At 58.9% G+C, this 44,463-nt stretch carries 42 protein-coding genes; 17 read left to right on the top strand and 25 right to left on the bottom strand.

Going from position 1 to position 44,463, the window contains the following annotated elements:
* Positions 1–80 precede the first annotated feature (80 nt).
* The 3 genes from nhaB to AC0ZWN_RS26810 form a co-directional block, all read right to left on the bottom strand.
* Complete coding sequence (gene nhaB / locus AC0ZWN_RS26820) at positions 81–1,583, bottom strand: sodium/proton antiporter NhaB (RefSeq protein WP_093432826.1); 1,503 nt, start codon at positions 1,581–1,583, stop codon at positions 81–83.
* 73 nt (positions 1,584–1,656) lie between these two features.
* Positions 1,657–2,958 (bottom strand): NHL repeat-containing protein, encoded by a 1,302-nt coding sequence (locus AC0ZWN_RS26815; protein ID WP_476337380.1) that lies wholly within the window; start codon positions 2,956–2,958, stop codon positions 1,657–1,659.
* Between the two features lie 280 nt (positions 2,959–3,238).
* On the bottom strand, positions 3,239–3,505 hold the full coding sequence (locus AC0ZWN_RS26810; protein WP_095048857.1) for a hypothetical protein: 267 nt from the start codon (positions 3,503–3,505) through the stop codon (positions 3,239–3,241).
* Between the two features lie 355 nt (positions 3,506–3,860).
* On the opposite strand from AC0ZWN_RS26810, the gene AC0ZWN_RS26805 reads away from it, so the two are divergent.
* Positions 3,861–5,186: a sigma-54 dependent transcriptional regulator gene (locus AC0ZWN_RS26805; RefSeq protein WP_016983762.1), complete on the top strand. Its 1,326-nt coding sequence runs from the start codon at positions 3,861–3,863 to the stop codon at positions 5,184–5,186.
* Positions 5,187–5,285: 99 nt separating this feature from the next.
* On the opposite strand, the gene AC0ZWN_RS26800 is transcribed toward AC0ZWN_RS26805, so the two are convergent.
* The 9 genes from AC0ZWN_RS26800 to AC0ZWN_RS26760 form a co-directional block, all read right to left on the bottom strand.
* The gene (locus AC0ZWN_RS26800; protein ID WP_095048858.1) at positions 5,286–6,590 is read right to left on the bottom strand and encodes a hypothetical protein; all 1,305 of its coding nucleotides are present in this window, start codon (positions 6,588–6,590) and stop codon (positions 5,286–5,288) included.
* A gap of 45 nt (positions 6,591–6,635) precedes the next feature.
* The gene (locus tag AC0ZWN_RS26795) at positions 6,636–7,382 is read right to left on the bottom strand and encodes a hypothetical protein (RefSeq protein WP_095048859.1); all 747 of its coding nucleotides are present in this window, start codon (positions 7,380–7,382) and stop codon (positions 6,636–6,638) included.
* Between the two features lie 44 nt (positions 7,383–7,426).
* Positions 7,427–8,107: a C39 family peptidase gene (locus AC0ZWN_RS26790; RefSeq protein WP_095048860.1), complete on the bottom strand. Its 681-nt coding sequence runs from the start codon at positions 8,105–8,107 to the stop codon at positions 7,427–7,429.
* Positions 8,108–8,170: 63 nt separating this feature from the next.
* On the bottom strand, positions 8,171–9,175 hold the full coding sequence (locus AC0ZWN_RS26785) for a heme utilization protein (RefSeq protein ID WP_476337376.1): 1,005 nt from the start codon (positions 9,173–9,175) through the stop codon (positions 8,171–8,173).
* 73 nt (positions 9,176–9,248) lie between these two features.
* On the bottom strand, positions 9,249–9,824 hold the full coding sequence (locus tag AC0ZWN_RS26780) for an adhesin (RefSeq protein WP_095048862.1): 576 nt from the start codon (positions 9,822–9,824) through the stop codon (positions 9,249–9,251).
* Between the two features lies 1 nt (position 9,825).
* Positions 9,826–10,278, bottom strand: a complete 453-nt coding sequence (locus AC0ZWN_RS26775) for a hypothetical protein (protein ID WP_038361181.1) — start codon at positions 10,276–10,278, stop codon at positions 9,826–9,828.
* Positions 10,279–10,635: 357 nt separating this feature from the next.
* Positions 10,636–11,160, bottom strand: coding sequence for an AAA family ATPase (locus AC0ZWN_RS26770; protein ID WP_476337374.1), 525 nt, complete (start codon positions 11,158–11,160; stop codon positions 10,636–10,638).
* Positions 11,157–11,720, bottom strand: a complete 564-nt coding sequence (pnuC, locus tag AC0ZWN_RS26765; RefSeq protein ID WP_095048865.1) for a nicotinamide riboside transporter PnuC — start codon at positions 11,718–11,720, stop codon at positions 11,157–11,159. The genes AC0ZWN_RS26770 and pnuC overlap by 4 nt, the downstream gene beginning before the upstream one ends.
* Before the next feature lie 296 nt (positions 11,721–12,016).
* Positions 12,017–13,651: a methyl-accepting chemotaxis protein gene (locus AC0ZWN_RS26760; protein ID WP_476337371.1), complete on the bottom strand. Its 1,635-nt coding sequence runs from the start codon at positions 13,649–13,651 to the stop codon at positions 12,017–12,019.
* Between the two features lie 306 nt (positions 13,652–13,957).
* On the opposite strand from AC0ZWN_RS26760, the gene AC0ZWN_RS26755 reads away from it, so the two are divergent.
* Together AC0ZWN_RS26755 and AC0ZWN_RS26750 are read left to right on the top strand one after the other, a co-directional pair.
* Positions 13,958–14,788, top strand: coding sequence for an undecaprenyl-diphosphate phosphatase (locus AC0ZWN_RS26755; protein WP_186623302.1), 831 nt, complete (start codon positions 13,958–13,960; stop codon positions 14,786–14,788).
* Positions 14,785–15,216: a DUF1294 domain-containing protein gene (locus tag AC0ZWN_RS26750; protein WP_476337369.1), complete on the top strand. Its 432-nt coding sequence runs from the start codon at positions 14,785–14,787 to the stop codon at positions 15,214–15,216. Before AC0ZWN_RS26755 ends, AC0ZWN_RS26750 begins: the two co-directional genes overlap by 4 nt.
* A gap of 119 nt (positions 15,217–15,335) precedes the next feature.
* On the opposite strand, the gene AC0ZWN_RS26745 is transcribed toward AC0ZWN_RS26750, so the two are convergent.
* Both AC0ZWN_RS26745 and AC0ZWN_RS26740 read right to left on the bottom strand, forming a co-directional pair.
* Entirely contained in the window at positions 15,336–15,695 is a 360-nt protein-coding gene (locus AC0ZWN_RS26745) for an MmcQ/YjbR family DNA-binding protein (RefSeq protein WP_099759087.1), read from the bottom strand.
* On the bottom strand, positions 15,692–16,600 hold the full coding sequence (locus tag AC0ZWN_RS26740; protein WP_093432790.1) for a LysR substrate-binding domain-containing protein: 909 nt from the start codon (positions 16,598–16,600) through the stop codon (positions 15,692–15,694). The genes AC0ZWN_RS26745 and AC0ZWN_RS26740 overlap by 4 nt, the downstream gene beginning before the upstream one ends.
* Positions 16,601–16,728: 128 nt before the next feature.
* On the opposite strand from AC0ZWN_RS26740, the gene AC0ZWN_RS26735 reads away from it, so the two are divergent.
* Together AC0ZWN_RS26735 and AC0ZWN_RS26730 are read left to right on the top strand one after the other, a co-directional pair.
* Positions 16,729–17,340 (top strand): FMN-dependent NADH-azoreductase, encoded by a 612-nt coding sequence (locus tag AC0ZWN_RS26735; RefSeq protein WP_116030393.1) that lies wholly within the window; start codon positions 16,729–16,731, stop codon positions 17,338–17,340.
* Positions 17,341–17,576: 236 nt separating this feature from the next.
* The gene (locus AC0ZWN_RS26730) at positions 17,577–18,614 is read left to right on the top strand and encodes an alpha/beta hydrolase family protein (protein WP_095048871.1); all 1,038 of its coding nucleotides are present in this window, start codon (positions 17,577–17,579) and stop codon (positions 18,612–18,614) included.
* Positions 18,615–18,658: 44 nt separating this feature from the next.
* Here the strand turns inward: AC0ZWN_RS26730 and AC0ZWN_RS26725 are convergent, their stop codons facing one another.
* Both AC0ZWN_RS26725 and AC0ZWN_RS26720 read right to left on the bottom strand, forming a co-directional pair.
* The gene (locus tag AC0ZWN_RS26725; protein WP_476337365.1) at positions 18,659–19,846 is read right to left on the bottom strand and encodes an MFS transporter; all 1,188 of its coding nucleotides are present in this window, start codon (positions 19,844–19,846) and stop codon (positions 18,659–18,661) included.
* Positions 19,847–20,113: 267 nt separating this feature from the next.
* Positions 20,114–21,700: an ABC-F family ATPase gene (locus AC0ZWN_RS26720; RefSeq protein ID WP_007914779.1), complete on the bottom strand. Its 1,587-nt coding sequence runs from the start codon at positions 21,698–21,700 to the stop codon at positions 20,114–20,116.
* Between the two features lie 378 nt (positions 21,701–22,078).
* Here AC0ZWN_RS26720 and lpxO point away from each other — a divergent pair, with 378 nt between their 5' ends.
* On the top strand, positions 22,079–22,978 hold the full coding sequence (gene lpxO / locus AC0ZWN_RS26715) for a lipid A hydroxylase LpxO (protein ID WP_099759425.1): 900 nt from the start codon (positions 22,079–22,081) through the stop codon (positions 22,976–22,978).
* Between the two features lie 117 nt (positions 22,979–23,095).
* On the opposite strand, the gene ku is transcribed toward lpxO, so the two are convergent.
* A complete protein-coding gene (gene ku / locus AC0ZWN_RS26710) occupies positions 23,096–23,962 on the bottom strand; it encodes a non-homologous end joining protein Ku (protein ID WP_476337362.1) in 867 nt (288 codons plus the stop codon).
* 189 nt (positions 23,963–24,151) lie between these two features.
* Here ku and AC0ZWN_RS26705 point away from each other — a divergent pair, with 189 nt between their 5' ends.
* Both AC0ZWN_RS26705 and AC0ZWN_RS26700 read left to right on the top strand, forming a co-directional pair.
* Positions 24,152–24,472, top strand: coding sequence for a hypothetical protein (locus AC0ZWN_RS26705; protein WP_220556139.1), 321 nt, complete (start codon positions 24,152–24,154; stop codon positions 24,470–24,472).
* A gap of 51 nt (positions 24,473–24,523) precedes the next feature.
* Positions 24,524–25,678 carry a PQQ-dependent sugar dehydrogenase gene (locus AC0ZWN_RS26700; protein WP_476337359.1) on the top strand — a complete coding sequence of 385 codons (1,155 nt, stop codon included), beginning with the start codon at positions 24,524–24,526 and terminating at the stop codon, positions 25,676–25,678.
* A gap of 99 nt (positions 25,679–25,777) precedes the next feature.
* Here the strand turns inward: AC0ZWN_RS26700 and AC0ZWN_RS26695 are convergent, their stop codons facing one another.
* Positions 25,778–26,878 carry a peptidase C39 family protein gene (locus tag AC0ZWN_RS26695; protein ID WP_476337357.1) on the bottom strand — a complete coding sequence of 367 codons (1,101 nt, stop codon included), beginning with the start codon at positions 26,876–26,878 and terminating at the stop codon, positions 25,778–25,780.
* A 92-nt stretch (positions 26,879–26,970) separates the two neighbouring features.
* Here AC0ZWN_RS26695 and AC0ZWN_RS26690 point away from each other — a divergent pair, with 92 nt between their 5' ends.
* The 4 genes from AC0ZWN_RS26690 (at position 26,971) to nudC (ending at position 31,331) form a co-directional block, all read left to right on the top strand.
* Positions 26,971–28,545, top strand: coding sequence for a RimK family protein (locus AC0ZWN_RS26690; RefSeq protein WP_095048880.1), 1,575 nt, complete (start codon positions 26,971–26,973; stop codon positions 28,543–28,545).
* Positions 28,546–28,552: 7 nt separating this feature from the next.
* Positions 28,553–29,476, top strand: a complete 924-nt coding sequence (locus AC0ZWN_RS26685; RefSeq protein WP_116256207.1) for a magnesium transporter CorA family protein — start codon at positions 28,553–28,555, stop codon at positions 29,474–29,476.
* A gap of 205 nt (positions 29,477–29,681) precedes the next feature.
* A complete protein-coding gene (locus tag AC0ZWN_RS26680; RefSeq protein WP_095048882.1) occupies positions 29,682–30,494 on the top strand; it encodes a crotonase/enoyl-CoA hydratase family protein in 813 nt (270 codons plus the stop codon).
* A gap of 6 nt (positions 30,495–30,500) precedes the next feature.
* Positions 30,501–31,331 (top strand): NAD(+) diphosphatase, encoded by an 831-nt coding sequence (gene nudC / locus AC0ZWN_RS26675; RefSeq protein ID WP_476337354.1) that lies wholly within the window; start codon positions 30,501–30,503, stop codon positions 31,329–31,331.
* Here nudC and AC0ZWN_RS26670 read toward each other — a convergent pair.
* Positions 31,299–32,078 (bottom strand): TSUP family transporter, encoded by a 780-nt coding sequence (locus AC0ZWN_RS26670; RefSeq protein ID WP_093432755.1) that lies wholly within the window; start codon positions 32,076–32,078, stop codon positions 31,299–31,301. The two genes, nudC and AC0ZWN_RS26670, sit on opposite strands and share 33 nt — an antisense overlap.
* A 356-nt stretch (positions 32,079–32,434) precedes the next feature.
* Here AC0ZWN_RS26670 and sfnG point away from each other — a divergent pair, with 356 nt between their 5' ends.
* On the top strand, positions 32,435–33,517 hold the full coding sequence (gene sfnG / locus AC0ZWN_RS26665; protein WP_476337351.1) for a dimethylsulfone monooxygenase SfnG: 1,083 nt from the start codon (positions 32,435–32,437) through the stop codon (positions 33,515–33,517).
* A gap of 120 nt (positions 33,518–33,637) precedes the next feature.
* Here sfnG and AC0ZWN_RS26660 read toward each other — a convergent pair whose 3' ends face one another.
* Together AC0ZWN_RS26660 and AC0ZWN_RS26655 are read right to left on the bottom strand one after the other, a co-directional pair.
* Entirely contained in the window at positions 33,638–34,117 is a 480-nt protein-coding gene (locus tag AC0ZWN_RS26660; RefSeq protein WP_038361256.1) for a nuclear transport factor 2 family protein, read from the bottom strand.
* A 54-nt stretch (positions 34,118–34,171) separates the two neighbouring features.
* The gene (locus tag AC0ZWN_RS26655) at positions 34,172–34,735 is read right to left on the bottom strand and encodes a TetR/AcrR family transcriptional regulator (RefSeq protein ID WP_007914737.1); all 564 of its coding nucleotides are present in this window, start codon (positions 34,733–34,735) and stop codon (positions 34,172–34,174) included.
* A 216-nt stretch (positions 34,736–34,951) separates the two neighbouring features.
* Here AC0ZWN_RS26655 and pssA point away from each other — a divergent pair, with 216 nt between their 5' ends.
* Complete coding sequence (gene pssA, locus AC0ZWN_RS26650; RefSeq protein ID WP_476337348.1) at positions 34,952–36,295, top strand: CDP-diacylglycerol--serine O-phosphatidyltransferase; 1,344 nt, start codon at positions 34,952–34,954, stop codon at positions 36,293–36,295.
* A gap of 123 nt (positions 36,296–36,418) precedes the next feature.
* Here the strand turns inward: pssA and efeO (AC0ZWN_RS26645) are convergent, their stop codons facing one another.
* Genes efeO (AC0ZWN_RS26645) through efeU form a run of 4 tightly spaced genes read right to left on the bottom strand, consistent with a single transcriptional unit; the run spans position 36,419 to position 40,642 of the window.
* Positions 36,419–37,243, bottom strand: coding sequence for an iron uptake system protein EfeO (gene efeO / locus AC0ZWN_RS26645; protein WP_476337346.1), 825 nt, complete (start codon positions 37,241–37,243; stop codon positions 36,419–36,421).
* A gap of 28 nt (positions 37,244–37,271) precedes the next feature.
* On the bottom strand, positions 37,272–38,570 hold the full coding sequence (gene efeB, locus AC0ZWN_RS26640) for an iron uptake transporter deferrochelatase/peroxidase subunit (RefSeq protein ID WP_476337344.1): 1,299 nt from the start codon (positions 38,568–38,570) through the stop codon (positions 37,272–37,274).
* 18 nt (positions 38,571–38,588) lie between these two features.
* Positions 38,589–39,788: an iron uptake system protein EfeO gene (gene efeO, locus AC0ZWN_RS26635; protein ID WP_476337342.1), complete on the bottom strand. Its 1,200-nt coding sequence runs from the start codon at positions 39,786–39,788 to the stop codon at positions 38,589–38,591.
* Positions 39,789–39,796: 8 nt separating this feature from the next.
* The gene (efeU, locus tag AC0ZWN_RS26630) at positions 39,797–40,642 is read right to left on the bottom strand and encodes an iron uptake transporter permease EfeU (RefSeq protein ID WP_116256202.1); all 846 of its coding nucleotides are present in this window, start codon (positions 40,640–40,642) and stop codon (positions 39,797–39,799) included.
* Between the two features lie 287 nt (positions 40,643–40,929).
* On the opposite strand from efeU, the gene AC0ZWN_RS26625 reads away from it, so the two are divergent.
* The 3 genes from AC0ZWN_RS26625 to AC0ZWN_RS26615 all read left to right on the top strand — a co-directional run.
* Positions 40,930–41,946 carry an AraC family transcriptional regulator gene (locus AC0ZWN_RS26625; RefSeq protein ID WP_476337339.1) on the top strand — a complete coding sequence of 339 codons (1,017 nt, stop codon included), beginning with the start codon at positions 40,930–40,932 and terminating at the stop codon, positions 41,944–41,946.
* Between the two features lie 266 nt (positions 41,947–42,212).
* Positions 42,213–43,877 (top strand): AMP-binding protein, encoded by a 1,665-nt coding sequence (locus AC0ZWN_RS26620; protein WP_476337337.1) that lies wholly within the window; start codon positions 42,213–42,215, stop codon positions 43,875–43,877.
* Positions 43,878–43,893: 16 nt separating this feature from the next.
* On the top strand, positions 43,894–44,463 hold a 570-nt coding region (locus AC0ZWN_RS26615), incomplete at its 3' end, for an SDR family NAD(P)-dependent oxidoreductase (protein ID WP_476337335.1).

The following is a 44,463-nucleotide window of genomic DNA, read 5'->3' as shown; positions in this document are numbered from 1 at the left end:
ACGAGATGCCGCTAGGTATCGTGGGCTGACACACCGCTATCGCGAGCAGGCTCACTCCTACAGTTTTTACGCGGTGTTGATCAGAGCCAATAGCTCACCGCGTACCAACCCAGCAATCCCATCACAAAGGTGTACGGCAACGCCATCCACACCATCCGCCCGTACGACAGGCGTACCAGCGGTGCAATCGCCGAGGTCAGGAGGAACAGGAATGCGGCTTGGCCATTCGGCGTCGCCACGCTTGGCAGGTTGGTGCCGGTGTTGATCGCGATCGCCAGCGTCTCGAAATGTTCGCGGCTCATGTGGCCGGCGAGGAACGCCTGTTTCACTTCGGTGATGTAGATCGTGGCGACAAACACGTTGTCACTGATCGCCGACAGCAGGCCGTTGGCAATGAACAGCATGCCCGGTTGTTGCTCGACCGGCAGGGCCAGTACCCACTCGATCAACGGCGCAAACAGCTGTTGATCGTGAATCACCGCAACCACCGCAAAAAACACCACCAGCAACGCCGTGAACGGCATGGCGTCCTTGAATGCGCTGCCCAGACGATGTTCGTCGGTGATGCCGGTAAACGCGGTGATCAACACAATCACCATCAAGCCGATCAGGCCGACTTCAGCGATATGAAAGGCCAGGCAGCCGATCAGGATCAGTGCCGCCGCGCCTTGCACCAGCAGGGCTGCGCGTTGGCGCGCTGTGCGCTCAGCATTGTCTTCGGCGGCGTAGTTGGCCAGCACGGCGCGAACATTGTCCGGCAGCAGTGTGCCGTAGCCGAACCAGCGCAGCTTCTCCAGCAACACGCAGGTGACCAGACCCGCTGCCAGCACCGGTATCGACACCGGCGCGACTTTCAGGAAGAACTCGGCGAAGTGCCAACCCATTTCGTGGCCGATCAACAGGTTCTGCGGTTCGCCCACCAATGTGCAGACACCGCCCAGCGCCGTACCGACCGCGCCGTGCATCAGCAAGCTGCGCAGGAACGCGCGGAATTGTTCCAGATCGTCATGGTGAAGTTTTGGCAGGTTCCGGTCGTCAGCAAACTCACTGTCCTGGCGCGGGTCGTTGCCCGACGCGACACGGTGATAAACGGAATAGAACCCGACCGCCGCACTGATGATTACCGCGGTCACCGTCAAGGCATCGAGAAACGCCGACAGGAACGCGGAAAGAAAGCAGAACAGCAAAGCCAGTATCGCTTTTGAACGCACGCCCAATAGCAGGCGCGAGAACAGAAACAGCAACAGATCTTTCATGAAGTAGATACCGGCCACCATGAACATCAGCAGCAGGATCACCGGGAAGTTGTGCACCAGCTCATCGTAAAGCGCTTGGGGGGTGGTCATCTTCAGCAGCAGCGCTTCGATCAACAACAATCCGCCGGGCATCAGCGGATAGCACTTGAGCGCCATCGCCAGGGTGAAGATGAATTCGATCACCAGCAACCAGCCGGCCGCGACCGGGCCGACGCTGAACAGCACGACGGCGTTGAGGATGAGGAAACCGACGATGGTCGCCTTGTACCAGCGTGGCGAGTGCCCGAGAAAATTTTGCGCGAACGCCTGGGCCATTGAACCGGACATCGGCTGCTCCTTGTCTTTAGAAGCGCGCAAGTTGCCGGATGCGTTGCGGAAGATCAAGTACAGTGCGTGTTTTTCAATGGTTCAGGTAACGCGCCACCATGGCTCGGTAGTTGCCATCCAATGAATAACCGCCGACGAGGATGGCATTGTCCGCTTGCACGGCCAGCGAGTTGGCGGTGTCGAGACTGCGCCCCAGACGCGTGCGCAGCCAGCCTTTGCCGTCACCGAAGCTGTGATCCAGGCCGCCGTCCCTCTGGTAACGGGCAACAATAAAATCCGCTTCGAATCCGCCAATGGTTGCACCGACCGCGATGATGCGGCCGTCCGCCATGCGCTGGGCGGCGCTCCATTGGCAGCCGCTCGGGCCGATTTCCAGCAGTTGTGGCTGGCCACCATGGTTGTGCAGGTTCGGTCGGCCATTGGTGTGCAGGCTGTACGCCATGCACCGAATCGGATCGCGACTGCTGCCGAAACAATGCAGTGCATCGGCCGATTCCAGGACCTGACTGACCTGGGCGCTTTGCCCGTGAGCCTTGAACGCCATGAAGCCGTCCACGGCAAAACGTTCGTCGAGGCGACCGTCGGGCAGGTAGCGCGCCAACAAACCTTCCTGCGGAAAGTCGATGGAGCCGGCCACTACGATTCGCCCATCCTTTTGCAACAGCAGGCTGCTGAGCCAGGTGTTGAGCAGTAAGTGGCGAATCATCACGAAGCCGCGGCCGTTGAAGGTTTCATCGAGGCTGCCGTCGGGCTTGAGGCGAATCAGCATGCCGGCATGGTCGGCGAGTTCGAAATGGTGATTGGCGATCAGCAGAATATGGCCGTCGTCCTGGACTACAAAGTCGCAGGCTTCAGCACCCGGGACGCCCGGCGGTAGCCAGGCATCACGGCTGCCCATGGACAAGTCGCCGGGCAGGCGCACCACCTGACGACCGTTGTCACCGAAGCGCAGATCCGGCTTGCCCTGTGCGTCAAACATGGCCAGAGCCGGCAAGGTGCGATGAGCGTTTTCATAATGCAGGCCGGCGAGCAGGATGCGTCCGTCGGGGAGTACCCGGACTTTGCCGGCCGTGGCTTCAAAGCCCGGGGCAAAGGTTTCGATCACGCTGCCTTGATCGCCAAAGGTCAGATCGGCCGAGCCATCGGCAAGCATCCGCGCCAGGCCGAATCGGCTACCGGTGGCGAGGCCGACCTTTGCTGCGACCAGCACCCGTCCCTGCGCATCGAGGGCGATGTCCTCGGTCAGGCTGGACACACTGCCAGCGAAATACACTTGAGCAACGCCGTTAGCGGCAAATGTTCTGTCGAGTTGACCGGCTCGGCTCAATAAAGAAGTCGATACCACCGGCAGCGCGAAAGTGTTCAGAGTGGACATGCACGCATCTCCTTGCGAGTTGACCTGGTACCGGGAACCGGGCGGGTAACTGCATGAGCGAAACATTCAATCCCTGAACCGGGAGAAGTACAACTGTAAGAACTAACAGGTGGAGGGTCGCACTGTGCCAGAACAGTGTCTTTTTGAACCAATAGCAAGCCGGCCAAGCAGTTACGCCTGAATAAGTTGCAAATAGTTGTGCAAAAGTACGGAGCGTTAAAAAGATCAGAACTAACAGAGTAGGGCGGATGACCTGAGCGTCATCCGCATCGCCCGGCAGTTAGTGTGGCATCGACCAGGATTGCAGGCTGTAACCTTCTTCGCTGAGTTCAGCGCGAGCCTGCTCCAACAGTTGCTCGAGTTGCGCCGGATCAGAGTAGGCGCTGCTCGGGATCTGTTTGCGACCGATGTGCGAGTTGGTCCGGTCGATCACGGTCAGGCTGAGCTCGCCATTCCCGTCTTGTGGCGCCCAGGCCACGCACTGGAACGGTTTGAACGCGTGGTTGGCAATCAAAAGAGCTTCGTTGATACGGAGCGGGGCGGTCATGGGGTTTTCTCTCTGTCGTGCCCAATCAAATGATGTGCCGTCGGTTGGGCTTACCGTTCGGCTGGTACTTGTACTGATGCACCGAACCGGTAGGCAGGTCACACATGAAACAAAGAAATTTCAACTTTCTTTCAGGGTGTTGCTTTGGTCGGCAGGTTTTGAAAGCTCACTGAAAGGTTGAAACAGCAATTTAGTCGATAGCTAACTAACAACCTGGTTTCTTATAACGCGTTTGCTTGTACACCTATAAGCAATCGATACAAGGCGCTGTCAAAATCTTGCTAATGTTACAGTCGGGTCTGCCAAATGACTGTTTTTACAATCATTTCTAATAATTTGGCGCCAAGGAACAGTCATGAGCGAAGCGCCAGCGTTACGACGTTTATTGGTAGTCGATCCGTGCGACGACTGCCACCGCTTATTGCCCGGATTACGCGCCGTAGGTTGGGATGTTGACAGTTGCACCCTGGAAAATGCCGCCGACCGCAGTTGTGATGTCGGCTTGTTGCGATTACAGCCGTTTCATCTTGAACGCCCCGAGGCGGTCAAGGAGCTGATCAGTCGCAGCGGCACTGAATGGATCGCCGTGCTCAATCAGGAAGTCCTGCGTTTACAGAACGTCGGTGACTTCGTCTGTGAATGGTTTTTCGATTTCCACACCTTGCCGTTCGACGTGTCGCGGGTGCAGGTCACCCTTGGCCGGGCATTCGGCATGGCGCGCTTGCGCGGGCAGGGCACGATTCACGTCGATCAGCCCGAACATGAACTGCTCGGTGACAGCAAGCCGATCCGCGAATTGCGCAAGTTACTCAGCAAACTGGCACCGACTGAATCGCCGGTGCTGATCCGCGGTGAAAGCGGTACCGGCAAAGAACTGGTCGCGCGCACGCTGCATCGGCAATCCCAACGTCACAGCAAACCATTTGTGGCGATCAATTGCGGGGCGATTCCCGAACATTTGATTCAGTCCGAGTTGTTCGGCCACGAGAAAGGCGCGTTTACCGGCGCGCATCAGCGCAAGGTCGGGCGTATTGAGGCGGCCAATGGCGGTACGCTGTTTCTCGATGAGATCGGTGATTTGCCCCTTGAACTGCAGGCCAATCTGCTGCGCTTCTTGCAGGAAAAACACATCGAACGCGTCGGCGGCAGCCAGCCGATCCCGGTGGATGTGCGTGTGCTGGCGGCGACTCACGTCGACCTTGAGGCGGCCATCGAGAAGAAACGTTTTCGCGAAGACCTGTATTACCGGCTCAACGTGCTGCAGGTGGTCACCGCGCCGTTGCGTGAACGCCATGGTGATCTCTCGATGCTGGCCAACCACTTTTCCCACTTCTACAGCCATGAAACCGGTCGCCGCCCGCGCAGTTTCAGCGAAGACGCGCTGATTGCCATGGGCAAACATGACTGGCCGGGTAACGTCCGTGAACTGGCCAACCGTGTGCGACGAGGTTTGGTGTTGGCTGAAGGGCGGCAGATCGAGGCACGGGATCTGGGCTTGATCAGTCAGCACTCGATCGCCACACCGATGGGCACGCTGGAAGATTACAAGACCCGCGCCGAACGCCAGGCGTTGTGTGACGTGTTGAACCGGCACAGCGATAATCTCAGTGTGGCGGCCAAAGTGCTCGGCGTGTCACGGCCGACGTTCTACCGTTTGCTGCACAAACATCAGATTCGTTAGATCACTGAAGATCAAAAGATCGCAGCCTGCGGCAGCTCCTACATTGGGTTTGTGTAATCCCTGTAGGAGCTGCCGCAGGCTGCGATCTTTTGCGTTTGCTTAAAAGTAGTACGGGAATTTCAGGCTGAAGGAAAAGTCCGGGGCATCATCCGTCATGCCGATGGACAGGTTGGGTACGATGGTCAGGTTGTCAGTGGCAGCAATGGTCATGCCGACGTTGAAGTAACCGGCGTTGGCGTCGCTGGACACCACCGATTCCCAATCTCCGCCATCCTGTTTCAGCTTGCTCTTGCGTTGCACCAGATCAGACACCGAGAACGACATACTCATCTTTTCGTTCAGCGCAAAGGCAATACCGGCGCCGATCTGGAAGCTGTCGCCGATTTTTACCTTGCCCGGGTTTTTCTGGTTGACCGTCGAGCTGATGTCGTCAAACGACTCCTCCAGGTTGTGGGTGTAGGACAAGCTGCCGAACAGCACCGCCGGGTCGAACGTCTTGACCAGCGAGATGCCCGGCGTGATCGACCAGACGCCGTTGCCGGTGGGCAGGGTGTCAGGTACAAACAGATTGGAGTTGGCATCGGTCTGGCGAAGTTTGATGCCGAACGGATCCTTGCCCGTTGGCGCCTTGACCCGCAGGGTGACCACCGCGTCCGGTGTATTGACCGACTCGTCGAGGAACTTGTAAGCAATGCCGAAGTTGACGTCGCCAATGGTTGGATCCTTGGTGACGGTTTCTTCTGTGGTGACTCCCGCCGCGCCCTCATTGCCGCCGCCCGACTGATAAGTCGATTCGCGATACACCACGGGCACGTTCAGGTCGAACTGCCAGCGATTATCGAAGTTGTAGCGGCCCGTCAGGTCGAGAGTCCAGGTGTCGGCCTTGATCCGGTCGAGGTTGATGTTGCCGAGAAAAATCGAATCCAGCGCGAGGAAGCCGTTGAGAATCAACTGGCGCGTGTCATAGCGCGAATAGGTGATGCCGGTTTCGACGCTGAACTTGCCGCCGCCGAAGAAGCCACTGGCCTCGTCGTACAGGTTGGAAACGCTCTGCGCCGGTTGCGAATCGTCCGCCAGCGATTGCCCGTAAGAAGCGCCACTGCCCCCGGCGGCGCCTCCTGATGCGGCTGCCGCACCGGTACCGGTGGCGACGCGGTTGCCTTTCATGTCCGATGGTGATTTGGCCAAACGTTTTGGCGGTGGGGCGGCGGGTTGCTCTTCAACCTGGCGGACTCGTTGTTCGAGGACCGCCAGGGCCTTTTGTTGTACTTCGTATCTTTGCTTCAGCTCCAGAAGCTCTTGTTTCAGGGTTTCTACATCGGCGTCCGGTGCCGCTTGCAGCATCGCGGCCGGGAGAAGAGTGCTCAAACACACTGCGGCACGCAGTGATACTGATCGATACATGAATAAGCCGTCCCTTTAAGCCCAATGATCGAGACTCAGCGTAGTTCAATATCCAATGGTGCGTAGTGCCCTGAGTTGACTCAGGTTGCAATCCAGTGCGCCGGCACTCATGCCGTTATTGTTCAATACGACGTTGAGTTGAGTCATGTTATTGACCACGTTGGCACTGCCCAGCAGACGGGTATTCTGCAGCAAGCCACCTTGGGCGACTTGTTGCAGGGCTGTGCCCTGATTGCCGGCGGCTTGAATGGCCATCTGTACGCCGCCACCGTTGGCCGAAACGGCCACGCTGCCCGCGGCATTGCTGCCGCCAATGGTTTGTCCGGCCATCAGTGCCTGCCCTTGAGTGGGCACCAGCGCGGGGGCCTGATTGGCTTCCGAAACGTTGATGGCTACATTGTTGTAGGCGGTATTGCTGTCGCCAGCGGCACGCACGCTCTGCGTCACGCCCTGGCTGCTGTTGAGGCCGGCGCCACCAGTGATCGTGCCGGTACCCGCAGGAAGGGGGCTGCCGTTGCCGTGCTCCTTGATCGTTTGCACATAAAATTCGGGTCTAACCGTTGCTGCCTGAAGTTGCATCGAGGTGGCTGCCCCGATCAAATCTCCGCTGGCATTGCGCCAGGTACTGCTCATGACAATGCCGAAGCTGATAATCCGCCCCGGCATGACATAACGACCACGCAGCTCGGCGAGCTCCTGGTCCTTGATCTCTATGGGTTTGAATCCTGCATTGGCGTAGCCCGATGCGCTCGCTGCCAGGCAGGCGGCGGCCAGCCAGTATGAGGTTTTCATCTGCTGCTCCCGGGACATCCAGTCCCATTTTCTATAATCGGCGATTAAAAGAAGTCGCTCTGAATGAACCCAAAATCCATCAATTCAGCATCTTTGACCGGGTTGAAACCGTCGAGCTTGTTCTTGGCCGTCAATGGCACCGGAGGGCTGCGCAAGGCGTTGGCCTTGTCATATCCGGGACCGACGATGGCGAAGACAATGCCGTTCCAGCCTTTGACAAAGTCATCATGTTTGTAGCGTTTATGGCCGAGAACCGGGTCTCCGATGTAAACCCAATCCTTGTCCGAACGCTGCAACACGACGAAATGCTTGTAGCCGCGAATTTCCATCAGTACCACCACCGGGATCGTTACCGCTTCGAGCTTTTCCGGTGGAATCTTGTAACCCCTGGCGCGCATGCCGATGCTTTCTATGTAGCGCTTCATGTCGAGCATGGAAAACCCTTGAGTACGAACAAGGTCCTGGTCAGCGTTGACCAGCATGCCTTTGATGATGTGCTCCTCATCGACGTCGAGCCAATAGGCCTGGCGTAATACCGTGGCGAGTGCAGCAGCGCCGCAGCTGAAATCGGTTTTCTGTTCGACGATGTCGGCAAACTTGCGCTCACGGATGCTCTGCACGTTTTTGTAGACGAGCGTGCCACCCGGCAGGGCAGCGACGGGCATCTGACCGGCCTGAGTCAGGCCACAGACGAAAAGCAGAGCGAGGAGAGCAGGCTTACGCATGATCGATACGCCTTTGCGGACTGAGGAAAAGCCCCGTTTCCGGGGCTTTCGTTTCGATCGCAGTTACAGGCAGGCTCTGCAGCCAGCAGCGATGGACAGCGAGTTGCTTTGTTGGTTGCCCACACCCGCCGAGACGTTGGCTCCGCCGTTGCCGGAGAAGTTGTTCATCGAGTTGGTCATGTTGGCGTTGTTGACCACTGGCGCTTTCCAGCCGTCTTTGGTCATGACTTGCTGAGTGGTTACGCCAGCGAGGCCAAAGGTACCCACGGCTTCGAACTTGGCTTTCTGGTCATCGTTGCCACCGTGACCGCCGCCACGATTGCCCCAACCGCCGTGATCATTATCGTCTTCGATGGTTGCAGTGCCTTTTGCCTTGAACACGCCGGCAGCGGCATAAGTGCCGGTGAGGGTGTCGGTTTTGTAGGTCTGCACGCCTTTGTTTTCTACAACCAGGCCAGTGGAAGACTGGTTGGCAGAAGCAGCAGCCTGAGCTACGCGGCCACCGGATACGGCGATCGCCAGGTTGTTTTTCTGCTGGTTGAAGTTGCCGGCAGTGACGTTGATGCCGATGTTGCCGGAACCATTGTTGCCTGCGTTGTTGAGCGTAGCGTTATTGAAGGTGGACGAGTTTTTCACATAGTTGTTGTTGTTGACTTGAGTGGCACTCGAAGCAGCAACAGCGTTACCGAAGATGAAGCTTTCGTCAGCGGTGGCCAGCGCAGCAGCGTTGTCCTGCTGGTTGCCGTCGCCGGCTGCAACGTTGGCGCCCATGTTGCCGTTGGAACCGTTGAGCGAATCACTGGCATTAGCGTTGTTCAGAGTGCCCTGGTTTTTCACCACGTTGCCGTCGCTGTCTTGCACGTCAAGCACAGCGGCACCGGCGCCTGCGGTGATTTGCAGCAGTTGTTCCAGGGTTGGGCCTTTAGGCTGGTTATTACCATGCCCGTTGCCGTGTCCGTTGCCGTGCCCATTACCATGATCGTCATCACGACCGCCTGCCTGTGCTGCGATTGCCATCACTGCTGCAAGTGCGAAAACCAGTGGTTTGAGAGCCATTGTAGGTTTCATGGTGTTTCTCCATCGTGCTTATTAGTTGGTTAAGTGTTGGTACTTTCTAATTGCACTGCTTTTGTTGTTTGGGTCAGTCAGCGACCCGGATGCTCAGGGTGTTAGCCATTCGGTTCCCCACCCCGGCACTCTGGTTCACCTGGATGACCCCTCGGCTGCCGGTGAAGGCCTGATCACTTGTCGTGACCTGGCGACTGCCGGGTGAGGTCCCAGTTGCTCCTGAGCTTGGTAAAAGCGCCACGTTCTGTTGTGAAAGGGCACTGTCGTCAACGCTCTGCGGGGCAGCACTGATGCTGACGCGCGTGACGTTGGCCATCTGGTTGTTGGCACCGGCGCCCTGGTTCACACCGAGGATCCCGTTGCCATTACTGAAAGAGGTGCCGCCAATGGATGCGCTGGCGTCGATGGAGCGCGAGGCCGGTGTGTCGATTTTCTGCATGACGCTGGTACTGGCGTGGGATTCGGTGCCGATTGCCACTGCCTTGACGTTGGTCTGCTGCATTTGATCGCCAGCCGCCTGGTTGACGTTGAAGTTGCCGCGATAATGGACGCCGGAGTCTTGAATATTGGCGTTGTTCACTGAAACGGGATCAGCAGCCATAACTGTGGTGCAACCGAGCAGGGCGAGCAGAAGGAGTGAGCGATTCATCTCATTGGCCTCCGGCCATGCGGGTCAGGGGGGCAAGGCCGGAACTCATGGCGCGGTTGATCGTGCCGGAAATCGCACCACCGGAACCGCCGCCGTGTCCTGCGCTCATGCCGGGCATGCCGTTGGGATTGGTGACGGTATTGAGGCCTGGCAGGTTGCTGCCGGCCTGGACATTGTTGACGGTGCGGAACGCGCTGCCGCTGGCGACACCGGCGAAGTCGCCATCGCTCAATTCGGTGCTGTTCATGGTGGAGTTGATGCGTGCGGACGGGTTGGCATTGACGGTGGTCGGGTAGGGGTCTTTGCCACCATTGCGACCGATAGGAATAGGCTGAACATCGCGGTTGAGGACGATGACGCCGTTGCCTTCCGCCTGCACGTTGAAGCTGATCAGCGTACTGGCTGCTGATCCGATCAGCAGAAGGCAGGTCAAACCTTTTTGGATATTCCCCACGGCTGCAATTCCTTCTTCAGTGGGCTGGCCCGAGTCAGCGTTGTGAAGGAGAGAGCGAAAGCTGTGCCGCTTTTTAAAAGTTTTTGAATTTCAATGAGTTGGCAAATAAACGCGCGCAGCTGAAACACAAGCTGTTTCAGCGTTGAAACACCCACGGCCGCGCCGAGCTGTCTATTGGCTGAGCAAAGCTCTGGAACAAGGGTTTGCGACGATGTGTTTCAACCACGTAACAACTCGGATGACAAAGCCATGAACAGCGCTGAAACGGGCACTCTGCACGTCAACGAGTGTTTCAGAATCGGACACTTTGTCCCCAAGACAGGGGAAAGTGCCGGGGAAGGTGACCCGTCGACCGGGTCATTCGACCAGTAATTGCTCGACGGCGGCAAAGGCCTGCACTTGGCGCTCGGCCCAATTGCCCTGGATGACCTGAAAGTGCTGGTGGTGGTTATCCAGCCAGTTCTGCGTGGCCTGGTAAAACACCAGACGCTCGTCCAGATCCGGTTGGCAGCGCTGACCGTCATCGGTCCAGTCGATCTGTTCCGGGGACAAAAGAAGGTGCAGGTCGTAATGCCGTGCCAACAGCTCGGTTTCCAGCCAGTCCGGACAGTCAGCAAACAGCGTCTGGCTCCACAGCATGTTGCTCAGCAGATGGGTGTCGAGAATCAGCAGTGACGGCTGTTGCGCCCGAGCCTCATCCTCCCATTGCAACTGGCCCCGAGCGATATCAGGGATGTCGGCCAGGCATGTATCGCGGGGATTGAGTTCGATAAACCGACGCACGTATTCATCCACCCGCAAGCCGCCAAAGCGTTGTTGCAGGCCCGCCGCCAGCCAGCTCTTGCCAGTGGATTCGGGGCCGGTCAGGACCACGACCTTCATGGGCGCAACGCCGGGTCGGCGCGCCATTCGCGATAGCCTTGCACCGCCAGCAGGGTGAATAGCCCGTACAGCGCAGCGGTCAGGTACAGCCCCTTATAGATGAACAAGCCGACAAAGATCACATCCAGCACAAACCACAGTGCCCAGCATTGCAGGCGTTTCTGTGCCATCCACAGTTGCGCCACCAGGCTGAAACCGGTCAGCGCGGCATCGAGCCACGGTTGCGCGGCGTCGGTCCAATGCGCCATGGCCGCGCCGAGCAAGACACTGCCGACCGCGCCAACGCTGAGGCCGAGCAACAGAGTGCGGCGATCGAGGCGAGTGACCTCGCGGCCGTCATGCATCGTCCCGGCGCGGGTCCATTGCCACCAGCCATAGACTTGCAGCGCGGCGTAGATCACTTGCAGCAACATGTCCGAATACAGCTTCACTTCAAAGAAGATCCAGCTATAGAGCAGCACCATGACCAGACCGATCGGCCAGCACCACGGATTCTGTTTGACCGTCAGCCACACGGCGATCACCCCGAGGGCGGCGGCAAACAGTTCAAGCCCGGACATGGGGGTTCCTTGGGGGAGTGAAAGAAGGGGGCGGATTGTACTGCATTGGGCTAGGTACTGATGATCGCTGTAGATCAAAAGCCCCTCACCCTAACCCTCCCGAAACGTCGGACCGCCCGTAGGGAGAGGGGACTGACCGAATTGGATGTTCGAGATACGCCGACCTGATCTTTCTGCGTTGAATCCATAATCGACTCGATTTTTCAGGTCGACGTATAGCTTGAGACACCTCGGTCGACCCCCTCTCCTCGGGGAGAGGGCCGGGGTGAGGGGGGGGCTCACTACAGTTACACGGGTCAGACGCGGAACTGGCGCAGGAGGGCGTTGAGTTGTTCGCTCAACTGGCCAAGCTTCAGGCTGGCCGCACTCGACTGTTCGGCAGCGATCGCCGTGCTATGCGAGAGGCCGGCCGCCTGAGTGACGTTCTGATTAATGTCCTCGACCACATGCGCCTGCTGCAACGTGGCACTGGCAATCGACGCGTTCAGGCCATTGAGATTACGCAGTGCCTGGCCAATCGCATTCAGACTCGCACCGGCCAACCCGGCTTGTTCGATGGTCAGTTGCGACGCCTTGCTGCTGTCGCCGATCACTTTCACAGCGGCTTCGGAATGGTTCTGCAGACGCTCGATCATCGACTGGATTTCCGCCGTCGACTTCTGCGTACGTTGCGCCAACAAGCGTACTTCATCCGCCACCACGGCAAACCCGCGACCTTGCTCACCGGCCCGCGCCGCTTCAATCGCGGCATTAAGCGCGAGCAGGTTGGTCTGTTCGGCAATCGAGCGAATCACTTCCAGCACGCTGCCGATCTGCGTACTTTCGGCGGCGAGGGTGCGGATCACCTCCACCGCTTGATCGATAGTGCCGGACAGTTTGTCGATCTGCTGCAAGCTGCCATCGATGTTGATCTGGCCCTGTTGCGCCTGCGCTTCGGCATCGCGCATTTCGGCGGCGGCGTGCTCGGCGTTCTTCGCCACGTCCTGCACGCCATAGGTCACCTCGTTGATCGCGGTGGCCACCAGTTCCATCTGCTGCGATTGCTGCTGGCTGCGTTGCTGCGCTTGCGAGGCGTCGTTGCCCAGTTCGCTGGACGACTGGCCCAGTGCACTGGCCGACACCTGCAGATCACCGATGACCCGGCGCAGCTTGGCGGTGAAGGCGTTGAAGTGATGCGCCAGCTCAGTGACTTCATCTTTACCGTGAGTATCGAGGCTGCGGGTCAGGTCGCTTTCACCGCTGGCGATGTTGGCCATGGCATTCACGGTTTCCTGCAGCGGGCGGACGATGCTGCGCGCGATGAGGATCACCAGCAGCGCCATGATCACGGCAATCGCCAGGCCGATGACCGTAGCCTTGATCACTTGGCCCTGGAATTCCGCCTGAACGTCGTCGACGTAAACCCCGGAGCCGAGCACCCAGCCCCACGGTTCGAACAGTTTGACGTAGGAGGTCTTGGCCACCGGCTCACTGGCGCCGGGTTTCGGCCAACGGTAGTCGACCATGCCGGCGCCTTTGGACCTGGCGATGGCGACCATTTCGTTGAACACCGCAAAACCGTCCGGATCGCGGATCGCCGAGAGGTTCTGGCCTTCGAGTTTCGGGTTGGTCGGGTGCATGACCATCACGGGCGTGAGGTCGTTGATCCAGAAGTAATCGCTCTGGTCGTAACGCAGGCCGCGAATTGCCGTCAGCGCCTGTTTCTGTGCAGCCTCTTTGCTCAGGGTGCCGGCGGTTTCGAGGTCGTGGTAATAGGTCAGCAGGCCGCTGGCGGTCTGCACGACGTGCTGGGTTTTCTGGGCTTTGGCATCGTAGAGATCGTCGTGGATCTGCTTGAGCATCAACACGCCCAAGGTCAGCAACATGACCACCGCCACAATCAAGATGAGCCACAAGCGTCGGCTGATCGACACACTGCGCAAGCTGTTCATAACGCTGTCACTCCGGATTCTTTTTCTTGTAATAAACGACCGCCAGCATCCAACCACGATTTCGTGAGCGGGCATACGCGACCCAAGTCGTATAACGCGGCAGCGCTAATAAGGCTTGTCTGTTAGGATTTCGGCCCCGCGCGTGAAAACCTGAATCCAAATTGATATTTCACGGAATTTTGACCGTTTCGTGTGGATCCTGTGCGTGCGGAATCGGTACAGCCATAAACAGCTACGCTGATCGCAGTGAACGCTAGAAAAATACTATCGGAGCATGCCGGCGCGCATCGCTCTTTGGGGGGATTGATGGATCTTTGGACGGCCTTGCAGGCACTGATACTAGGAGTTGTAGAAGGGCTGACGGAGTTTTTGCCCATTTCCAGTACCGGACACCAGATCATTGTTGCCGACTTGCTCGATTTCGGCGGCGAACGGGCCATGGCGTTCAATATCATCATCCAGCTCGGCGCGATCCTCGCGGTGGTCTGGGAGTTTCGCCGCAAGATTTTCGATGTGGTCATCGGTTTGCCGACGCAGCCCAGTGCCCGTCGTTTCACCGCTAACCTGCTGATCGCGTTTCTGCCCGCCGTGGTGCTGGGCGTAATCTTTGCCGACCTGATCCACGAATACCTGTTCAATCCGATTACCGTTGCGACCGCGTTGGTGGTGGGCGGCATCATCATGTTGTGGGCGGAAAAGCGTCAGCATGCAGTGCACGCCGAAACAGTCGACGAGATCACCTGGAAAGATGCCTTGAAGGTTGGTTTCGCTCAGTGTCTGGCGATGATTCCCGGCACTTCGCGTTCCGGCTCGACGATCATTGGCGGGTTGTTGTTCGGCCTGTCGCGCAAGACTGCCACCGAGTTTTCCTTCTTCCTCGCGATGCCGACCATGGTCGGTGCGGCGGTCTACTCAGGCTATAAGTATCGCCATCTGTTTGTGCCGGCGGACTTCCCGGTGTTTGCCATCGGCTTTGTCACCGCGTTCATCTTCGCCATGATCGCCGTGCGCGGTTTGCTCAAGTTTATTGCCAGCCACAGCTATGCGGCATTTGCCTGGTATCGGATCGTATTTGGTCTGGTCATTCTGGCGACGTGGCAGTTTGGCTGGATTGATTGGGCGGCGGCCAAGCCATGAGTGATTCCCGCGCACGCCGGCCCGAAGGGCGACCTTCGGGCGGCAACAACATCCAGCATATGAAGCTGAAACTGCTGGTTCTGCTGATCGTCTGCGCGTTGCCGCTGTTCGGCTCGGTGTCGATGTGGTTGCGTGGGATTTCGTTAGTGCCGCTGACGGCTTACGGTGTTGTGAGCGTGTTGGCGTTCTTCATGTACTGGGCAGACAAGCGCAAGGCGCGCGCCGATGCCTGGCGCACACCGGAGAACATCCTTCATGCCGTGGAACTGGCGGGCGGTTGGCCGGGTGCATTGATCGCCCAGCAGGTGTTCCGGCACAAGACGCGCAAGGTGTCGTTTCAGATTCTATTCTGGGTGATTGTCGTGTTGCACCAAGTGTTCTGGATCGACCAGCTGTTTCTCGGCTCGAACTTGCTGACGCTGTTCTGAATACACCGCAATTCCCTATGTAGGAGCTGCCGAAGGCTGCGATCTTTTTGATCTTGCTTTTAAAAGATCAAAGTCAAAAGATCGCAGCCTTCGGCAGCTCCTACACAGGGGGATCGGGTTTACAGCAATAATCCGATTTGGGTCTTTTTCGGCAACTTGCCCACCACCAGTTGATGCGAGCGCTGCAACAACCCGCGCAATTCCTCGGCGCCCAACGGGTAGGGCGGGTGCATGATGATCCACTGCGCCCGGGCCAGATAGGGCGCCGGATGAATGCCGGGACGGTCGCAATGGCCAAGAAACAAATCCTTGTCGACCTTGAACGCCAGCGAATCCCCACGCAGCCCCTGCAAGGCAAACATCTTGTTGCCGGCAATCGAAAACACTCGCACGCCGCCCCATTTGTAATCTTCCCGAGCGCCCGGCAATGCCAGGCAGAACGCCGCAACGTCGGCTTCGTTCATCTTTCCCTTGCTCATAACAACCGCTCCCCACAGGCATTGAACGACTCGACCAGATGATCGATCCATGCGCGCACCGCCGGCATCACCCCGCGTCGATGCGGATACACTGCTTGCAGCCAGCCGCCGGGTAGTGACCACTCCGGCAGCATCTGCACCAGCGTGCCGTTTTCCAGCTCCGCCTCGCAATACATCATCGGCAACAGGGTAAACCCCTGACCGGCGAGGACGCAGGCCTTGCGTACGACAAAATCATCGATGCCCAGGCGAGCCTCCATGTTCAGTTCGAAACTGTGGCCCTGCTGATCGAGCAGGCGCACATGCACCATACGATCGGCCTCCAGCGCACCCAGTACGGGCAGATGCTTCAGGTCTTGCGGATGGTTGATCGTCTTGCCCTGTAAAAACGCCGGGCTGGCCACCACGACCATCTGCGCCTGACGCAGGCGTCGGGTCACCAGCAGCGGATCTTCGTCACCGTGCTCACGCACGCGCAACGCGACATCAAAGCCTTCACCGACCAGATCGACCCGGCGATTGAGCAGTACGACTTCCAGTTGCACCTGGGGGAATTTGCCAAGGAAATCGCTGATCACCCACGGCAGCATTTCCCGGGCCAGACCTGTAGGGCAGGACACGCGCAGTCGCCCGCGCGGCTCGCTGGACATGCTCGCCACCGCCTCATCGGCCATTTCTGCTTCGAGAAGCATCGCCTGACAGTGGCGCAAGTAACGTTCGCCAACTGCAGTGAGATTGAGTTGCCGGGTGGTGCGTTGCAGCAGGCGCGCGCCGAGGCGTTCTTCCAGTTCGGCAATGCGCCGCGACAAGCGTGATTTGGGAATCCCGAGCAATCGCCCGGCCGCAGCAAAACCGCCGGCTTCGACGACTTTGGCGAAATAGTAGAGATCATTGAGGTCTTGCATCAGGGATATCCGACTGTTCTATCAGTGGGACAAACTATCGCATTTCAGGCGGCTAATCATCCATTGGTTTCTTGCGTAGGATTGTCTCCATTCCGTCGCCACCGGCGATTCCTTCCAGGAGATTCCACATGAAACTGCTGCATATCGATTCGAGCATTCTGGGCGACAACTCGGCTTCCCGTCAGTTGAGCAGCGAAGTCGTCAAAGCCTGGCAAGCCGCCGAGCCAAGCGCCGTGGTGACCTACCGCGACCTGGCCGCCGATGCCATCAGCCACTTCTCGTCGACTACCCTGGTGGCTGCCGGCACCACCGCTGAACTGCGTAACGCCGCACAACAGCACGAAGCCGAACTGAGTGCTTCGACCCTGGCCGAGTTCATCGCTGCGGACGCCGTTGTGATCGCGGCTCCGATGTACAACTTCACCGTACCGACCCAACTCAAGGCGTGGATCGACCGCGTTGCGGTCGCCGGTCAAACCTTCCGTTACACCGAAGCCGGCCCTGAAGGCCTGTGCGGCGGCAAGAAAGTGGTGATCGTTTCCACTTCCGGCGGCATTCATGCCGGTCAGGCCAGCGGCATCGCTCACGAAGAATATCTGAAGCTGGTGCTGGGCTTCCTTGGCATCACCGACATCGAAATCGTCCGTGCCGAAGGCCTGGCGTATGGCGACGAAGTGCGTAACAACGCCATGACCGCTGCACAAGCGAAGATCAGCGAGCAACTGTTCGCCGCCGCGTAAGGCTTGCGTAAAGAACAGCTGATGTTCAGGTAACACCCAAAAAACTCTGTATTCTGGTTCCGCAAGGGGCGAATACGGAGTTTTTTGTTTCTGACTGTTACATAATCTGGCCCGGGTTATGCAGTCACACAATCAGCGTCTGAGTGCATTGTCGTACCGGAACACTGAATCCCCGGGGTTTCAGGCCCGCAACGCAACGGAACTTTCGATTGAGTAACAACAGGGTGGGGCATCCCATGATGCGTCTTTGTGCAACGTTACTGATTTGCCTGCTCGGCAGCCTTAACACAGTGCATGCCGCGCCTGGGCGACACCCGGTCTGGAGCGTCGGTTATCACGAGATGACCTTCCTCGATCCGCTGGACCTGCAACCGATGCGCGCCATCGCCTTTTATCCTTCCAGCGATCGCGAACACCTGAGCCTGCTCGAGGGCTATTCGGTCGAAGCCGGCGAAGACACCAAAGTCGCCATCGGCCGTTTCCCGATGCTGATGCTCTCCCATGGCAACACCGGCACGCCGCTCGCACTGCACGACCTGGCGACCTCGCTGGCGCGCAAAGGCTTTGTCGTGGTGGCGGTGATTCACCCCGGCGACAACTCCAAAGACCACAGCCGACTCGGCACTCTGAGCAATCTCTACGGGCGACCGATCCAGATTTCCGAAGCCATCACCGCAACCTTGGGCGATCGCATGCTTGCGCCGTACGTCAATGCGGATCAAGTCGGGGTGATTGGTTATTCGGCGGGCGGCGAGACGGCATTGATCCTGTCCGGGGCGCAACCGGATCTCGATCGCCTGCGTCGGTATTGCCAAGAGCGCCCGGACGATCGTGATGCCTGTAACACCCAAGGTGAGTTGATCGTTGATCGGGATGATCTGCAACCGGTGGCCGATCCGCGCGTTCATGCGCTGTTGCTGATGGCGCCGCTGAGCCTCAAGTTCGGTCGTCACACCTTGGCTGACGTGCATGTGCCGGTGCTGCTCTACAGCGGTGATGGTGACAAGCTGGTGGCTTTCGACAAGAACGCCGCCGCTCTGGCGCGCAAACTGCCGACAGCGCCGGACTTCAAATTACTCGCCGGGGCAGGGCACTTCGTGTTTATGGCGCCGTGCAACGAAGAACAGATTCGCGCGATGCCGGCGTTGTGCACCGATGCTGATGGTGTTGATCGCGAAGACATTCACCGCAACCTGATCTCTGAGGCGGGACGGTTCTTCTCGCACACCTTGGGTAAACCGACCCGGGCCGGCATGCAGACCGCGGATCAATAATCCGATCCCCGCAGCACCGTAGCAACTGTGGGAGCGTCGATGATTCAGGAAATCGCCCGGCGCTGCAGCAGCAAGGTCAGCCCCAGCCCGATCACCGACAACAGCGCCGCACTGAAGAAAATCCACGAATACCCCAGATTCAACGCCACCGCACCCATCAACGGCCCGGCAATCGCCAGCGCCAGATCGAAGAACACTGCATAAGCGCCCAACCCGGATCCTCGGCTGGAACTGGGCACCTGCTTGATCGCCTCGACACCCAGCGCCGGGTACACCAGCGACAAACCAAACCCTGCCAGTCCGGCACCGATCAAGGCGAATGCGGTCGACGGCGCCAGCCACAACATCACCAAGCCCAAGGTTTCGATGGTCATGCAGGCGATAGCGGACCTGAACCCGCCAAACCGACTGATCGCCGAGATAAACATCAGCCGCGACAGGATGAAGCACACGCCAAACACCGTCAGGCAGTACGCCGCGCCGGTCCAGCCACGGTTGAGGTAATAGAGGGTGATGAAAGTGGTCAGGGTGCCGTAACCGATCGAGGCCAGGGTCAGACTGGCACCATACGGGGCGATCCTCCCGAACACCGCCCAAAACGGCAGGCGTTCGCCACGGATCACCGGCACCGAAGGCTTATTGCGAATCAGCACCAGCGCACCGGCCGCCAGCACGGCCAGCGCGATGCCGAGGCTGGTGAAGCCGTAATCGGCGACCATCACCACGCCCAGCGGCGCACCAATCGCAATCGCGCCATAGGAAGCGATGCCGTTCCAGCCGATGGATTTTGCCGTGTGTTCGACGCCGACCTGGCCCATGCACCAACTGATCGTACCGACACCGATCAAGCCCTGTGCGATGCCAAGCAGCAAGCGGCCGATGATCAGAATGATCAGGCTTGTCAGCGGCCAAGTCTGCAACAGGGTGGAGAGCAGCGTCAGCAAGCCACTGAGGAAAATTCCCCACAAGCCATAAATGATCGCCCGTTTCGTGCCGACCGTGTCCGACATGCGCCCGGCCATTGGCCGGCTGAGCAGGGTGGCCAGGTATTGCGAGCCAATCACCAGCCCGGCGATGACCGCGCTGAAACCCAGTTGCTCATGCACATAACCAGGCAACACCGCGATCGGCAGGCCGATGCAGAGGAACGCAATAAAGGTGTAGAACACGATGGAAACGATCTGCAGGGTGATCGCCATGGAGCTTTGCGGTGGCAGTTGCTGCGCAGGCATGAGGACTCGTTCGCGGGCGGCGGTGGGAGAGTTCGCATCATGGCTTGGGCTTGAGATAAAAGAAAGCAGGCTAACTATCTTTCCAGATTGATCGTTCCCACGCTCTGCGTGGTAACGCCGCCACGGACGCTCCGCGTCCCGCTCGTGTGACGCGGAGCGTCACGGGATGCAATTCCCACGCAGAGCGTGGGAACGATCAGAATCACTGCCCTGAAATGCAAAAAAGCCCCGTCACATGGACAGGGCTTTTCAGGTTGCAGCAGCGTTTTAGAACACAACGCCCTGACTACGCAGGTAGTCATCGTAAGTGCCGCTGAAGTCAGTCACGCCATCCGGGCTCAGCTCGATGATGCGTGTGGCCAGGGACGATACGAACTCACGGTCGTGGCTGACGAAGATCAGCGTGCCCGGGTAGTTTTCCAGCGCCAGGTTCAGCGCCTCGATCGATTCCATGTCCAAGTGGTTGGTCGGTTCGTCCATGATCAGCACGTTCGGCTTTTGCAGGATCAGCTTGCCGAACAGCATGCGACCTTGCTCACCACCGGAAATCACTTTGACCGACTTGAGGATTTCGTCGTTGGAGAACAGCATGCGCCCCAAAGTGCCGCGAATCATCTGTTCGCCCTGAGTCCACTGACCCATCCAGTCGAACAGGGTGACGTCGTCTTCGAAGTCGTGCGCGTGATCCTGAGCGTAGTAGCCCAGTTCGGCGGCGTCGGTCCACTTGATGCTGCCGGCGTCCGGGGTCAGTTCGTTGACCAGGGTGCGCAGCAGGGTGGTTTTGCCGATACCGTTCGGGCCGATGATCGCCACGCGCTCGCCGGCTTCAACCTGGAAGCTGAAGTCTTTGAACAGTGGTTTGCCGTCGAAGCCTTTGGCCATTTTTTCGACGATAACCGCCTGGCGGTGCAGCTTTTTGTTCTGATCGAAGCGAATGAACGGGCTCACGCGGCTCGAAGGCTTGACCTCGGCCAGTTGGATCTTGTCGATCGCCTTGGCGCGGGAAGTAGCCTGCTTGGCTTTCGAGGCGTTGGCCGAGAAGCGGCTGACGAACGATTGCAGCTCGGAAATCTGCGCTTTCTTCTTGGCGTTGTCCGACAGCAGTTGCTCGCGGGACTGGGTCGCCACGGTCATGTACTCGTCGTAATTGCCCGGGAACAGACGCAGCTCGCCGTAATCCAGGTCAGCCATGTGCGTGCACACGCTGTTCAGGAAGTGACGGTCGTGAGAGATGATGATCATCAGGCTGTTGCGCTGGGTCAGCACGTTTTCCAGCCAGCGAATGGTGTTGATGTCCAGGTGGTTGGTCGGTTCGTCGAGCAACAGCACTTCCGGATCGGAGAACAGCGCCTGCGCCAGCAATACGCGCAGTTTCCAGCCTGGCGAAACTTCGCTCATCGGGCCGAAGTGCTGCTCGATGCCGATGCCCAGGCCCAGCAACAGTTCGCCGGCACGGGATTCGGCGGTGTAACCGTCCATCTCGGCGAATTCGGTTTCCAGCTCGGCCACGGCCATGCCGTCTTCTTCGCTCATTTCCGGCAGCGAGTAGATGCGGTCGCGCTCGGCCTTGACCTTCCACAGCTCTTCGTGGCCCATGATCACGGTGTCGATCACGGTGAATTCTTCGTAGGCGAACTGGTCCTGGCGCAATTTACCCAGACGTACGTTCGGCTCGAGCATGACCTGACCGCCGGACGGGTCGAGGTCGCCGCCGAGGATTTTCATGAAGGTCGACTTGCCGCAACCGTTGGCGCCGATCAGGCCGTAGCGGTTGCCCGCGCCGAATTTGACCGAAACGTTTTCGAAGAGCGGCTTGGCGCCGAACTGCATCGTGATGTTAGCTGTAGAGATCAAGAGTTTTTCCTGCGAAGCATTCTGAGTAGCGAGGGTGCGGCTGGAGCGCTTGGCCCGAGTCAAAGTGCGCTGAAGCGGGGAAGTCCCGTCATCAACCAAGGGGGGCGCGTAAAGTTTGGCGGCGATTGTACTGGTCTGGCTCTTTAAACGATAGGGCGATCACGCCACGATCGCCGATTGGCACCTGCGCGGGACAGTTTTTCACAGATGAACGCTCACCTTTGGCGACAAACTGTGGCTAAAATGCCACCTTTCACCGAGCGTCCGGTTACGGCGCGGGCCAAGGACGTGCCATGTGTATTCAGACCACTGCATAAGACGCTGGGCCTCAGGCCGCCAGGCGCGCAGTTTGTTCACTTCTGACGTGTGACGATTTCCGTGAAACTCATCATTGCTGCTATTTATGTCATTTCCATTGCATACGTTCATCTGCGTGGGCGTGTGCGACACAAACTCGGTCGACAACTGAGCGACCATTCGACGTTTCTTGCGCCGATCAACTGCTTCCTTTATCTGTTCTCGAAAAAACCGAACAAGCCGTACCTGGACCCTAGCGAGTTTCCTGACTTGAGCCCGTTGCAGGCGCACTGGGAAGAAATCCGTGAGGAGGGGCAGAACCTGCTGCGTGCCGGCGAGATCAAGCGCTCCAACCAGTACGACGATGTCGGTTTCAACTCGTTCTTCAAAAGCGGCTGGAAGCGGTTTTATCTGAAGTGGTACGGCGAGAGCCATCCGTCGGCCATGAAGCTGTGCCCGCGCACCACCGAATTGGTGCAGAGCATTGGTTCGATCAAGGCCGCGATGTTTGCCGAGTTGCCCCCGGGTTCGAAACTGGTGCGTCACCGCGACCCGTATGCCGGTTCCTATCGCTATCACCTGGGCCTGGACACGCCGAACGATGCCGGCTGCTACATCAACGTCGACGGTGAGAACTACCATTGGCGCGATGGTGAAGCGGTGATGTTCGACGAGACGTTTATTCATTACGCCGAAAACACCACCGACAAGAACCGTATCATCCTGTTCTGCGATATTGAACGGCCGATGAAGTACCGCTGGGCCGCCGCGTTCAACGCCTGGTTCAGCCGCACGGTGATGTCGGCGGCGGGCGCACCGAACGATGCCAGCGACCGCACGGGCGGGATCAACCGCTTGTTTACCCGGATCTACAAGATTCGTCTGCGTGGCAAAGAGCTGAAAAAGCGCAATCGCAAGCGCTACTACATGGAAAAGTGGGCGATCTTCGGCGGTTTGCTCGCGGTATTCATTCTGATCTGAATTCAAGATAAACGCTGCTGACGCCATCGCGAGCAGGCTCACTCCTACATTTGAAATGCGATCCACTGTAGGAGTGAGCCTGCTCGCGATGACGGTATCAAGGGCAACCAATCACTATCAGGAAGCCTTCTTGGTCTTCTTCGCCGGCGCAGATTTCGCCGTTTTCTCTGCTTTCGCTTTCGGCTTCGCCACCGCTTTCCCGCCCAGACTGCGTTTGAGCAGCTCGGTCAAGTCGATCACATCAGCGGATTTGCGCTCTTCTTCGCCGCCCACCGTCTCAACATCCTCGATCTTGCCTTCATGGGCCTTTTTCTCGACCAGGGCCATGATCTTGTCTTCAAATTCATCCTTGTAGTCTTCGGGCTTCCAGTCGGCGCTCATGTCCTGCACCAGCCGTTTGGCCATGTCCAGTTCACCCTTGGCCAACTGCGGCTTGGTCACTTCGCTGCCCAGTTCCAACTCATCGAGACCGCGTACCTCCTGCGGCCAGCGCAGTTTCACCAGTACCAGCGCAGATTCCAGCGGCATTAACGCTGCGAGGTATTGGCGCGTATGCAAGACCACGCGGGCGAGGGCGACCTTGTTGGTTTTGCTCAGGGTTTCACGCAGTAACGCGTAGACCTTGCCACCGCGTTTGTCCGGCGCCAGATAGTAGGGCGTGTCGATGTTTTGCAGGGGAATCTGATCGGCGTCGACAAACGAGAATATGTCGATGGTCTGCGTTGAAACAGGGTGTGCCGAGCGGATCTCTTCTTCGCTGAGCACCACATATCGGCCTTTTTCGTAGGCCACACCTTTGACAATGTGTTCCTTGGTAACTTCTTTGCCGGTGACCTTGTTTACCCGTTTATAGCCAACGGGATCCATGCTGCGGCTGTCGAGCCAATCGAAATCCACGCCCTGCGACGAGGTCGCCGAGACCAGTGCGACAGGGATGTGCACCAGTCCAAAACTGATTGCGCCTTTCCAGATTGCCCGAGCCATGGTGAGTTCTCCGAGTGATGATCGGATGACCAGCGGCCACGACTGAAAGTTTCCCCGGGATGCGCGGGTTACCAGTCACTTGGTCAAGCCGTGTTACATGTTGTTTAAGCCTGACGGGTTAACAAATCCGAACCCTCGGCGTAGCGTGGACTCGAAGGCTCTATCCCAAGCCCATCGAGAGGCAGCGTCATGAACCGAATTCTGCTTGGCATCGTCGTCCTTGCCCTCAGTGGCGGGCTGGTTCATGCCGACGTGCTGTTGGCGCAAAGCCCCACTGGTAACAGCAATAACCCCTACAACAGCCCGATCCGCCGGGCCAATCCGAACAGCATGCAGGGCACTCAGCCCAGCGCTCCCCCCATTCGGGGGCCGAACACCGTACCAACGCCGCGCCAGCCTACGGTCGAGAACCGGGGCATTGGCAACGGCCAGCCGATCCGTTCGGTGCCGAGCACACCCCCCACGTTCATTCCCAACCCACCTTCGCGCGGCGGAGACAGCAATCGTTGAGCGGCAGGACTGAAGTTCTGTCGGCCCTTCAAACGAAAAAAGGAATCGTGCATGTTGCGTAAAACCCTTCTAGCCACACTGTGTGCTGGTGCGCTGATCAGTGCCCCGGCCTTTGCCGCCGCGCCCAAAGAGCTGCAAAGCGAACAAGGCACCCTCGAAGTCACGACCATCACCGCAGGCCTTGAGCATCCATGGGCGCTGGCGTTTCTGCCGGATCGCCAAGGCATGCTGGTCACTGAGCGTCCGGGCAATCTGCGCGTGGTGGCGGCAGACGGCACGCTGTCAGCACCGATCTCCGGTGTACCGCAGGTCTGGGCCAAGGGGCAGGGCGGGTTACTGGATGTCGCGCTGTCGCCGGACTTCAAACAGGATCGTCTGGTCTATCTGTCCTATGCCGAAGGCGGCGGAGCCGGCGACAAGGCTGGCACCGCCGTAGGACGCGGGCGGCTTGCGGATGACCTGAAGACGTTGAAGGACTTCAAAGTAATCTTCCGCCAGGAACCGAAGCTTTCGGTCGGCAATCACTTTGGCTCGCGGCTGGTGTTTGATCGCGACGGTTATCTGTTCATTACCTTGGGCGAGAACAACGACCGGCCGACTGCGCAGGATCTCGACAAGCTGCAAGGCAAGGTCGTGCGCATCTACCCCGACGGCAAGGTGCCGGACGACAACCCCTTTGTCGGCCAGTCCGGCGTTCGCCCGGAAATCTGGGCCTACGGCGTGCGCAATCCGCAGGGCGCGGCGCTCAATCCATGGACTGGCACGGTGTGGGAGAACGAGCACGGCCCGCGCGGTGGCGACGAAGTGAACATCATCGAACGCGGCAAGAACTATGGCTGGCCACTGGCGACCCACGGCATCAATTACTCGATGCAGCCGATTCCGGAAGCCCAGGGCAAAACGGCCGAAGGCACCGTCGCGCCGCATCATGTGTGGGAGAAATCGCCGGGCGTTACCGGTATGGCGTTTTACGATGCCGATCGTTTCAAGCCGTGGCAACACAATGCGTTTATCGGCGCGCTGGTGACTCAGGAACTGATCCGCTTGCAGTTCGATGGCGACAAGGTCGTGCATGAGGAGCGTTTGCTCGGCGAACTCAAGCAGCGGATTCGTGATGTGCGGCAAGGGCCGGATGGTTATCTGTATGTTTTGACGGATGAAGAGAACGGCTCGCTATACAAGATCGGCCTGAAGCCGACACCTTGACGGGTAGGCCCCTGTAGGGGCTGCCGCAGGCTGCGATCTTTTGATCTTCACAACAAAATCAAAAGAACGCAGCCTTCGGCAGCTCCTACATGTGTAGGCTTACGTTTCGCGGGAATACAACACCACCGCCGCACGCAATTTACCCCGGCCAAACCGGCACATCTTCTCGAACTCGCCATGACTCACCGGTACATGCTGGCAGTCCATGGGTTGGCGATGCTGGCTGTGATCGACATCCGGGTCATGCAGGTAAACGAAATCCTCGTCGCAATCGGTGACGATCACCCAATGCGGCGACTTCGAGCGGGTCAGTCGATAGCTGCTGATCAACACCATCGGCTGCCCGCCGGCATCCAGCAAACGCGGCAGATCCAGCGACGCACCGATCACACACTCGACATCTGTCTCCTGCAATTGCGCCGTAAACTCATCGTGGACCAAGCGCATGACGTCTTTTTTATGCGCATCCCGCACTCCATCGAGGAATAACGGCCCGCTCATGCTCAGCGCCATACGCACGCGAAACCCCCGACGCCACGCCGCCAATGCCAATCCCTGCGGGCTGCAACCGCCATGCCCGGAGGTCATGAACACCGTCGTCGCTTCCCGCCAGACTTGCAACTCTTCCCGACGCTCCAGCAAACGCTCCGACTGCAATGCGCCCATGGCCATCAACAGGCACGCCGGGCCACAGGTGAAATCGGTGGTTTGCGGGTAGTAAGGCACCTTGATGCTGCGCGAATCGCGGTGCTGGAGAATGCGTTTCTCCAGGCGCAACGCGTCGGCGTGGTCTTCGTAGTAATCATGGATCAGCGCAAAGCGCCGGTAGCCATTGCGTTCATACAGGGCAATGGCCGCAGGGTTGTCGATGCGCACCTCCAGCCGCAGATAGGCACAATCGTGCTCCAGCGCCATCGCTTCGATGCGTTGCAGCAGTTGCTTGCTCAGACCGGTTCCTCGCGCTTCAACGGCCAGTGCAATGGAATACAGCCGCGCGAGCGAAGTGCCGCGATGAAACAACACCAACGCATAACCCAACAATTGACCGTCGCACTCCGCCACCAGCAACTGCCCGTGAGCACGGGTGATCATCCACTGAAAGCTGCGACTGGTGAGCCGGTCTGTGGTGAAACATTGCATTTCCAGTGCCAGCAGCGCCGGCAAGTCTTCAACTACCGCCAAACGAAAAACAGCCTTCATATGACCACCGTAAAAGTTGCGTAACGAAACGAGACTTTCAAAAAACTTCGTGCTTAATAGAAAAGGTCTTGTTCTCCAACGGATCAATCTCTATGTCAGCGGTACAGGGTCATTGGCGCGAAGTATCCGAGCAAAGTTTGCCGGCGGCAACTTATTTAAGTTCGGCGATTAAGGCATCCAGCCAAGTGTTGATTATTGTCGAGCGCAAGGAAGACTGGGCTTCATATTTTCCCAGTGAAGACATCCTGACGGCTCAGGAATACCTCGAGCACAGCTGTGACAGCGAGCCGGGCAAGCGTGTGCAGGTGATCAATCTGTGCCGCAGCTACAAGTATCTCGGTCATGGCTACTACTGCTCACTGCTGGCCGAAGCGCGGGGGCACAAGGTGATTCCCTCTGTGCGCACCATCAGTGAACTGACGAAAAAATCACTGTATGGCCTAGCGCTGGATGACCTCGATAAAACGCTCGAGAAAGCCCTCAGTCATCATCTCTACAGTGATACCGAAGGGTTTACCCTGACCCTGTATTTCGGCCGGACACATATCGAACCGTTGCAGGATCTGGCGCGGCAATTGTTTGAAGTGTTTCCCTGCCCGATATTGTTAGTTGAGTTCCGTCGAACTAATGGTTGGCACATCGAAGGTATAAAGTCCGGCGCTCTGCACAAGTTGCGCGATGATCAGGAAGATCAGTTCGCCAACGCGCTGGACGGATTCAGCCGTAAAGTCTGGCGGGTGCCGCGCTCGCCGCAAGTGGCACGCTATGATCTGGCGATATTGCACGATCCGCAGGAGGCGTTGCCGCCATCCAACGCCAAGGCACTGGCGAATTTCGTCCGGGTCGGCAAAGGCATGGGCATCGACGTCGAACTGATTGAACGCAAGGATTACGCACGTCTGGCCGAGTACGACGGCTTGCTGATCCGCGAGACCACCAGCGTTGACAACCACACTTATCGCTTCGCCAAGAAGGCCGAAAGTGAAGGATTGGTGGTGATGGATGACCCGACGTCGATTCTGCGTTGCACCAACAAGGTCTACCTGACTGACTTGCTCAATAGCCATCAACTGGGCATGCCCGCCACCGAAATCCTCTACAAGGAGCGACCCGAAGACTTCGAGCGTGTGGGCGAGCGCCTCGGCTTTCCGCTGGTATTGAAGATCCCCGACGGCTGTTTTTCCCGTGGCGTGATCAAGGTCGAAAGCCAGCAGGCGTTGCTTGAGGCGACCGCCGAACTGTTCGAACACTCGGTGTTGCTGCTGGCGCAGGAGTTTTTCTACACCGAATACGATTGGCGCATTGGTGTGCTCAACCGCAAACCGATCTTCGCCTGCCAGTACTTTATGTCCAAGGGCCACTGGCAAATCTACAATCACAAAGCCAAGGGTCAGGACGTCAACGGCGAATGCCGGACCATGGCGATCCACGAGGCGCCGCGGGCGGTGGTGGAGCTGGCGGTGAAAACCGCAAACCTCATCGGCGACGGCCTCTACGGCGTCGATCTGAAACAGGCCGGCGACAAGGTGGTGGTGATCGAAGTCAACGACAACCCCAACCTCGACGCCGGTATCGAAGACGCCTATTTACACGACGATCTGTACGCACTGGTGCTGGAGGAGTTCGTGCGCCGCCTGGAGCTGAAGCGTCGCGGTCAGGCGTGGTGAGGCGCCGATGATCAACAGCTTCGCACTGAGCCACGGCGCCCTGCAGCGGGTCGAACGACTGGATGCCGAGGTGATGCTGTTCAGCAACCCCGATGCTGCCGAACGCGACTTGCTGCACAGTCATTTCAAGGTCGATGAGCATGCACTGGCGTCAGCGCTGGACCCGGACGAGGTGTCGCGCATCGAGTTCCATCCCGACCATTTGTTCCTTATCTGGAAACGCCCGGAAAACTATTCCGGCGGTGGCAGTCTGGCGTTTGAAGTGTCGTCCTGCGGGCTACTGTTCGCGCCCGGGCAACTGCTGGTGATCGCCACCGACGACACGCCGCTGCACGGCCTCGGTACCCGCCAGCCGTTGAACACGCCGCTGGATGTGTTGCTCGACTTGCTGTTCAACAACATCCATCACTACCTCGGGCACTTGAAGGTGATCAAACTGGTCGCCCGCGAACTGCAGCAGAAATTCAACGCCTCGATGCAGAACCAGCATCTGGTGCAGATGTTCAACCTCAGCGAAAGCCTGATCTATTACATCAACGCGTTGCACAGCAACGGCGCGGTCCTCACGCGCCTGCGCAATCATGCCGAGAAGCAGCATTTCGGCAGTGAAGCGCTTGGTCTGATTGACGACCTGATCATCGAGAACAACCAGTGCTACAAGCAGGCGGAAATCTACTCGACGGTGTTTTCCGGGCTGATCGATGCGCGTGGCAACCTGATGAACAACAGCATGAACAACCTGCTGCGCAAGCTGACGTTGATCAACGTGGTGTTTCTGCCGTTGAACCTGATTGCGAGTATTGGCGGCATGTCGGAATTCAGCATGATGACGGCAGGGACGCCGTGGTGGATTTCCTATCCGGCATTTCTGGCGGTGATGCTGATGGGGGCGGGGGGGATGTTGTTTGGGTTGCGGCGTTTGGCCAGATGATTTGTAGTGACTGATCGGACGTCTTCGCGAGCAGGCTCGCTCCCACAGTGGGAATGCATTTCAACAGGGTGGGAGCGAGCATGCTCGCGAAGAGGCCGGCACAGGCAAAGTAAAACTCAGGACAGTCCCGCATTTGGCCGAACCGCCACTGTGATGCCTTGTTATAGTTCGGGCCTCATTTTCTGCCCGGTAAAGGATCACTGCCATGACTCAATACTCCGCTTTCAGCGTCGAACTGGCCGACAACATCGCCCATGTGCAGATCAATCGCCCGGAAAAGATCAACGCGATGAACGCGGCGTTCTGGAGCGAGATCGTCGAGATATTCCAGTGGATCGACGACACCGACGAAGTGCGCGTGGTGGTGCTCAGCGGCAACGGTAAACACTTTTCCTCCGGCATCGACCTGATGATGCTCGCCGGCGTCGCCAATGAACTGGGCAAGGATGTTGGCCGCAACGCGCGCCTGCTGCGCCGCAAGATCCTCACCCTGCAAGCCTCGTTCAACGCCGTCGACAACTGCCGCAAACCGGTGCTTGCCGCCATTCAGGGGTATTGCCTCGGTGGTGCGATTGACCTGATCGCGGCCTGCGACATGCGTTACGCCGCTGAAGACGCCCAATTCTCGATCAAGGAAATCGATATCGGCATGGCCGCCGATGTTGGCACTTTGCAACGGTTGCCACGGATCATCGGTGACGGCATGCTGCGTGAACTGGCTTACACCGGTCGCACGTTCGGCGCTGACGAGGCGCGCAGCATTGGCCTGGTCAATCGCGTCTACAGCGACAAAGACGCGCTGCTCGAAGGCGTGCTGGACATCGCTCGTGAGATCGCTTCGAAATCGCCGATCGCGGTTACCGGTACCAAGGAAATGATCAGCTACATGCGCGACCATCGTATCGACGACGGTCTCGAATACGTTGCCACCTGGAACGCCGCCATGTTGCAATCCACCGACTTGCGCGTGGCCATGGCCGCCCATATGAGCAAACAGAAACCCGAATTTCTGGACTGAGAAACCATGACATCTCGCTGGACCACTGCAGTACTGGACACCGATCAACCCGGCGGCTGGGTCGTGGCGCGCAGCCCGGAAGGCTTTCTGTTCGATGACAACGGCGCACTGTTCCCCCGGGAATGGCTCAAGCGTCAGGACTTGTCGGTCCTCGCCGAGCACGGCATTGGCCATCTCGACGGTGAGCCGGTGTACTTGCTGGAACTGCACAGTGCCAGTGAGGTGCCGGGTTGTAACTGGAAAGGCCTGCGGGCGTTCATGCTCGATGGCGAGCACACGATCTACAAAGTCCTCGGATACGCCGCACAGATCGGCACGTGGGCGCGCGAGCATCGTTTCTGCGGCAACTGCGGGCAGGCGATGACGCAGGTACCGCGTGAGCGGGCGATGTATTGCCAGCCGTGCGATCTGCGCAGTTACCCGCGGATTTCACCGAGCATGATCGTACTGATCACCCGTGGCGACGAGATTCTGTTGGCGCGCTCACCGCGATTCGTCACCGGGGTCTACAGCACGCTGGCCGGATTCGCTGAACCTGGCGAGTCGGCCGAGGATTGCCTGATTCGTGAAGTGCGCGAAGAAGTGCAGATCGAGGTGCAGAACATTCAGTACATGGGCAGTCAGTGCTGGCCGTTCCCGCATTCGATGATGCTCGGCTTCCATGCCGAGTACGCCGGTGGCGAGATTGTCTGTCAGGAAGACGAGATCGAAGACGCCCAGTGGTTCAACGTGCACGACCTGCCGCCGTTGCCGGCGTCGAAGTCGATTGCCCGTTACCTGATCGACGTCTACGTGGCGCGGCGCTTAGGCCACGCTGAACCAGTGCTGCCAGGCTAAACGTACGGTCAAACCCAGCACCACGGTGATGAACACCGGGCGAATGAATTTGGCGCCGCCGCTGATCGCGGTGCGCGCGCCAAAGAACGCGCCGACCATCACCGACAGGCCCATGCTCAGGCCGATGATCCAGTCCACCTGCCCGGAAAACACGAACACCGACAGCGCCGCAATGTTGCTGACGAAGTTCATGCTGCGCGCCACGCCGCTGGCCTTGACCAGATCGATCGGGTAGAGCAGCAGGCTGCTCACCGTCCAGAACGCGCCCGTGCCGGGGCCGGCCACGCCGTCGTAGAAACCGAGGCTGAAGCCTTGGCTCGATTGCCATTTCTTTTTGATCGGCGCGTCGCTGTCCAGCGGCGCTTTCGGTGTGCCGCCGAACAACAGGTACAGGCCGCAGGCAAACACAATCACCGGGAGCATCTTGTTCAGCCATTCCGCCGGCAGGTAATGCGCGACGATGGCGCCGGCCAGGGCGCCGACCAGTGTGCCGACGATGGCGTGGGTCCACTGACGCGGGTGGAACAGCTTGCGTTTGTAGAAGGTGAAACTGGCAGTGGCCGAGCCGAACGTCGAGCTGAGTTTGTTGGTGCCGAGCACCAGATGCGGCGGCAGGCCAGCGGTCAGCAGTGCGGGCGTGGTCAGCAGGCCGCCACCGCCGGCGATGGCATCGATGAAACCGGCAATGAAAGCGACAAAGGCCAGAATGGCGAGGGTGGTGAGGTCAACGCTGAGTTCGAAAGGCATGGAATCGGCTTATTCGGCAGGGCGCAGATTTGGCTGCGGGGAGGGCGGTCATGTTACCTGTATCCAACTGTTGCGGCGACCCGTCTGACGCCTTCGCGAGCAAGCTCGCTCCCACAGTTTTTGCGGTGTCCACAAAATCAATATTCACTACAAACCACTGTGGGAGCGAGCTTGCTCGCGAAGGCGGCTTCCCAGCCACTGCATAACCTACTGTTGCACACTCAACACCCAGCCAACAAAATCCCCTTTAAAAAACATCTGAATAACCGGGAAACCCAACAAACCCGGGCATTCCAGCCCTGGCACGCTTGCTGCTCTACCACTCCCATCTCCGCAAATGTCCCGAGGACACGCCAATGAGTCAGCAAGCCGTAAAATTTGCCTACTGGGTGCCGAACGTTAGCGGTGGGCTGGTGGTCAGCAAGATCGAACAGCGCACCGATTGGGGCATCGACTACAACCGCAAACTGGCGCAGCTCGCCGAGGCCGCCGGGTTCGAATACGCGCTGACGCAGATCCGCTTCACTGCCGGTTACGGCGCAGAGTTCCAGCACGAGTCCGTGGCGTTCAGCCATGCGCTACTCGCTGCCACCAGCACACTCAAGGTGATCGCCGCGATTCTGCCCGGCCCGTGGCAACCGGCGCTGGCTGCCAAGCAACTGGCGACCATCGACCAACTCACCAACGGCCGCATCGCGGTGAACATCGTCAGCGGCTGGTTCAAAGGTGAGTTCCATGCCATCGGCGAGCATTGGCTGGAGCACGACGAGCGTTATCGCCGTTCCGAAGAATTCATTCGCTCACTGCGCGGCGTGTGGAGTCAGGACAACTTCACCTTTCGCGGCGACTTCTACCGTTTCGACAATTACAGCCTCAAACCAAAACCGCTGGGGCGCCCGGAGATTTTCCAGGGCGGCAGTTCCCGTGCAGCGCGGGACATGGCCGCGCGGGTTTCGGACTGGTATTTCACCAATGGCAACAGCGTTGAGGGGATCAAGGCGCAGGTCGACGATATTCGTGCCAAGGCAGCGGCGAACAATCATTCGGTGAAGATCGGCGTGAATGCCTTTGTCATCGCCCGTGAAACCGAAGAAGAGGCGCGGGCGGTACTTGCGCAGATTATTGACCAGGCTGATCCGGAAGCGGTCAACGCTTTTGGCGATGCGGCGAAACAGGCAGGCCATGCATCGCCGGAGGGTGAGGGCAACTGGGCGAAATCGACGTTTGAGGACCTGGTGCAGTACAACGATGGTTTCAAGACCAATCTGATTGGTACGCCGTTGCAGATTGCCGAGCGGATTGTCGCGCTGAAAGCGGTGGGTGTTGATCTGGTGCTGGCGGGGTTTCTGCATTTTCAGGAAGAGGTCGAATATTTCGGGCGGCGGGTGTTGCCGCTGGTGCGCGAACTGGAGGCCGAGAAGACTGCCGCTGTTGCCTGAACCCTATGCAAAACCTGTGGGAGCGAGCTTGCTCGCGAAGGCGTCCTTTCAGTAAATACTGTGATTACTGATAAACCGCATTCGCGAGCAAGCTCGCTCCCACATTGGATCTTTGTGAATCTACAGACCGAGGTCAGACAGGCTCGGATGATCATCCGGGCGGCGGCCCAGCGGCCAGTGGAACTTGCGTTCGCTTTCCTTGATCGGCATGTCGTTGATGCACGCGTAACGCTGGAACATCAGGCCTTGCTCGTCGAACTCCCAGTTTTCGTTGCCGTAGGAGCGGAACCAGTTGCCCGAATCATCGTGCCATTCATAGGCGTAACGCACGGCGATGCGGGTATCCGAGTAAGCCCAGAGTTCCTTGATCAAACGGTAATCCAGTTCCTTCGCCCATTTACGGGTCAGGAAGGCCTTGGCTTCTTCGCGGTTGTTGGCGAATTCGGCGCGGTTGCGCCATTTAGTGTCGAGGGTGTAAGCCAGCGATACCCGTTCCGGGTCGCGGGAGTTCCAGCCATCCTCGGCCAGGCGAACTTTCTCGATGGCCGATTCACGGTTGAAGGGCGGCAATGGCGGACGTACCTGGGCTGCAGTAGACATATCAGTCTCCCGATCTAATTAATAATTGAACAACAAGTCCGGCTTATTAAGGCGTTACAGGTCCAATAACTTTCGCGCCATGCATTGCGCATTATCGGCGGCACTGTGATCACCCATCACAAGCGCTACGGTAATGGCGCCATCAATCAGGATCAGCAGCTGTTTGGCCAGCAGTTGCGGATCCTCGGCGCCATGTTCGGTACACAGCTCGCACACGTAGTCGAGCAGCTTCTGTTTGTGTTCTTTCGCCACCAGCCGCACCGGGTCTTGCGGGTCACCGGTTTCGCCGCTGGTGTTGATGAACGCGCAGCCGCGAAAGCCTTCGGAGGCAAACCAGCTCTTGAGCACGGTAAACAGGTTGAGCAGGCGATCGGCCGGGGTTTCGGCCTGATCGACAGCGCTTCTGTACCAGTGCATCCAGCGCACGTCGCGGCGTTGCAGGGCGGCGACGGTCAGTGCGTCCTTGTCGGCAAAGTAACGGTAGATGCTTTTTCTGGAGACGCCGGCGGTTTTCACCAGAAGATCCATGCTGGTGGCAGCGATGCCACTTTTGTAGATCAACTTTTCGGTGACATCCAGAATGATGTCGCGTGTGTCATTGCTAGTGATTTCGTTCATGTGGCGAACAGTAGAACGATTGTTCTTCTTGGTCAAGCGGGTATTTTTGTCGACTGTGAAATCGTCTTCGCGAGCAGGCTCGCTCCCACAGTGGAATGCGTTTCAAAGGTGGGAGCGAGCCTGCTCGCGAAGAGGCCATTACAGACACTAACAAGACCCGAAGGATGCGATGGTGTAAGCTCTCGGGTTCTTCGGATTCGACCCATTGCGAGCCCTATGCCGTTGCTTTTCAAACGTTCCTTGCTGCCCAAATTGCGCAGCTTTCCGCTGACCGCCGAGGCCGTGACCATTCTGTCCGGCGCCGCCGAGTTTCGTCGTTGCCTGCTGGAGAAAATCGCCACGGCGACCCAGCGCATCTACATCGTTGCGCTGTATCTGCAGCAAGACGAAGCCGGTCAGGAAATCCTCGATGCCTTGCACGCCGCCAAGCTCAAGCGCCCCGAGCTGGAAATCGCTGTGGTCGTCGATTGGCTGCGCGCCCAGCGCGGGCTGATCGGTGCCGGCAAGCAGCCGGGCAATTCGGCGTGGTATCAGGAAATGACCCGCACGCACCAGAGCGAAGTGCCGGTGTACGGCGTGCCGGTGCAGACCCGCGAGTTGTTCGGCGTGCTGCATTTGAAGGGCTTTGTGATCGACGACTGCGTGGTCTACAGCGGTGCGAGCCTGAATAACGTTTATCTGCACAAGTTCGACAAGTACCGTTTCGACCGTTATCACGTGCTGCACAGCGCTGAGCTGGCCGACTCGATGCATCACCTGGTCAAACATGGCCTGATCGAATCCAAAGCCGTGCATCGCCTCGATCTGCCGAACCTGCCGACCACACGCAGCCTGCGCAACGACATCGGCGATCTGCGCAGCCGTCTCAAATACGCGGCGTACGACACCGCCAATGGCAGCACCGCCAGAGACGGCCTGTCGGTCAGCCCGCTGCTCGGCGTCGGCAAGAACAACCCGTTGAACCGGGCGATTCTCGAACTGATCGCCAGCGCGCAAAAACAGCTGACCATCTGCACGCCGTACTTCAACCTGCCGCTGGGTGTGATACGCGAGATCAACCGAGCGCTGGCCCGTGGTGTGAAGATCGATATCGTGGTCGGTGACAAGACGGCCAACGACTTTTATATCCCGCCGAGCGAGCCGTTCAAGGTGATCGCGGCGTTGCCGTATCTGTACGAAATCAGCCTGCGCCGCTTTGCCAAGCGCCATCAGCGCAACATCGACAGCGGTCAGTTGAACCTGCACCTGTGGCGTGACGGCGACAACACCTATCACCTCAAGGGCATGTGGATTGATCAGCGCTATACGCTGCTGACCGGCAACAACCTCAATCCACGGGCGTTCCGCCTGGATCTTGAGAACGCGTTGTTGATCGATGACCCGAAAGGGGAATGGCTGGAGCCGCGGGCGAAAGAGCTTGAAGAGATTTTCCGCCATACCACACGGATCGACAGCTTTCAGAGCCTGGAGACGCTGCCGGAATACCCGGCCGGGGTGGCCAAGTTTCTCAAGCGCGTGAGTCGGGTGCGGATTGAGCGGTTGCTCTACCGGATTTTGTAAGGCTTTAAATTTGTAGCGGTCATACAACCGCTATCGCGAGCAGGCTCACTCCTACATTTGGAACGCGTTCCCCTTGTAGGAGTGAGCCTGCTCGCGATAGGGCCTTAACAGACGCTAAAAAACTTAGTTCAGCCCCAACTTCCCACGCAACGTGGACAAATCTTCAGCCAGCGTATTCACCGGCCCAACCAGCGCTTTACGGTCGTTGTCCTTCACCTTGTCATACGTCTCGAAACCACCGTCCTGGGTCTTGTACTTGGCCAGAATCTTGTCGACGGTGGCAAAGTTCTTGTCGACCTTCGCGACAAAAGCCTTGTCCTGCTGCTCGATCTGCGGACGGAACAGATCAACGATTTTCTTCGCCCCGTCGATGTTGCCCTGGAAGTCATACAGGTCAGTGTGGCTGTAGCGATCTTCTTCGCCGGAGATCTTGGTCGCGGCGACTTCTTCCAGCAGCGCGGCGGCACCGCCGACGACTTTCTCCGGCGGGAAAGTCAGGCCGGCGACGCGGGTCTGCAGATCTTTTACGTCGCTGTTGAGCTTGTCCGCCAACTCGTTAAGGCCCTGAGTGCTTTTTTCCGAGAACAGCGAGTATTCGATGCGGTGGAAGCCGGTGAAGTCGTCAGCCTTTACGCCTTTCTCGTGGTCGTCGACACGGGAGTCGATGGAGGCATCGAGGTCACTGAACAGCTCGGCAATCGGCTCGATCGACTCGTAGTAAACGCGGGTTGGCGCGTAGAGCTTTTGCGCGGTGGCCAAATCACCTTTTTTCACCGCATCGGTGAATTGTTGGGTGTGGCTGCCCAGCTCATCCAATTGCTCGGTGACGTAAATCTTGTAGTCCGAAACCGGCCCCACCAGATCCAGCGGTGCGGTGGCAGCGAATGCCGACAGCGGGGTGTTGAGCAAACCAAGGGCCAGCAGTAACGCGAGTGGGGTCTTTTTCATCGGGGGCGGCTCCAGTGTCGAGATTGTTTTATGCGGCTGTTTTCGGCTGTGTGGCGTTGAGCAGCGAGCGGCCGATAAAGTCCTTGTCGCCCGTGACACCCGGTAGGGTAAAGAAATAGCCGCCGCCGACCGGTTTGAGGTATTCCTCCAGCGGCTCGCCGTTGAGGCGGGTCTGCACGGTGATAAAGCCTTTTTCCAGATCGGCCTGGTAGCAGATGAACAGCAGGCCCATGTCGAGCTGGCCGTTTTTGTTCACGCCATTTGAATAGTTGAACGGCCGGCGCAGGATCAGGTTGGCCTGGCTCGCGGCGGTGCGCGGGTTGGCCAGGCGAATGTGCGCGTCGAGCTTGGTCAGCTTGCCGGCCGGGTCTTTGCTGTAATCCGGGACCTCAGTCTCATGCTGCGCACCCATCGGCGCGCCGGTGGTTTTGACCCGGCCGATGATGCTTTCCTGTTCCTGCAATGGCGTACGGTCCCAGCGCTCGACAAAGTTGCGGATGATTCGCACCGCTTGATAGCTGCCGTGAGCGGCCCAGGCCGGTTCGTCACTGCCCGGTTGCACCCAGACCAGGCGATCCATGGCTTTAGCGTCGTTGGAATCGGGGTTGGCCGAGCCATCGCGGAAGCCGAGGAAGTTACGCGCCGATTGCGCCGGCACGCCGGGTTTTGCAGGGGCTTGCGGCGGTACGCTGCCTTCCTGCTTCCAGCGCACCAGCAGCAGATCGGGGAGGTTTTTGACGATATCGCGCAGGGCGTGAATGTTGGTGTCGGCGGTGTTCGAGCAGAACTGCAGGCTCAGGTCGCCGTGGCAGCAATCGGCGTCCAGCGCATCGTTGGGAAACCCGACCATGCGCATCAGGCGTTTGGGCTTGGCGTCGGCCAGACCGAAGCGCTCGTCGAACAGCGACTCGCCGACAGAAACGGTGATGGTCAGGTTGTCTGGGGTTACATTCGGGCCAAGGATGCCGGAGTCCGGCGGCGGCAGTTTCGGATCGATCTGCGCCACCGGGCCGCCCTTCATCAGGAACGCGATGCGCTCGTTGAGGGTGCGGAACAGCCGCTCCAGATCGTCACGATCACTGGCCAACACGTCGAACGATACGAGCATGCCCGACGCCGGGCGCGGGGTGACGATGCCGGTCTGGTGGATGCCGTGGAAATCATGACGGTCTTCGGTCTTGTCACTGCTCGGTGCTTCGGTGACTTGTGCCGGCGCGGCGGCCATGGCCGGACAGCTCAGGGCCGAGCCGGCGAGGGCGACACCGGCGGCGCCCATGCCCATCAGGACACGGCGACGTTGCAGGTTGAGTGGTTCGCTATCTTTCATCGTCAAATCGTCTTCTGCTTACAGGCCGGAGAGGCCGAGGGCGGGATCGATGCCATCCAGAGCGTCGGCCAGAGCCTGGGCCTTGTCGGCAATCTGCTTGCGTTGTTCGCCGCTGATGGCGTCGTAACTGGCGTAGCCGTCCTTGATCTTGTAGGTATCGAGTTCGCTGTCGAAGTCCGCCAGCGCCTTGTCGATGTTCGGCAACAGCTCGGCCGCCGACTTGGTCAGCATTGGCCGCAGCAGATCGACGACTTTGTGTGTGGTTTGCGCGTTGGCAGCGAAACCGTTGAGGTCGCTGTGGCTGTAGCGTTCTTCTTCACCGCTGGCAGCACGGACGTCGGCCAAGGTGTTGAGGTTGCGCACGATGATGCTGACCAGTTGCTCCGGTGGCAGGCTTTGCGCGAGCAATTGCTGTTTGAGCGTGGTGACATCGCTGAGCAGGCGCTGGGCAACGGGCGTCAGTTGGTCGAGTTTGCGTTGCTGGAACAGTGCGTATTCGATGCGGTGGAAACCGACGAAGGCCGGATCCTGTTCGCGCTTTTCGAAGTAGTCGGCGCGGGCGTTGATGCTGTTGTCCAGTTCCGCCAGGCGTTGCGCGGCAGGGGCCAGACGCTGATAAGCCGCGCGCGCCGGTAAATACAGCGCTTGAGCCTGACTGAGGTCGCCGCTTTCAATCGCTTGATCGAGCGCGGTCACGGCTTTGATCAACGCGCTGCTCTGGCTGGCCAGGTACACGCGAAATTCCGACAATGGCCCAACGAAGGCGACCATCGACGGCTTGGCTTTGGCCGCAGCATCAGAAGCGGCAGTCGGCGTCACGTGCAGGGTGCCGCGCGGGTTGCTCAGCAGGCCGCAGGTGATCGCGTAATCGCCCGGCTGCAGGTTGGCATTGATCACTTGGCTGAGGCCCGGCGCAATGTTTTCCCGCTCCTCGACAACGAGCACGCCGTCGAGGATTTCCCATTCCACCGCGCGGTCGGAGCGGTTGACGATGCGGAAACTGGCGCGGCCGGCCGGCACCGTCAGCGCGTTGGGTTCGCAACTGCCCGGATGAATGTTCACCACCACTTCATCGTGGTTGTGCTGACGCTTGGCCGCAGCCATTTTCGAGGCGTAATAAAACAGACCACCGGCGGCGATCATCACCACCACCGAACCGGCCACCGCCCAACGCAAGGCGCGAGGAGGGGAGGCCTGAGGAGTATTAGGCTTTGACATGAATGCCCTTATTGGCTGGAAACGGAAGACGATTGTGCGGAGGGCTTCGGCGCGGGAGCCGGGTAAAAGAACATCACCAGCGCCACCAGCAGATAAAGCAGATACGCACCGAGGGTGCTGACGGTCGGCGCATCCTGATAACCGAACATGCCGGCCAGCACCGACCCCAACGGGCCATCCATCGGCAGCGTCGCGCTGAAGTCGAACAGCACGGTTTGCAGGTGATTCCACAACCCGGCTTCATGCAACGCCTGCACCGAGTTGGCGAGAATCCCGGCGGCCACCACCAGAATGAACAGGCCGGTCCACTTGAAGAACGCCGAAAGATTGAGGCGCATGCTGCCGCTGTAGATCAGGAAACCGACGATGATCGCCAGAATCAGCCCGAGCAGGGCACCGATCGGCGCGCCGGGGCCTTCACTTTGCTGGAATACCGCGAGCAGGAAGAACACCGTTTCCAGGCCTTCGCGAGCGACCGCGAAGAACACCATGGCGATCAGTGCAATCACCTGATGTTTGGAGGAAGTCAGCGCGTGATCCAGCGAGGCTTGCAGCGAATGCTTGATCGAACGCGCCACTTTGCGCATCCAGAACACCATGGAGCTGAGAATGCCTACGGCCACCAGCCCGACCACGCCTTCGAACAGCTCCTGCTGCTTTTGCGGGAATTCAGCGCTGACCAGCTCCAGACCACCGCCGACCAGCAGGGCGAGGGCGGCGGCGAGAAATACGCCGATCCACACGGCAGGCATCCATTGACCACGGCCAGTCTGTTGCAGGTAGCTGGCGATAATGCCAACGATCAGCGCGGCTTCAATGCCTTCGCGCAGCATGATCAGGAAGGGAACGAGCATTCGGTGTCCAGTAAGTCATTCGAAGAGGTTACAAGTTGTAACATAATGACAAGCATTCTCACATGACAATGATTGGCATAAACCTGAACACAAGCTGAACAAAGTAAAGAACAACCATTCTCATGCGGGTGACACCGGAACCCTGTAGGAGCTGCCGAAGGCTGCGATCTTTTGATTTATAGAATCAAGATCAAAAGATCGCAGCCTTCGGCAGCTCCTACATGGGTATTTGTGTTAGCTGCGGTAAGATGCCCACCACTCAAAAACAACAAGGTTCACCGCGCTCCATGTCGGAAAAAGACACCATCGCCGTGCAACTGGTGCGTGAAGCGCTGCTGCAAAGTTGTGCCCCGGGCGCAGCCACCGAAGAGGTGTTGAACAAGGTCGGGATTGCTCCGCTGCTGCTGCAATCCGAACACGGCCGGGTGCCGGCCTCGCAGTACGCGAAACTCTGGCGGCTTCTGGCACGCCGTGGCGATGACGAGTTCTTTGGCATGGACCCGCGCAAGCTCAAGTCTGGCAGCCTCGAATTCCTCTGCCGCAGCACCATGGCGCAATCGACGCTGGCGGCGGGTTTGAATACGGGCCTGAGCTTTCTGTCACTGATGCTCGAACGCCTGCCCGCACAACTGGTGCACCAGCAAAGTCTGGCGGAAATCGTTTTGCTCGAGGACGATCCCGAGCCACGCCGCGCTTTCACCTATTTCACCTACTGGATGATCGTCCACGGCGTGGCCTGTTGGCTGGCGGGGCGGCGGATTCCGATTCTGGCGATCGAACTGCGCTGTGCGGCGCCGGAGTTCACCGATGACTATCGAGTGATGTTCTCGGAAAACCTGCGTTTCGAGCGTCCACGCACACGGATGATCTTCTCTGCCGATTGTCTCGATCTACCGATCAAGCGCACCGCCGAAGAACTGAAACGCTTTCTCGCCCACGCCCCGGCCAACATTCTGGTCAAGTATCGCGACCCGGAAAGCCTTGCCAGTCGGATCAAGCACGATCTGCGGGAGTTGCCGGCCGAGCAGTGGCCGGAAACCGAGGCCTTGGCCCAACAGTTGTGCATGTCGGCTTCGACGTTGCGCCGGCGTTTGGCCGAGGAAGGGCAGACCTACCAAGGGCTCAAGGACAGTGTGCGCAAAGAGCTGGCGATTATCTGGCTAGCGGAGCCGTCGATCAGTTTTGTCGAGATTGCCAGCCGCTTGGGATTTGCCGATGCGAGTTCGTTCTACAAGGCGTTTCGCAAATGGTCGGGGTCGAATCCGGGCCACTATCGCCAGCTGATCCTGAATGAGGTTGTCTGACCCAACACATTCCGCCGCTTGATCGTTCCCACGCTCCGCGTGGGAATGCCTCAAGGGACGCTCCGCGTTCCAGCTCTGGAGCGGACGCAGAGCGTCCGAGGCTGCATTCCCACGCAGAGCGTGGGAACGATCAGTGTGGTAGCGGTCTTGGCCAAACCAGTCAGCCACATTGATGGCTTTGACCATTGCCCCAGCCCCCGCACAGCGCGACTATCCCCCTGTTGTTTACGGTTCCCAGCCTAATAAAAAACAGAGGGATTCTGGCAATGCGCGATTACTTGTCTGCCACTGAACAGTTCAACTATCAGCACACCGTGGATGCCGCGCTCAGCGGTACGCTTGCGGCGCTCAACGCCTGCGTCGAATGTTGCGACCGTCGTGCCTTGCCCGGGCGCATTGCGCTGTTCTGGGAAGGCCGCGACGGCGCCAGTGCGACGTACACCTTCAGCGACCTGCAGGACAAAGCCGCGCGTTTCGCCAACTTCCTCCTCGCCCAAGGTGTGCAGAAGGGCGACAAGGTCGCCGGCCTGCTGCCGCGCAACATCGAATTGCTCATCACCGTGCTCGCCACCTGGCGCATCGGCGCGGTGTATCAACCGCTGTTCACCGCGTTCGGCCCCAAAGCCCTCGAACATCGCCTGAACAGCTCCGGCGCCAAAGTCGTGGTCACCGATGCGGTCAACCGGCCGAAACTCGCCGAAGTCGCTGACTGCCCGACCCTCGTGACCGTTGGCGGCGCCAAAGGCCAGGGCATCGTCCGTGGCGACTTCAGCTTCTGGGCCGAGCTGGCCAATTATGCCAATGTCTGCGAACCGGTCCTGTTGACCGGCGAAGACCCGTTCCTGCTGATGTTCACCTCCGGCACCACCGGCCCTTCGAAAGCGCTGTCGGTACCGCTCAAAGCCATCGTCGCGTTCCAGAGTTACACCCGCGATGCGGTAGACCTGCGTCCCGAAGACGCCTTCTGGAACGTCGCCGATCCGGGTTGGGCCTACGGCATCTATTTCGGCGTCACCGGGCCATTGTCGATGGGCCATCCGATCACTTTCTACGATGGGCCGTTCACCCTCGAAAGCACTTGCCGGGTGATCAATAAGTACGGCATCACCAACCTCACCGGTTCGCCCACCGCTTATCGCTTGCTGATCGCCGGTGGCGACGAATTCGCCAAGTCGATCAAGGGCAAGTTGCGCATCGTCAGCAGCGCCGGCGAACCGCTGAACCCGGAAGTCATCCGCTGGTTCGCCGACAACCTCGGCGTGGTCATCCACGACCATTACGGCCAGACCGAACTGGGCATGGTCCTGTGCAACCACCACGGCCTTGATCACGCGGTGCACGTTGGAGCCGCCGGTTTCGCCTCGCCGGGCCATCGCATCGTGGTGCTCGACGATCAGTACAACGAACTCGGCGTCGGCCAGCCGGGCATTCTCGCCATCGACCGTCCGCAATCGCCGATGTGCTGGTTCGGCGGTTACGAAGGCGCGCCGACCAAGGCGTTCGTCGGCGATTACTACCTCAGCGGCGACACCGTGGAATGGAACCCGGACGGCAGCATCAGTTTTGTCGGCCGCAGCGATGACGTAATCACCACATCGGGCTACCGCGTAGGCCCGTTCGATGTCGAAAGTGCGCTGATTGAGCACCCGGCGGTGGTCGAAGCGGCCGTCGTCGGCAAGCCGGACCCGGAGCGCACCGAACTGGTCAAAGCCTTCGTCGTGCTGAGTGCGCAATACCGTGCCGCGCCGGAGCTGGCCGAAGAATTGCGCCAACACGTACGCAAACGTCTGGCCGCGCACTCATACCCACGTGAAATCGAATTTGTCAGCGAATTGCCCAAGACCCCAAGTGGCAAATTGCAGCGCTTTATCTTGCGCAACCAGGAAATCGCCAAGGCTCAAGAGGCCGCGGCGCATAACGTTTCAGCTTGAATCAGGAAATACAGTCATGCAGATCGAGAACAAGGTTTTTATCGTCACCGGCGGCGCCTCTGGCCTGGGTGCTGCCACCGCTGAATTGCTGGTCAGTGCCGGCGCCAAAGTGATGCTGGTGGACATGAATGCCGAAGCTGTCGCCGCACAGGCTCAGCGTTTGGGCGCGCAAAGCGTGGTTGCCGATATCAGCAACGAAGCCGCCGCTGAAGCTGCCGTGCAGGCCACCGTCAAAGCCTTTGGCAGCCTCAACGGTCTGGTCAACTGCGCCGGTATCGTCCGTGGCGAGAAGATCCTCGGCAAGAACGGCCCACATGCACTGAGCAGTTTCGCCCAAGTGATCAACGTCAACCTGATCGGCAGCTTCAATATGTTGCGCCAGGCCGCTGCGGCCATCGCCGAAGCCGAGGCCAATGCCGACGGCGAACGCGGCGTGATCATCAACACCGCCTCGGTCGCAGCGTTCGACGGCCAGATCGGCCAAGCGGCGTACTCAGCCTCCAAAGGCGCGATCGCCAGCCTGACCCTGCCGGCCGCCCGTGAGCTGGCACGCTTTGGCATCCGCGTGATGACCATCGCCCCGGGC

This window comes from Pseudomonas sp. 3B-A001-10F, from assembly GCF_056313565.1.
This window is presented reverse-complemented; position numbering and strand designations above follow the sequence as displayed.

Bases quoted from the DNA above. Each gene is read 5' to 3' on its own strand.
- AC0ZWN_RS26685 (WP_116256207.1), top strand. From the start codon at position 28,553: ATGATCAACAGCTTCGCACTGAGCCACGGCGCCCTGCAGCGGGTCGAA.
- AC0ZWN_RS26800 (WP_095048858.1), bottom strand. From the start codon at position 6,590: ATGTATCGATCAGTATCACTGCGTGCCGCAGTGTGTTTGAGCACTCTT.
- efeO (WP_476337342.1), bottom strand. From the start codon at position 39,788: ATGTCAAAGCCTAATACTCCTCAGGCCTCCCCTCCTCGCGCCTTGCGT.
- AC0ZWN_RS26755 (WP_186623302.1), top strand. From the start codon at position 13,958: ATGGATCTTTGGACGGCCTTGCAGGCACTGATACTAGGAGTTGTAGAA.
- nhaB (WP_093432826.1), bottom strand. From the start codon at position 1,583: ATGTCCGGTTCAATGGCCCAGGCGTTCGCGCAAAATTTTCTCGGGCAC.
- pnuC (WP_095048865.1), bottom strand. From the start codon at position 11,720: ATGTCCGGGCTTGAACTGTTTGCCGCCGCCCTCGGGGTGATCGCCGTG.
- AC0ZWN_RS26745 (WP_099759087.1), bottom strand. From the start codon at position 15,695: ATGAGCAAGGGAAAGATGAACGAAGCCGACGTTGCGGCGTTCTGCCTG.
- nudC (WP_476337354.1), top strand. From the start codon at position 30,501: ATGACATCTCGCTGGACCACTGCAGTACTGGACACCGATCAACCCGGC.
- AC0ZWN_RS26705 (WP_220556139.1), top strand. From the start codon at position 24,152: ATGAACCGAATTCTGCTTGGCATCGTCGTCCTTGCCCTCAGTGGCGGG.
- pssA (WP_476337348.1), top strand. From the start codon at position 34,952: ATGCCGTTGCTTTTCAAACGTTCCTTGCTGCCCAAATTGCGCAGCTTT.
- AC0ZWN_RS26750 (WP_476337369.1), top strand. From the start codon at position 14,785: ATGAGTGATTCCCGCGCACGCCGGCCCGAAGGGCGACCTTCGGGCGGC.
- AC0ZWN_RS26810 (WP_095048857.1), bottom strand. From the start codon at position 3,505: ATGACCGCCCCGCTCCGTATCAACGAAGCTCTTTTGATTGCCAACCAC.
- AC0ZWN_RS26655 (WP_007914737.1), bottom strand. From the start codon at position 34,735: ATGAACGAAATCACTAGCAATGACACACGCGACATCATTCTGGATGTC.
- AC0ZWN_RS26695 (WP_476337357.1), bottom strand. From the start codon at position 26,878: ATGAAGGCTGTTTTTCGTTTGGCGGTAGTTGAAGACTTGCCGGCGCTG.
- AC0ZWN_RS26680 (WP_095048882.1), top strand. From the start codon at position 29,682: ATGACTCAATACTCCGCTTTCAGCGTCGAACTGGCCGACAACATCGCC.
- AC0ZWN_RS26620 (WP_476337337.1), top strand. From the start codon at position 42,213: ATGCGCGATTACTTGTCTGCCACTGAACAGTTCAACTATCAGCACACC.
- AC0ZWN_RS26785 (WP_476337376.1), bottom strand. From the start codon at position 9,175: ATGAAACCTACAATGGCTCTCAAACCACTGGTTTTCGCACTTGCAGCA.
- AC0ZWN_RS26770 (WP_476337374.1), bottom strand. From the start codon at position 11,160: ATGAAGGTCGTGGTCCTGACCGGCCCCGAATCCACTGGCAAGAGCTGG.
- efeO (WP_476337346.1), bottom strand. From the start codon at position 37,243: ATGAAAAAGACCCCACTCGCGTTACTGCTGGCCCTTGGTTTGCTCAAC.
- AC0ZWN_RS26815 (WP_476337380.1), bottom strand. From the start codon at position 2,958: ATGTCCACTCTGAACACTTTCGCGCTGCCGGTGGTATCGACTTCTTTA.
- AC0ZWN_RS26690 (WP_095048880.1), top strand. From the start codon at position 26,971: ATGTCAGCGGTACAGGGTCATTGGCGCGAAGTATCCGAGCAAAGTTTG.
- AC0ZWN_RS26790 (WP_095048860.1), bottom strand. From the start codon at position 8,107: ATGCGTAAGCCTGCTCTCCTCGCTCTGCTTTTCGTCTGTGGCCTGACT.
- AC0ZWN_RS26700 (WP_476337359.1), top strand. From the start codon at position 24,524: ATGTTGCGTAAAACCCTTCTAGCCACACTGTGTGCTGGTGCGCTGATC.
- AC0ZWN_RS26670 (WP_093432755.1), bottom strand. From the start codon at position 32,078: ATGCCTTTCGAACTCAGCGTTGACCTCACCACCCTCGCCATTCTGGCC.
- AC0ZWN_RS26725 (WP_476337365.1), bottom strand. From the start codon at position 19,846: ATGCCTGCGCAGCAACTGCCACCGCAAAGCTCCATGGCGATCACCCTG.
- sfnG (WP_476337351.1), top strand. From the start codon at position 32,435: ATGAGTCAGCAAGCCGTAAAATTTGCCTACTGGGTGCCGAACGTTAGC.
- efeU (WP_116256202.1), bottom strand. From the start codon at position 40,642: ATGCTCGTTCCCTTCCTGATCATGCTGCGCGAAGGCATTGAAGCCGCG.
- AC0ZWN_RS26760 (WP_476337371.1), bottom strand. From the start codon at position 13,651: ATGAACAGCTTGCGCAGTGTGTCGATCAGCCGACGCTTGTGGCTCATC.
- AC0ZWN_RS26795 (WP_095048859.1), bottom strand. From the start codon at position 7,382: ATGAAAACCTCATACTGGCTGGCCGCCGCCTGCCTGGCAGCGAGCGCA.
- AC0ZWN_RS26805 (WP_016983762.1), top strand. From the start codon at position 3,861: ATGAGCGAAGCGCCAGCGTTACGACGTTTATTGGTAGTCGATCCGTGC.
- efeB (WP_476337344.1), bottom strand. From the start codon at position 38,570: ATGAAAGATAGCGAACCACTCAACCTGCAACGTCGCCGTGTCCTGATG.
- AC0ZWN_RS26735 (WP_116030393.1), top strand. From the start codon at position 16,729: ATGAAACTGCTGCATATCGATTCGAGCATTCTGGGCGACAACTCGGCT.
- AC0ZWN_RS26740 (WP_093432790.1), bottom strand. From the start codon at position 16,600: ATGCAAGACCTCAATGATCTCTACTATTTCGCCAAAGTCGTCGAAGCC.
- AC0ZWN_RS26730 (WP_095048871.1), top strand. From the start codon at position 17,577: ATGATGCGTCTTTGTGCAACGTTACTGATTTGCCTGCTCGGCAGCCTT.
- AC0ZWN_RS26625 (WP_476337339.1), top strand. From the start codon at position 40,930: ATGTCGGAAAAAGACACCATCGCCGTGCAACTGGTGCGTGAAGCGCTG.
- ku (WP_476337362.1), bottom strand. From the start codon at position 23,962: ATGGCTCGGGCAATCTGGAAAGGCGCAATCAGTTTTGGACTGGTGCAC.
- AC0ZWN_RS26780 (WP_095048862.1), bottom strand. From the start codon at position 9,824: ATGAATCGCTCACTCCTTCTGCTCGCCCTGCTCGGTTGCACCACAGTT.
- AC0ZWN_RS26660 (WP_038361256.1), bottom strand. From the start codon at position 34,117: ATGTCTACTGCAGCCCAGGTACGTCCGCCATTGCCGCCCTTCAACCGT.